Raw genomic sequence first — 56,253 nt, 5'->3', positions numbered from 1 at the left:
AGCAGCCCTGCCGAGCTCAGCATCAGGTAGAGCGAGATGAGCAGCAGCGCACCGGGGATCAACTGGCCGATGAGGAACATGAACATGACGGCGTTGCGACCGCGGTAGCGGAACTTCGACAGGGAGTACGCCATCAGTCCGCCGACCAGGACGGCGAGCAGAGCGGTTCCGGTGGAGACGATGATGCTGTTGAGGAGGTTCTTCAGCAGCAGGTCGTTCTGGAAGAAGCCGATGAAGTTCTCGAAGGTCGGATCCACAGGGAAGAACGGACGGTCGAGGGAGAAGACGTCCTCCTTCTTCGTGAAAGCGGTGGCCGTGAGCCAGTACACCGGGAGCAGGCCGAACAGCGCCAGCAGCAGGAGCAGGACACGTCCCGGGATGGACAGGTGGGGGCGGATGATCGACTCCCCCACATCGCGACTACGGCGCATCACTTCTCCAGCCGTCGGTTGAGGAACAGGTATCCGGTGGTGATGATGGCCAGCAGGACCAGCCAGAGCGTGCCCATGGCTGAGGCCTTGCCCAGCTCGTAGCTGCCGAAGGCGAGATCGTAGAGGCTGACCGCGAGCGTCGTGGTCGAGTTGCCCGGCCCTCCACCGGTCATGACGAAGATCGTGTCGAAGTTGCCGAAGTTGTAGATGAACTCCAGGACGGCGACGAGGGTCACGGGGCCTGCGATGTGCGGCAGGGAGATGTGGCGGAACCGCTGCGCGCGAGTCGCTCCGTCGATGGTGGCGGCCTCGATCTGCTCGCTCGGAAGGGTCTGCAGCACCGCGAGGGCCACGACCATGATCCAGGGGAACGAGTGCCACGTCTTGGCGATGACCACGGCCGCCATGGCGCCGGTCGGGGTGCCCAGCATGCTGACCTCGGGAAGGCCGAACACCGAGAGCACGTGGTTGACGACGCCGTAGCTGTCGTTGAAGATCCACGCCCAGAGAAAGGAGACGACCACACCGGGGAGCAGCCAGGGAAGCATGAGGGCCCCGCGCAGGATGTTCCGTCCGCGCATGCGGGCGTTCAGCAGCAGCGCCAGGGCCACGCCGAGCACGAGCGGGAAGATCGTGGAGAGCGACGCGAAGACGAGGGTCGTGCCGAGCCGCGCGAAGAACTCGTCCCAGACGGCCGCGTAGTTGTCGAGACCGACGAACGTGCGCTCCGGACGCAGGAGGGATTGATCGAACAGGCTCGTGAAGATGCTCGACACGAGAGGGAAGATCGCGATCACGAGGAACAGGAGGACCGCGGGAAGTGCGATCATGAAACCGAAGGTGCGATCCTTCGCGCCCAGCGTGGAGCGTCGCCCGGAGCGTGGCTCGACGGCCTTCTGCTCGCTCTCTGCGGGCCGCTCGAGTATGGCTTGTTGCATTGCAGTCACTTTCCAGTAGAGACGACCCCCGCGGGGCCCTGCGCGTCGTCGTCACAGTCGTCGACGTCGACGTGCGGCCAGTTAACCACAATGCAGATGCGAAATCCACAAAATGCATACGACACCCACATTTGTGTTGCTCGAAGCCATTTCTCTGAATAGGATGACTGGCAGCGGTGACCAGCCGCGACGTCGCCCACGCGGCGGCAGTACTGAGGAGGAGTGACCATGGCATCGGAATCGGTGGGCGGCACCCAGACCGTCGAACGGGCGATGTCGTTGCTCGCCTGCTTCACCGAGGAATCGGGCGAACTGCGGGTCTCGGAGCTCTGCACCCTCACCGGGCTCGGCCAGTCCACGGTCTCGCGGATGATGTCGGCGCTGGACCGCATGAAGTTCGTGGTCCAGGACCCGCGCACCGGCCTGTACCGCCTGGGTCCGGCCGCCGTCTCGCTCGGCACGATCGCCCTCAACGGCTCCCCCATCTTCCGCGCAGCGCGGCAGATCGCGCAGAACCTCGCCCGCCGGATCGAGATCGGTGTGAACGTCGCCGAGCTCAGCGGCTTCACCTTCATGTACCTGTGCAACTTCGAGGGGGCGCTCGCACCGAAGTCGTTCGACATGGCGGGCCGCACGGGTCCCCTGCACGCCACGGGCATCGGCAAGGCACTGCTCTCCGGCATGACCGACGCGCAGGTGGACGAGTACTTCGCGCAGGCACCGCAGCGCTTCACCCCGCACACGATCGTCGACCGCGAGGCCATGCAGCTCGCGCTCGATGAGACGCGCAGCCGCGGCTACTCGACCGAGATCGAGGAACTCGCCTTCGGACGCGCCTGCATCGCCGCCCCGATCCGCAACCGTGCGGGCGAGATCGTGGCCGGCATCTCGGCGAGCGGCCCGCTGTCCGTGTTGGATCTGCACGCCCCGCATCAGGAGCTCGCGCTGCAGCTGATCGAAGCAGCCGACGAGATCTCCGTCGCCCTCGGATACAGCCCTTCCCGCACCGCATCCGCGTTCGCCGCGCTCTGACGCCCGGCCGCGACGCTCCCTACCCCTGACCGCGGCACCAGCCGCCGGCCGCTCGCCCATCGATGTCTTTGGAGACCCCTGTGAGAATCACGCGCGTCCAGACCTTTCCCCTCTACCTCTCGAAGGAGGAGGCGAACAACTCCTACGCGGGCGACACCGCCGTCGACCACCGCGGCTATGTGATCCGCCCACCGTGGCGGAGCCTGTACTCCCCCGGTTACGAGACCCTGCTGGTGAAGATCGAGACCGACGAGGGGCTGATCGGGTGGGGCGAAGCGCTCGCTCCGGTCGCCCCGATCGTGGTCGCGGCGATCGTGGACAACCTGCTGGCCCCGCTCATCCTCGGCGAGGACCCGCGTTCGGTGCGCACGCTCTGGCACCGGATGACCGAGTCGATGCGCGAGCGCGGGCACCTCACCGGCCATCAGGCCGACGCCTTGGCAGCCGTCGACATCGCCCTGTGGGACCTCTGGGGTCACGCGACCGGGCTCTCGGTCTCGGAGCTCGCCGGCGGACGCTTCCACGAGGTGCTGCCCACGTACGTCTCGGGCATCCGCGGCGTAGACGACGTCGAGCGCGCGGAGAAGACGGCCGAGCTCGTCGAAGGGGGCGTGCGGCGCATCAAGCTGCACCTCGGCGTCGACATCCGCACCGACCTCGCCACCTACGATGCGGTCCGCGGCGTTCACCCCGACCTCGACGTCGCGCTCGACGCGCACTGGACCTACCGCCTCGGCGAGGCCCGTGCTCTCGGCCGGGAGCTCGACGACCGCAGGGCCTGGTTCTTCGAGGCGCCACTCGCTCCGGAAGACGTGGAGGGCCACCGAGACCTCGCTTCCGCGCTCGCGACACCGATCGCGGTCGGCGAGGCGATGCGCAGCCGCTTCGAGTTCACCGACTGGCTCACCCGCCGCGCGGTCGGCCTCACGCAGCCCGACATCGGCCGTACCGGCATCACCGAGGGTCTCGCGATCTCGGCGGTCGCCGACGCCTTCCACGTGCAGGTCGCCCCTCACCACTCGGCGGCCTTCGGCATCGCGATGGCCGCCGGCGTTCACGTCGCGGCGAGCGCCGCCTCGCTCCTCGCGTTCGAGTACCAGCCGTTTACGCTCCCGGTCGCCAACCGTCTGCTCACGACGCCCCTCGAGGTACGCGCCGACGGCGGCTTCGTCGTCCCGACCGGCCCGGGCCTCGGCGTCGCGGTCGACGAGGACGCGATCAAGGAGTATGTGCGCCACTGAGTCGTCAACTCTCCTCAGAATCGCGCAAATGGTCGCATCCGCCTGGCGGATGCGACCATTTGCGCGATTCGAACCGGGGAGTCAGTCGCCGATACGGACGAACTGCGCGGCGCTGACCCGGTGGATGCTGGTGTTGCGCACCTCGAGTCGCACCGTGCCCGTCGCACCGGCCGCGTAGCGGAACGAGCCCAGCGAGCGCCAGGCGGCTGCGCCCTGGGTCTGGTCCACGATCACCTCGGAGCTGCCGTTCTGATGCTCCACGACGTAGGCCGCCGACGTCGTGGTCGTGGGGTTCGTCGGGTACCAGACCGAGACACGGTAGAGCCCTGCCTGCGGGAGGTCGACGTTCCACGTCACAGTGCTACCCACCGAGTCGGAATCGCTGTACCGCGTGCGGGTGCCGTTCCAGCCGGAGAGTCCGCTGGGGTACCAGTTCCCCGCCTCGAGGTACCCCGGCCACGGCGACTGCGTGTGGGCGATCACGCCCTCGTCGGCGACGCGCACGAGCACTCCCCTCCTGAGGCTCTGATCGAGGCGTGCCTCGAAGCGCGTCGACGATCCGGGTGCGACACCGGAGCCGGCCGTCACCGTCCAGGTATGGGTCAGATCCGATCGCAGTGGCACGGTGATCGTCGTGCTCTGCTGTCCGACGCTCCACCCCGTGAGGCCGTAGAGGGCGAGCGTGCCCTGCAGGGGCGTCACCCCGGTGTTGATGACGAGTGCGGTCAGCTTCGCGACGGCGCCTGGCCCGTTCACGATCTCGACATCGGAGGTGAGCGACACCAGTCGGCGCCGGTCGATCACCTCGATCGCGGCCGGTCTGAGCGTGACGGGATCCTCGCCCGTGACCGTGAGCTTCGCCTTCACCTCGACCTCACCGAGCGGTGCGGCGGTGGCGATCACCGCGGCCGATTCCATGCGGGCTGAGCCCTGCGCCGGGACGGAGACGGCCGGGACCGCGCCGTCGAGCTGCCACCCTGACGGGAGTGTGATCGCGACCGTGCCGGTGATCGGGTCGTCCGTCGCGTTGCGCACTTCGATCGTCAGCGGCACACGGTCGCCGGCGGTGCCCGTCGCCTGCGCGATGACATCTCCCGCGAGACCCGGGTTCGCACCGCTGATCCGTGCGGGCAGCTTCAGCGTGACCTCGGGCATGGTCACTCCGCCGGAGGTGATCGTGTACCGGAAGGTGTCGGTCAGGTCGTCGACCGGGATCGTCCATTCGAACGGGTACGCCTTCTGGGGCGCCTGCTGCACCGCGTTCCCGCCGATCCGGTACGACAGCGTCGCCTGCTGTTCCGTGTCGATCTGCACGTACGCGTCGTACCCCTGACCGTCGGGGCGCACCAGGAGCATCCCTCGCGCGACGCCGTACTCGGTCGCCGGGTCGGAGTCGACCTCGTGGAAGCTGTCCGGCCCGTGATCGACGATGTCGTCGAACGGCAGTTCGGGACGCTGCACGTCGACGTCGCGCACCACGAGGGCCACCAGCCCGCGCGCGGGGACCGTCACGGTGACCCGTCCGCTGCTCGCCGCTCCGGTCGATCGAGTGCCGTTCGCCGTCACCAGCTCCACGGGCGTCGAGGAGTTCCGGGGCACCCCGGTGAGGTCGCTGGAGAGGTCGACGACCACCTGCTGCGCGGTCCCGGCGGAGTTGGTCAGGCTGATGTACAGGGCGCCGTTGCCGACACCGCCGATCCAGTTGACCAGAGGGTTGTCGACCGCGATGAGCCCCGCGGGAAGGTACGGCCAGACCCCGTCTTCACCGAAGAACGTTCCCGGGGCATGGCCGTAGGCGAAGAACTTGAAGTACGCGAAATCGGCCTCGAACACGTGCGGGAACTCGATGGCCCCCGCGCTCCGATAGAAGCTCTCGCTGATCAGGTAGTCCATCGCGAGTCCGAGCTGGGCCGGTGCGTGGTGGAAGTAGTACCCCGTGATGCCCACCGGGCCGCTTGTCGCGAAGTCGGGTTTCATGTGCGCGACCTGGAACTGCCGCCCGTAGTAACCGGGGTACGTGGTGAAGCGACCGATCACCATGTTGTGCGCGATGTCGGCGAGCAGCTCGTCTCCGGTGTGGTGTGCCAGGCGCAGCAGTGCTCCGGCCCAGCACGGGTTGAACACGTAGCCGCCACCGGGGTTCGTGAGCGTGCTGACACCGAGCTTGAACGACGACAATGCCTCGAACGTCAGCCCCGACGGGGACACGTACCAGGCCGGCACCGTCTCGGTCGGCACGTCGGTGGTGGGATACGACGGGAGGGACGAGCGCGACTCCCAGTCGTACTGCTGCGTGATCACGGATCCGACCGGCACCGTGACCGTCGTGTCCGGCACCGGGCGCACGGCCGTCTGCGTGATGAAACGCTGCACCTCGCGGTATGCGCCGTCGAGGAACTCGGACTCGCCCGTGGCCTCGAACATCTCCAGCAGGTCGACCCAGTACTTCGAGAAGCTGTAGGCGAAGCCACCGGGCGGCTGGCCGTTGCTGCGATAGGGCGTCAGGATCTGCTCCTGCGAGTACCGCCGCGCGATCAGGGTGGCTTCCGTGAGATAGGCCGGATCCCCCGTCACCCGGTAGGTCGCCAGCGCGTTCGAGAACGGGGCTCTGCTCTGCCCGACCACACCCGCTTTGGTCGCCTGCACCGCGAGCCGCTGGATGCCGGCGTTGCGCCCGTGGGTGAGCTGATACAGCGACGCGAGGTTCACGGCGTCGGTGGGGATGCGACCGATCCGGTACTGCGTCTTGTCGTTGTAGACCGGGCTGCCGATCATCGGCGTATGCCCGATGCCCTTGCGGGAGAGCTGATACTCGACGAGCGGCCTGGCACGGCGGTCGTAGAGGGTGCCGTCCGCGGTCCCCGTCAGGTAGTGCGCGGAGAGCACGACACCGCTCGCCGCCGCGCGGACGGCATCCTCGTTCTCGACGTCGACGAACCCCTTGGCACGGTTCCACCACCCCGAGTACGACGGCACGTAGTCGATGGAGTCGTCGCCGCTGGGCTCGACGGCGATCAGCTCCGCCATGGCGTGCACGGCGTCGGTGAGCGACCGGTCGTAGACGTTGTGCCGGTACGCCGTGAGGCCGTACTCGTTGCGGCACAGCTGCGTGTAGATGCCGTACAGCGTGTCGGCGCGCGCGGCGAGGCCGAAGGCGAACCCACGCTGCTGACCGACCGTCATCGCCGTCCGCAGCCCCGGCTGGGGTGCGTACATGGACGGCACGATGTCGAGGCTGTCGTTGCGCAGACTCATGCCGTACGGCTGTCGGTCCGACATCAGCTGCCGCTCGTGCACGAACTCGGCGACCTCCGACGGCAGATAGACACCCGAGGTGACGGCGACGTCGCCGATCGCGTACTGCGTCAGCGCCATCGGTGCGAAGAGCTCCCACGCCCCCAGCGGCGCCGAGCCGTCGAGCACCGAGAGGGCGTGCTGATAGGACCCGCAGAGCACCTCGTCGAGGTCGTCGATCGACCGGGTGTCCTGGCTCTGGTAACCGACGATGTAGTCGCCTGCGGTCTTGGCCGTGAGCACGTAGTGCGCCTCGGGCTGCGCTCCCTCCAGCCGCCAGCGGACCACCAGGTCGACGTCGTCTGTGCTGGTGGTCAGTTCGATCGCCTGCGGCCCGAGCACCTGGAACGAGGTGAAGCCCAGCCAGCTCGGCGCGAGCGGGCCCTACAGCTCCGGAGCGCTCCCGGCCGGCAGCGTGCCCTCCAGCACGAGCCACTGCTCGTCGAAGCGGTGGGCGGGGTCGGTGATCTGCAGCCATCCGCCGTTGTGCTTGACCTCGAGGTCGCGCACGATCGTCGCGCCACCGTCCCACGTCGCCTGCAGGAAGGTCATGCGATGGTTCTGTCCCACCAGCTGAGCGACCTGTGTGAAGGCGAGGTTCGGTTTGTCCAGTCGCCGCAGAGCATCGGCATACACCCCGCCGGCGGTGGTGAGTTCGGTGGCCGCCGCGGGGGCCATGCCGCCCGGCGAGCCGAGCACCGGGGGGAGCACGCCGGCGATCACGAGCATTCGCAGCACGGAGCGTCGGCTCCACATCAGGGGATTGTGTTCGGCACCGTCGCCAGGAGTTGCATCCATGATGCACATAATGCAATTCCTATGCGATGATGTCAATGCGTGCGCCGCACCGATCACCCGAGCCCACATGCCCCGTCGACACCGGTAGCGTCGACGAGGCAGCCCACCCGAAAGGATGCACGCGGTGACGCACTCCCCGCCCGAGACCCCGCCTGAGGAGATGACGGAGTACTCGCTGAGCACGCTCCTGACCCCACTCGATCCCCCCGTGGAACCGTCGGATTTCGACGATTTCTGGAGGGCCTCCTTCGAGGAGTTCGGCACGGGCAGCGTGGCCTGGGAGGTCGTCCAGGAGCACCCCGAGACCCCGACGCATCGCGTCGCCGAGATCCGCTTCCGTTCCTCCGCCGGCGAGGCGGCAGTCGCGTTCGTGATGCTTCCGCACGCTGCCGACGTGACCCGCCGAGGCCTCGTCGTCGGCCACGGTTACGGCGGTCGCACCGGCCCCGACATCGAACGCGTCGCCTCCGATACCGCCGCGATCTTCCCGGTCGCCCCCGGAACCCATATCGGCACGAGCAGCCGGTTCCCCGCATCGCCCGACGAGCACGTGCTGGCAGGGATCGAACACCGCGACACCTACTCGCACCGCTTCAGCGCCGCCGACATCTGGCGAGCGGCGACCGTGCTCCTCGAGATGGCCCCATCCGCAGCGGGAGCGCTCGACTTCAGCGGCGGCAGCTTCGGCGGCGGCATCGGCGCGCTCGCCCTGCCGTGGGACGGGCGGTTCCGTCGCGCCGCGCTCGATGTCCCGAGCTTCGGCAACCACGACGTGCGCCTGTCACGGAGATGCACCGGGAGTGGTGAGGCCGTGCGCCTGCACCTCCGCGAGCACCCGGAGGTCCGGCCGGTGCTCGACTACTTCGACGCGGCGATCGCAGCCCGGCGGCTGCGGCTGCCCGTGCACGTGAGCGCGGCCGTGCTCGACCCCGCCGTCGATCCACGCGGGCAGTTCGCGGTCTACCACGCCGTGTCCGGCCCGAAGCGCCTCGGCGTGCGGGCGGCGGGCCACCTTCCCGGAACGGTCGGCGAGCTGTCGGACCGACTCGCGCTTCAGGACGGCATCGACTTCCTCGCACTGCCCGACGACCGTCTGATCTGAACACCCCGACGGATCGCTTCTCAGAAGATGCATAGCGTTCTCCATAGAAATCGCATAGGAGATTCCGCAGAATAGGGACATGACCAGCGACCTGCCCGAACTGCGCCGTCCCGACGGCTCCCCCTTGCGCATCCTCGCCGTCGACGACGAGCAGATGCTTACCGACCTGCTCGCGATGGCGCTGCGAATGGAAGGATGGGAGGTGCGCACCGCCTCCTCCGGGATGGAGGCTCTCCAGGTCGCGCGCGAGTTCGAGCCCGACGCACTCGTGCTGGACATCATGATGCCCGATCTCGACGGGATGTCGGTGCTCAAGCGACTCCGTGAAGCCGGCAACCTGGTCCCGGTCCTGTTCCTCACCGCGAAGGATGCTGTGGGCGATCGCGTCGCCGGCCTCACAGCGGGCGGCGACGACTACGTCACCAAACCGTTCAGCCTGGAAGAGGTGATCGCGCGCCTGCGGGCGATCATCCGCCGCACCGGCCACGCCACCGCTGACGACGGCCAGTCGATCCTGCGCGTCGCCGACCTCACCCTCAACGAGGACAGCCACGAGGTCGTGCGCGACGGCACCGAGATCGAGCTCACCGCGACCGAGTTCGAGCTGTTGCGCTACCTGATGCGCAACGAGCGCCGGGTGCTCTCGAAGGCGCAGATCCTCGACCGGGTGTGGAGCTACGACTTCGGCGGCAAGTCATCGGTCGTCGAGCTGTACATCTCGTACCTGCGCAAGAAGATCGACGCCGGACGCACGCCACTGCTGCACACCGTCCGCGGCGTCGGCTACATGATCAAGGCCCCTCAGTGAGCTCGGCGACGACGATGAGACGGCCGATGAGCCTGCAGACACGGCTGATGACCGCCGTGATCGGGTTCGTCTCGCTGATCCTCATCATCGTCGCCATCATCACCAGCGCGACGCTGGGCAAGACCATGGAGGATCAGCTCGACCAGAAGCTCTCCAACAATGCGCACCAGCTCGTCCGGGTGACCGAAGCGTTCCCCCCGTCGTCCGCCACCGCGCAGAACGTGCTCGCGAACAGCTCCGCACCGCCGGTCGGCGTGCTCTTCGTCGTCTCGAGCCCCGTAACGGGCTTCAGCGGCGTCGTCGCGAAGACCACCGACGGCGATCCGCTCGCCGGGTCGCTGCAGACTCTCAGCGGCGCCCAGCTGGCGGAGATCGCCGGCGCGCTGAAGGACTCCTCGGTCGCCTCCGTCTCCATCAGCGACGTGGGCTCCTACCGGGTGATGGCGCTGCCGACGAGCAACGGGGTCATCGTGGTGACCGGTCTCCCCCGCGACGAGATCCAGAACCAGCTCACGCAGCTCCTCACGGTGATCGCGCTCGCCACGATCGGCGGCCTGATCCTGCTGGCCCTCACCACGGCGATCACGATCCGCGTGAGCCTGCGCCCGCTGCGCGCCGTCGCGACCACCGCGACCAGGGTCGCCAACCAGCAGCTCGATCGCGGCGAGGTGACCATCACGGAGCGCGTCCCCGCCTCCGAGGCCGATCCGCGCACCGAGACCGGGCTGGTCGGGGCGTCGTTGAACAAGCTCCTCGATCACGTGAACACCTCGCTCGCGTCCCGGCAGAAGAACGAGGAGCGGATGCGGCGGTTCGTCGCCGATGCCAGCCACGAGCTGCGCACACCGCTCGCCTCGATCCGCGGCTACTCCGAGCTCTCGCTGCGAGCTCTCCGCCAGACGAAGGAACCGTCCGAGCGACCGGAGGTCATCGAGAGCACCACCTCTTCGCTCGAGCGCATCCAGGCGCAGTCGCTGCGGATGACCAGGCTCGTCGAGGACCTGCTGCTGCTCGCCCGCCTCGACGAAGGCCGGGAGCTCGTCTACGGCACGGTCGACCTCACCCAGCTGGCGCTGGAGGGGCTGTCTGATGCGCGCCCCACGGCCGTGGACCACCACTGGAAGATCGACGTGCCCGACGAGCCCGTCACGATCCTGGGAGATGCGGGACGCATGCACCAGGTCGTGGCCAACCTGCTCGCGAACGCCCGCACGCACACGCCGGCTGGCACGACGGTGACACTGAGCGTCGCGCAGGAGGGCGATCAGGCGGTGCTGCGCGTGCACGACGACGGTCCGGGGATCGATCCGGCCATCCGAGACGAGCTGTTCGCCCGCTTCGCCCGCGGAGACAGCTCCCGTGCGCGCCAGACCGGCGGGACGGGGCTCGGCCTCGCGATCGTGAAGGCCATCGTCGAGGGCCACCACGGCTCCATCACGGTGGACAGCGAGCCAGGGAACACCACCTTCAGCGTCCGCATCCCGACGAATCCGGCGGCCTCCCCCGACACCGCCGCTACGGACACCTGACCCGCAGCACAGCGCCCGCCACGAGCACAGCGCCCACCACCATACTGAGCCCGCCACGACACTGAGCCCGCCACGATACTGAGCCCGCCACGACACTGAGCCAGCCACGACACTGAGCCCGCCACGACACCGAGCCCGCCACGATGCTGAGCCGCGCGCGAGAGGATTCCTGCGCCGGCGGGATCAGTAGCCGGCGAAGGCGTCCGTGGTGAGGCTGCGGGCCTTCTGCAGTGCGGGCGCGAGATCGGCGATCAGGCGGGGTGGGCCCGAGATGAACGCGTGGCGCGCGGGCAGGTCGGGAACGGCACGCTCGAGGGTATCGGCGTCCAGACGCGCCCCCTGAGCCCAGGACCAGTGCGAGGGCAGGGCGGCCGGCTCGTCGCGCGTGAACACGACGGTGCGCACGCCTGTCTCGGCCAGCTCCTCGCGGAACGCGAGCTCGGAAGCGTCTGCGGCGACGTAGATCAGCACCACGTCGCGCTGTCGGCCGGTCGCCTGCAGCTGCCGCAGCTGGGACACGAACGGCGTGACGCCGATGCCCGCCGCGACCATGAGCACGGGCTGTTCGCCCCGCGGCAGGATGAAGTCGCCCCAGGTCCCGGTCACGGCGAAGGTCGCCCCCGGCTCGGCGGCCGCGAGAGCCCGCTTGTAGCTGGAGGGGTGCTTCTGGTCGCCGTTCTTGTAGGCGATGCGCAGCGTTGGCAGGTCGGCCGGCGCCGACACGATGCTGAACTCCCGGCGGGTGCCGCGCGCGTCGGGGCGGTGGTGCGGCACGTCGAGCTCGAGATACTGACCAGGGAGGAAACGCACACGGCCCTTGGCGCGGAAGGTCAGCTCCTGCGCGGTCGGGGTGACGAACTCACGTCGTTCGAGCACGAGCCGCACCGACCCGCGCAGTGCGAAGGCGAACGCGACCAGGTTGCCGATGAGCAGCGCGCGCTCCTGTCCGAGGGTGAACAGGCCGGCCACGGAGAGGGGCCACCCCGCGAGCAGACCGACGACGACGGCCACCACGAGCTGCTGCCGACGCCGCGGCGGAAGAGTGAGCGGCTCCGAGAGCATGAAGGCCCCGAGGAAGAGGAACGGCGACTGCAGCACGGCGAACTGCAGGGCTGTCGCGACGTCGAAGGCGACATCGAACTCCACGGCCTGGACTGCCTGCCGCACCACGGAGGTGGCGACCGCGACGATCAGGAACACCAGCACGACGCGGATCTTCTCGGTGCGCCACAGCACCAGGAGACCGAGCACCGCGACCGGGATCGTGAGCACGGGCGTGCCCACCCACCACGCCGACGAGGTGCCCAACCACTCGAAGGCCCCGAACGCCCCGAGGATCGAGACGACGGCGGCGCCGAACGCGGCCGGGTTGAAGATGTGCCGGCCCCGCCAGGCGATCAGATACTTCGACACGCTCGCGACGGCACCGGCGATCGCGAGGCCGACGAGTGCACTCGGCTCGACGCCGGGGCGGAGCACGAACAACAGGATGAGGGCGGTCACGACCGAGGATTCGATGCGCCAGGGCAGCCGCAGGATGCGCTGCGCGACAGCGTCGACGACCGAGATGACGAGCGCGAGCACGAGGAAGGACGCCACGAGCTCGAGCGGGGTCGGCGAGACGATGACGCCGAACAGCGAGAGCACGAAGGCGATGACGGCGAGGGCGATCAGCGCGAACAGGACCAGACGGTACATCGACAGCGAGCCCAGCACGGCCAGGACCCGCTGACGCGCAGCGGTGAATGAGGTGATCACGATTCCACTCTTCCCTGGTTCTGGACGGTGAGGAACAGTTCGGCCGGAAATCCGGGGGAACGCTGCACCCGTCCGTCGGTGCTCATCCGCACCCACTCGGTTCCCCAGGCCGCAGCGATCTCAGGGCCGCCGTCGAAGAAGAGGGCGGTCGCCACAGCGTCGGCCCTCATAGCGTGGGGCGCCACGGCCCAGGTCGCCGCCCAGGTGCGCACCGGGGTGCCGGTGCGCGCATCCAGGACGTGGTGGAGCCCGCTCCCCCACGCCCGACGGTTGATGGCCGAGGCGCACAGGGCCTGGTCCTTCACCTCGATGACGCCGATCGCCTTCGTCGCGTCATAGGGGTGCTCGAGGGCGATGCGCACACCGGCCCCGCGCACCCGGATGTCGCCACCGGCATCGATCACGAGATCGCCGGGCACACGCTCCAGCACCGTGGACACGAGATCGACGAGGCGACCCTTCCCGAGGGCGCCGACGTCGAGCAGAGCCGGAGCCGAAGCCCTGACCTCGCCACCATCCCACGAGAGATGCCGATCCCACTCTTCCGGCGCCGGGAGCGGCTGCCCGGCGATCAGCGTGTAGGCCGCGTCATAGCCGAGCGCATCCAGGCTCGCGGCGACGAGGGGGTTCACCGCACCGGCGGTCGCCGCGGAGAGCTCGCGATACGCGTCGAGCATGGGGGCGGCGTCGGCGGAGGCGAGAACGCCACCGAGTCTCCCGAGGCGCACGACCTCGGAGTCTGCACGGAACCGGGACCATTCGCGGTCGAAGCGCTCGATCTCCGCCGTCACCGCCGCCTTCGCGGCAGCCGGGAGCGGGTCGGTCGTCTCGATCTCCCAGTGCGTTCCGATGGCCTCGAAGCTCCAGGTGGCCATGCGGCTTTCAGGCGCCTACGCGGCAGCCTGCTCCTTGATCGACTCGACGGCGTCGTTGAATCCGCCGCTGGTGAGCGACGAGCCCGCGACACGGGTGACGTTCAGCTCGTCGATCGGCTTGCCGTCGACCTCGGCGGCGATGCCGTCGATGAACTCGCCCTGGTAGCGCTTGCTCTCGGGCGCCTGCGGATCACCCGTGACCTCGACATCGGTGACGACGCCGTCGGCGAGCGTCAGCGTGACGGAGATCTTCTCCACCGTCTCGGGGGTCTGGTACCAGCCCTCGGCCGTGTAGGTGCCGTCGGTGTAGGTCGCCGTGGCGTCACCTCCCGAAGACGATGCGGAGGCACCCGTATCGGGAGTGCTGTCGGCTCCGGAAGAGCCCTCGGCATCGGCAGCGCCGGAGCATCCGGCGAGGACGAAGAGACCTGCGATCCCGAGGAGTGCGGATCCCTTGCGGACAGAGGTCGGTACGGTCGTGCGGATCATGGTGGTCCTCCCGGCTCGGTGTCGGTCGACGTGGTCGTCGACCCCCTCACGCTAGGCATCGCGCCTATGAACGGGCTGACGTAACGTGTTACGCGTCTCCGCCGAACATGCTGGTGACGGAGCCGTCCTCGAACACCTCATGGATCGCGCGGGCCAGGAGCGGGGCGATCGGGAGGATGGTGAGCTTGTCCCACTGGCGCGACTCGGTGAGCGGGATCGTGTCGGTGATGACGACCTCGTCGATGGACGAGTCCTGCAGACGATCCGACGCCGGGTCGCTGAAGATCGCGTGCGTCGCGGCGACGATCACGCGGTGCGCCCCGTTCGCCTTGAGCGCCTGCGCAGCCTTGACGATCGTGCCACCGGTGTCGATCATGTCGTCGACGAGGAGGCAGGTGCGTCCCTCGACGGCACCGACGATCTCGTGCACGGAGACCTGGTTGGCGACCTTCGGGTCGCGACGCTTGTGGATGATCGCGAGCGGAGCGCCGAGGCTGTCCGACCACGTGTCGGCCACGCGCACGCGGCCCATGTCGGGCGATACCACCGTGAGGATCTCGCGGTCCTCCGGCGAGAGGGTGCGCTCGAAGTAGTCGAGCAGCACGGGCTTGGCGAACAGGTGGTCGACGGGACCGTCGAAGAAGCCCTGGATCTGGGCCGCGTGCAGGTCGACGCTCATGACGCGGTCGGCACCGGCGGTCTTCAGCAGGTCGGCCACGAGACGGGCGCTGATCGGCTCGCGACCGCGACCCTTCTTGTCCTGACGCGAATACGGATAGTACGGCGCGACGACGGTGATGCGCTTCGCCGACGCGCGCTTGGCCGCGTCGATCATGATGAGAGTCTCCATGAGCCACTCGTTGACCGGCTCGCCGAACGTCTGGATCAGGAAGAGATCCACTCCACGGATGGAGACCTCGAAGCGCGCGTAGATCTCACCCGACGCGAACGTGCGGTGCTCGACCGGGGCGATCTCGGTGCCCAGCGCCTCGGCGACCGCCGCCGTGAGGGCAGGGTGCGAACGACCGCCGGCGACGACGAGCCGCTTCTTGGTCTTCGCGATGATCCCGGGGGCCACGCCGTTGTCGCGATCCAGATCGACCGTCTTCTTCTTGCGCGCCATGTCCGCCTATTCCGCCGAATTCTCCCGGGACGCAGCATCCGCCGCGCCCGTCCCTGCTCTGTTCTTCTCGACCCAGCCCTCGATGTTGCGCTGGGGGGCGACGCTCATGGCCAGAGCGCCGGCGGGGACGTCCTTGCGGACGACGGCGCCTGCACCGGTCTTCGCACCGGCTCCCAGCCTAACGGGCGCGACGAGCACCGTGTGCGACCCGGTGTGCACCTCGTCGCCGATCTCGGTGCGGTGCTTGTTCACGTCGTCGTAGTTGGCGGTGATCGTGCTCGCACCGAGGTTCACTCCGCGACCGATCGTCGCATCGCCCACGTACGACAGGTGCGGCACCTTGCTGCCCTCGCCGATCTCGGCGTTCTTGGTCTCGACGTACGCGCCGATCTTGCCCTTGGCGCCCAGCACAGTGCCGGGGCGGAGGAAGGAGAACGGACCGACCGTCGCCTCGGCGCCGATGACGGCCAGCGTCGCATCCGTGCGGCGGACGACCGCATCCTCACCGACCTCGCAGTCCACGAGCGTCGTATCGGGGCCGATGACGGCTCCGGAGGCGATGGCCGTTGCCCGCAGGATCTGCGTGTTCGGGAGGATCGTGACGTCGGGCGAGAGTGTCGCGTCGTCGTCGATCCACGTGGTGGCGGGGTCGATCACGGTGACGCCCTCGAGCTGCCACCGGCGCACGATCCGCTGGTTGAGCAGGCGCCCGACGAGCGCGAGCTGCGTGCGGTCGTTCACGCCGTAGGTGACCGTGACGTCCGACACGACCGACGCCGCGACGCGGTCGCCATCGCGGCGGAGCAGTCCAGGCACGTCGGTCAGGTACATCTCGCGCTGAGCGTTATCGAGGCTCAGCTGCGGCAGGTAGGTACGCAGCGTCGCGGCGCGGAACACGTACATACCGGCGTTGATCTCACGGACGGCCGCCTCTTCCGGGCTCGCATCCTTCTGCTCCACGATGCGGTCGACCCCGCCATCGGCATCGCGCACCACGCGACCGTAGCCGGTGGGATCCTCCACCAGCGCGGTCATGAGTGTGGCAGGCGCCCCGGACGCCCGGTGCTCAGCGAGGAAGGCCGAGAGGGTGTCGGCATCGGCGAGGGGGCAGTCGCCGGAGAGCACGAGCACGTCGCCCTCGAAGTCGGCGGGCAGCGCATCGACGGCCACCTGCACCGCACGACCCGTTCCCGGGATGTCGTCCTGGTCGACGAAGACCGCGTCGGGATAATCGGCGGCGAGGGCGGCCACCACCTGGTCCCGCTCATGCCGCACGACGACCTCGACGTGCGTCGCCTGCAACCGCTGCGCTGTGGTGAGCACGTGCCCCACGAGTGGACGTCCGCTGATCGGGTGCAGCACCTTCGGCAGACGCGACTTCATGCGAGTGCCCTGCCCTGCGGCGAGGACGATGATCGCGAGATTGTTCCCAGTCATGCTCCGCCGCCAGGACTCGAACCTAGACCTCACAGCTCCAAAGGCTGTCGTGCTGCCATTACACCACGGCGGACCGCGCCGCCCATGAAGGCACCGCGGGGACAAGTCTGCCATGCTCCGGCCCCGGTTCCGCTGACACCGCGGCCCGTCATCCGCGTGAAATACCGATCTGCAATGCTGACGACATGAGCGTCGTGATCGAACGGGTGCAGGCCGCGAGCCCCGCCCTGGCCGAGTTCCTGGTCGCCCACCATGCGGAGTTGGAGCACACCGCTCCTGCGGAGAGCCGCCACGCCCTGGTGTTCGAGCGGTTGCTGGCTCCGGGAGTGCGGCTCTTCGCCGCGCACCTCGACGGTGCTCCCGTGGCCACCGGTGCCCTGGCGACTGTCGAGGAGGGACACGAGGAGATCAAGTCGATGCGCACGGACCCCGCCCTGCGCGGACAGGGCCTCGGCCGCGCCATGCTCGCGTTCCTCCTGGCGGACGCCGAGTCCAGGGGCATCAGCCGCCTCTCGCTCGAGACCGGGAGCGCGGACTTCTTCACCCCGGCACGTGCGCTGTACGCCGCGGCGGGATTCCGCGAGTGCGGCCCGTTCGGCGGCTACGCGCTCGATCCGTACAGCACGTTCATGACGGTCACGCTCCCGACCGCGTCCTGATCTCGTCGCCGCGCGCGCGATAATGGGCGGATGAGCGAGGTGGATGAGGTCGACCGGATCGTCGGCGCGTGGAACACCCAGCGTCCCGACCTCGACTTCTCCCCGCTCGAGGTCCTGTCGCGGATGGACCGGTTGTCGCGGCACCTCGATCGCGCCCGCCGCGATGTGTTCCGACGGAGCGATCTGGAGCACTGGGAGTGGGACGTGCTCTCCGCGCTGCGGAGAGCGGGGGCGCCGTTCCAACTCTCCCCCAAGCAACTGCTCCAGCAGACCCTGGTCTCGAGCGGCACCATGACCAACCGGATCGATCGCCTGGTCGGGCGTCGGTTCGTGCGGCGCGAGGCTGACCCAGGCGACGGTCGCAGCGTGCTGGTGACGCTCACCGATGACGGGCGCATCCGCGTGGACGCCGCCATCACGCGTCTGGTGGATGTGGAGGCCGATCTGCTGCAGGCGCTCTCCCGCTCCGACCGCGACCGCCTCGCGGGGCTGCTGCGCAAGCTGAGCCTGAGCTTCGACTCGTGACCGGCCGCAGCTGATGGGCATGCCCTCTCCCCTGCCCGTGCGCGACGGCGTGGGAGCCACACGGCTGCACGTGCCCCTCACCGGCTCGTGGCCCACGGTCGCTGCCTACATGATCGAGAGGTTCTTCCACCTCGATCCCGAGCGGCTGCTCGAGCGGTTCGATCGCGGCGACATCGTTCGCGCCGACGGCTCTGCGGTCCCGCGCGATGCCCCGCTCGGGAGTGTCGAGTTCATCTGGTACTACCGCGAGCCCGCCATCGAGACGCGGATCCCGTTCGAGATCGAGATCCTGCACCAGGACGAGCATCTCGTCGTCGTGGACAAGCCGCACTTCCTGCCAACGACTCCCGGCGGCAAGTTCCTGCAGAACTCGGCACTGGTGCGGCTGCGCAACCTCCTCGACAACCCGGACCTGGCGCCCATCCACCGTCTGGACCGCGCGACCGCCGGACTGCTGATGTTCTCGACGCGGCCCGTCACCCGCGGCGCCTACCAGCTGATGTTCGAGAACCGGCAGGTGCAGAAGGTCTACGAGGCGGTGTCCGCGCTGCCCGCGCACGGCGAACTCCCCTCGTTCCCGCTCGTCTACCGCAACCACATCGAGAAGCCGCGTGCCCAGGTGCGGGTGCAGGTCGACGACACCAGGGAGCCGAACGCCGAGACGCTGATCGAACTGATCGGCGCCGATGACCGTGTGGTGCACACCCTGCTCCGCCCGCACAGCGGGAAGATGCATCAGCTGCGCGTGCACCTCGCCGCCCTCGGCATGGGCATCCTCAACGACCGGTTCTACCCCGAGCTGCTCGACGATGTGCCGGACGACTTCGACCGCCCGCTGCAGCTGCTCGCACGCGAGCTGCGCTTCGTCGATCCGCTGAGCGGCGCGGAGCGGGTCTTCACCACGAGGCGGGCGCTGCAGCACGCGCCTCGTGGTGAGAATCCGTAGGCTCGCGTCAGCGGCGCATGACCTTGCGGGCCAGGCGGGTTCCGAGCATCTGCACGAGATGCACGAACACGACGATGAGGACGATCGCCGCCCACATCACGAGCGGCTCGAACTGTCGGAAACCATAGATCTGGGCGAATGCGCCGAGGCCACCGCCACCGACGAGACCTGCCATCGCCGTCATGTCGATGAGCGCGACCACGATGAACGTGTAGCCCAGGATGAGCGGTCCGAGCGACTCCGGGATCGCCACCGTGAACAGGATGCGCCAGGGCCCTGCACCCATCGCACGCGCCGCCTCGATCACGCCGGGCGAGACCGAGATCAGATGCTGTTCGACGATCCGTCCGATCGCGAAGGCCGCGGCGAGACCGATGATGAAGGCACCCGCCGTCGTGCCGATGCCGACACCGACCACGGCACGGGCCAGCGGCTGCGCGACCACGAGGAAGATGATGAACGGGATGGGGCGGAAGAAGTTCACCACGAGGTTCGCGAACAGCGAGACCGGCTTGTTCTGCGCGAGGCCGCCCGGCCGCGTCACGTACAGGATGATGCCGATAGCGAGACCGAGCACGCCACCCAGCACGAGCGCGAAGGAGGTCATGTAGAGCGTCTCGAGGGCAGCCGCCCAGAATTCCGGCCACAGTTCGTTCAGGCGTTCCATCAGCGCGCCTCCTCTCCGGCGATCTCGGTCACTTCGACACGTCGGGCGATGCTCGCGAGGGCGCGATCGATCGCCGCGGCGTCACCGCGGATCGCGAGTGTCAGGTGCCCGAAGGCCCGTCCGCGGATGTCGTTGATGCCGCCGTAGACGAGCTCGAAGTCGAGGCCGGCACCGGCGAGATCGAGGAAGACCTGCGCCTGCGAGGAGTCGCCGTCGCGGAACGAGAACGTGACCAGGCGGCCCTGATGGCGCTCGCGGAGCACCGCCAGCTCTGCGGGTGACGGCACGCCCTTGACGACCGTTCCGACGAAACGCTGCGACGCCGGGTTCTGCGGCGCGGAGAAGACGTCGAAGACATCGCCGTGCTCGATCACGCGACCGTTCTCCATCACCGCCACCTTGGTCGCGATGGTCTGGATCACATCCATCTCGTGCGTGATGACGACGATCGTGACACCCTGCTCGCGATTGACGCGCTTCAGCAGATCGAGCACCTCGTGGGTGGTCTGCGGGTCGAGGGCGCTGGTGGCCTCGTCGGCGAGGAGGATCGCGGGCCCGGTGGCGAGGGCACGGGCGATGCCTACGCGCTGCTTCTGGCCGCCGGAGAGCTGTTCGGGATAGGCCTTCGCCTTGTCGGAGAGACCGACGAACGAGAGCAGTTCCGCCACACGTGTCTCGATATCGGCTTTCGACCAGCCGGCGAGCTTGAGCGGATACGCGATGTTGGACCTGACGCTCCGCGAGGAGAACAGGTTGAACTGCTGGAAGATCATGCCGATCCCGCCGCGGACCTTGCGCAGCTCGCTCTCCTTCAGCGCGGTGATGTCCACGCCGTCAACCGTGATGGTGCCGCTGGTGGCCGGTTCCAGTGCGTTGATCAGGCGCACGAGGGTCGACTTTCCCGCCCCGGAATAGCCGATGATCCCGAAGACGTCGCCCTTCTCGATCGAGAGGGAGACGTCGTCGACGGCCACGACCTCGGCGCCGTCACGGGTGCGGGGCGGGTACGTCTTGGACACGTTCGTCAGGGTGACGATCGGCATGTGGTGCTCCGGTCTGCTTCGGGAACGAAGAATCGGGTGACGCGTTTTCGCGCCACCCGATTCTCCCTCATCGGACGGGGTGGATCTCCCGCGTCCTACTTCTTCGCGTCGGCGTCCTTCTGGACCTTCGCGAGCGAGGCGACCAGGTCATCCACCGGCGTCTGCAGCGCCACGGCGGTGCCGCCCGACGACTCGAGAAGGCCCTTCTGGACGGCCTCGTTCGTCTGGAAGATCTCGACGAGCTTGAGGTAGGTCTCGTTGTCGGCGTCCTCCGCACGAGCGGCGAAGATGTTCACGTACGGCAGCGCGCTGGGATCCTCGGGGTCGTCCTGGGCGATCGCGTCTTCGAACGTGAGGCCGGCGTCCTGCACGAAGTCGTTGTTGATGATCGCAGCGGCGACGTCGGGCAGCGAGGTCGGGATGAGCGCGGCCTCGAGCGCCTTGACCTCGACCTTGGACTTGTCGGTGTCGATGTCGGCGAGGTCGGAGTACGGCGTGCCGCCGCTCTTGAGCTCGACGAGGCCGGCCTGCTGCAGCACGTTCAGCGCACGCGCCTGGTTGGAGGCGTCATCGGGGACGGCGACGGTCTCGCCCTCGGGGATGCTGTCGACGTCGTCGTACTTCTTCGAGTACAGACCGAGCGGGTAGATCGCGGTCGAGCCGATCGGGGTGAGGTCGGAACCCGAGGCGTTGTTGTACTCGGCGAGGTACACGATGTGCTGGAACTGGTTGAGGTCGATCTCCCCCTCGGTGAGCGCGGGGTTCGGCTGCTCGTAGGAGCCGAAGTCGACCAGCTCGACCGTGATCCCCTCTTCGGCTGCGGCGTCGACGAAGGCCGGCCACTGCTCGTCGCCCTTGCCGACGACGCCGATCTTGACGACCTCGTTCTCGGAGGACCCCTCGCTGCCGGATCCGGCATCGGACGACCCCGTGGCGCACCCGGCGAGCGCGACGAAGAGCGGGACCGCGGCGAGCGCGGCCAGGATGGAAGTGGTGCGGCGTGACATGTGAAGGAGTTCCTCTCTTGGGGGACTCGAATACGTTAGGCAGGCCGCGCGGCGCACGCGGAATCGAGTGTCACACGGCGTCACAGCGAGGCGTGGTCAGGGCCGCGGCACCCTCAGGGCCAGCTTGCCCACGTAGTGCTCTCCGAGCGCCCGGTGCGCCGTCGCGATCTCATCGGCGTCGAAGACGCGGGACACATGCGGTGAGATGTGACTCGACTCGATGACCTCGTTGAGACGCTGCAGTGCGGCGCGGCTGCGATCGCCGTCGTAGAAGGACACCCGATCGACGAGCTGCGCTGACGGCGGCGGGTTCACGCCGTGCGCCCACGCGATGCGGCCGGTGGGTGCGACTGCGCTCAGTGCCTCCTCGGCCGCCGTTCCTCCCGCCGTGACCAGCGCCCCGTCGAGCCCGTCCGGTGCGAAGCGCGCGATGGCCGCCGGCACGTCGTCACTCCGACCGTCGACGACCGCGTCGGCTCCGAGTCTGCTCGCGAGCGCGACTCCGTCCTGTCCCGAGGCCACGGCGAGGACACGAAGCCCTCGATGCTTGGCGAGCTGCACCGCGAGATGGCCGATCCCTCCGCTCGCGCCGAAGATCATCACGGCATCACCGGGACTCGCATCGATGGTGTCGAGTCCGCTCGTGGCCGTGAGCGCGTCCCAGGCCAGCACTCCTGCCTGCTCGTCGGTCAGACGGGCGGGCACCGGAGCGACGTGTTCCTGGTCGACCACGGCGTACTCGGCGTAGAACCCGCCTCTCGGGACGGGGGTCGAGGCGGCGTACACCCGGTCGCCCGGGGCGAAGCGCGTCACCTCGGCCCCGACCGCCTCGACGGTCCCCGCCCCTTCCCACCCGAGGATGTAGGGGAAGGTCGTCGGCACGCCGAATGCGCCTTCATAGTGACCCTCGCGCTCCTCTCGGTCCCACGACCCTAGCCCTGCGACATGGATGCGGATGAGCACGTCGCTGTCCCCGACCGTGGGGACCGGAACCGAGTGTTCATGCAGTTCCGTCTCGTCACCGAATCGATCGAGGATGAGGGCTTTCATCGTCGTGGGCATGGGACTCCTCGTTCTCATCGGTGGGTCCGGCTCTCGTACGCCCGGACGCTCAGTCGTAGTCCTCGATCCCCTGCAGGCGCACCTGCTCGAGGTCGAGGCGGGCGGAGATGCGACGCACCACGATGTCGTCGATGGTGCCGGCGCCGCGCAGTCCGAGCAGGACCTCGCGCTTGCGGTCGAGCAGGGCGAGCTTCAGGCGCGTGTGCTCCTCGTGTCGGACCAAGGGCGACCGCTGTGCCAGATCGACGTCGGCGGAGGTCGCGATGATCTGCAGTACGGTGCCGTCCGTGGCCTCTCCCTCCACGACCTGCGAGACGCCGCCTCCGGGCGCCGGGTCGCCACCGACGTCGGCGGTTCCCGCGCTGAGCGGGTCGGGCTCGCCGAGCATCTCGTCCAGCACGTCGGCCTCAGCGTCGACGAGGGCCTGCTCGCGGGCCAGCGACCGGGCGTTGGCGAACTCGAGCATCTGATACCCCTCCGATCGCACGCGATCCAGGACCTCCTGGCCCACACCGTGCTCGGCGGCCAGGTCGTCGAGGGCGGCGAGGGCGGCACCGGAGATCGCCCGCTCTGCGAGCTCGTACTCCTCGTCCTCGGCGTGGTCGACGGGGAACCGCGCCCATCGCACGATGGCGGGCAGCAGCGGACCCTGCACGAGCAGACTCAGCAGGATGACACCCGCCGTCACGAACACGATCTCGTCGCGACCGTTGATCGCGCCGCCCTGGGTGATGCTCGTCGGGACGGAGAGAGCGATGGCGAGGGAGACGGCACCGCGCATGCCGGCGACGGTGGAGACGGCCCTGGCCCGTGCTCTCGCGCCGGGCGCCGGACGCGGACCGCTCTGCCGCTGGAACACCACGTTCAGCAGCTGGAACACATAGCGCACCACCAGCAGCGTCGCCCAGACGGCGAGAGTGATGAGCACCAGGCGCCCGATCGCGGCGGCCGAGATCTCATGCGCGACGTACTGCACCTCGAGACCGATCAGCACGAACAGGGCGCCGTTGAGCAGGAAGACACCGAACGGCCACGCCGCATCCGCCTGGCGTCGCGACGAGGCGGTGGTCACCCGCGGAGAGACGTACGCGACGATGAGCCCCGCCACCACGACCGCCAGCACTCCGGAGGCGTGCACCATCTCGGCGGCGAGGAATGCGGTGAACGGGATCAGCAGCAGCGTGACGTTGATCACGATCGTCGACGAGGTGCGCCGCAGCAGGAGGTAGCCGAGAGCCGCGATGACCACGCCGGCGGCGATTCCACCGACGTAGGAGATCAGCACGTCGAGCGTCACCGACAGCGGGGTGATCTGGCCGCCGAGCGCGAGCGACATCGCGATCGCGTACAGCACCAGGGCCGTGCCGTCGTTGGTCAGGCTCTCGGCCTTCAACTTCATGAACATGCGGCGCGGCAGCAGACGCCCGAGGGCCGCGACGGCGGTGGCATCCGGTGGGGCGACCGCAGCGCCCAGGATGAGGGCGATCTCCCACGGCATCCCGAACAGCACACCGATGCCCGCGACCGCGAACGCCGAGGCGACCACCAGCACCGTGCTCATGGGCAGGATGTAACGGAAGTCGCGGCGGATCGACCGCAGGGACGTGGTGCGGCTCTCCCAGAAGAGCATCACCGGGAGGAACAGCAGCAGCACCGTCTCCGGGGGCAGCTGCACTTCGCGAAGCTGCGGCACGAAGCCCAGCAGCAGTCCGAAGATGACGAGGACGAGGGGCAGCGCGAGACGCACGCGCGGGGCGATCAGGGTTCCGACGAGAATCGTGAGTCCGAGCAGGACTGTTACTTCGAGGCCTTCCATCCCTACCTCCCAACAGCGGTGAGAGAAGGATATTCCTCCGTCAGCCGATCTCCTCGGTGAGTTCGAACCAGCGCAGCTCGAGCTCTTCGATCTCGGCCTGCTGCTCGCTGATCTTCTTCATGCGATCGCCCAGCCCCGCATAGTCGGACTGGTCGTGATCGGCCAGCGCGGTCTTGGCGGCGTTCACCTGCTGGGTGAGCTTCTGGATGCGGCGCTCGAGCGCGGAGATCTCCTTCTGCGCCGCGCGCAGCGCCGCTCCGTCCAGGCCCTTCGTCGCCGCCGCTGAGGTTGCCGTCGCTGCCGCCGTCGCGGTCTGCTTCGAGCCCGCGGACGACTGCAGTTCGCGCAGGCGGAGGTACTCGTCGACCCCGCCGGGGAGGTGGCGCAGATGGCCGTCCAGGATCGCATACTGCTGATCGGTGACGCGCTCCAGGAAGTACCGGTCGTGGCTGACGACGAGGAGGGTGCCGGACCACGAGTCGAGGAGATCCTCGATCGCGGCGAGCATGTCGGTGTCGAGGTCGTTGGTCGGCTCGTCGAGGATCAGCACGTTCGGCTGGTCGAGGAGCACGAGGAGCAGTTGCAGACGGCGCTGCTGTCCACCGGAGAGGTCCTTGACCGGGGTGGAGAGCTGAGCGGAGTCGAACCCGAGGCGCTCGAGGAGCTGCCCCGGCGTGAGGTCCTGCGCCTTCGAGCCCGCGCCCATCGTGTAGGAGGTGCGCAGGCCGGAGATGATCACGCGCACCGGGTCGTTCCAGTGCTGGGTGAGCTCGTCGAGCCGCTGCGTGAGGGTCTGCACCTTCACGGTCGTGCCGCGCTTGACCCGACCGACGGTGGGTTCGACGGTGCCGGAGATGAGGCCGAGCAGGGTCGACTTCCCCGCGCCGTTCACACCGAGGATGCCGGTGCGCTCACCCGGTGCGATGCGCCATTCGATGTCGCGCAGCACGACCTTCTCGCCGCCGTCCGCCGTCGGGTAGGTCACCCCGACGTCGAGCAGATCGACCACGTCCTTGCCGAGGCGTGAGACTGCGAGCGACTGCAGCGACACCTTGTCGCGGATCTCGGGAACGTCGGCGATGAGCTCGTTGGCCGCATCGATGCGGAACTTCGGCTTCGCGGTGCGGGCCGGGGCGCCACGACGGAGCCAGGCGAGCTCCTTCTTGGCGAGGTTCTGGCGCTTTGCCTCGGTGGCGGCCGCCATGCGGTCGCGTTCGACACGCTGCAGGATGTAGGCCGCATAGCCGCCCTCGAAGGGCTCGACGATGCGGTCGTGCACCTCCCAGGTCTCGGTGCAGACCTCGTCGAGGAACCACCGGTCGTGGGTCACGACCATGAGGGCGCCCGAGTTCGACGACCAGCGCCTCTTGAGGTGCCCGGCGAGCCACGTGATCGCCTCGACGTCGAGGTGGTTGGTCGGCTCGTCCAGCGCGATGACATCCCAGTCACCGGTCAGGAGCCTGGCGAGCGATACCCTGCGACGCTGTCCACCGCTGAGAGAGCCGATCTCGGCGTCCCACGGCAGATCGGTGAGCAGCCCCTCGATGACATCGCGCACCCGCGCGTCGCCCGCCCACTCGTACTCCGGGGTGTCGCCGACGACCGCGGCGCTGATCGTGAGGTCGTCCGGAAGATTGTCGGCCTGATCGAGCACCCCGATGCGCGTGCCGCCACGCACCGTGACGCGTCCGGAGTTCGGCTCCTTGATGCCGGCCAGCATGCCGAGGAGGCTCGACTTTCCGTCTCCGTTGCGGCCGACGATGCCGATGCGATCGCCCTCCTCGATGCCGAGGGTCACGGAGTCGAAGACGACCCTTGTCGGATATTCGAGGTGGAGGGCTTCAGCCCCGAGAAGATGTGCCATGTTCCCTCCAGGGTAGCCGCGCCCGGTGACGCCAGGACGACCGCCGCCGTCGGACCGCGGCGGGTGGCCGGATCGTCGTTCGGCTCCGCCCGATCTAAAATCGACGGGTGCCAAGGAATCGCCGGGTGTTCTCGCTCATGCTCGACAACCGCAGGGCGAAGCTGATGGAGTCGAGAAGGCGCCCAGGGCACTACGAGCTCAGTGTCGACGGGATCGCGCAGTCGGTGGTCTCGATGACCGACCCGACCACACTCGAGTACGCGTACACGCAGCACATCGCGAGAGCGATCGATGCCGCGGCTGAGCCCGGTGCACCGCTGTTCACCGTGCACCTGGGAGCCGGAGCGCTCACGCTGGCACGCTATGTCGAGGCCACGCGCCCCGGATCCCCGCAGCTCGTGGTCGAGTTCGAACCCGCGCTCTATGCCGCGGTGATCGCCGCGCTGCCCCTCCCGCCCGGCGCTGATCTGCGCGTCGTCTTCGGGGACGCGCGGGCCGTCGCGGACGCGGAACTCCCCCACACCGATCACCCCGACACAGATCACCCCGACACAGATCACCTCGACGCGGATCACCCTGACACGGACCGATCGGCGGTGCCGGAATCCCCTTCCCCGGGGCTCGGCGCCCCGACGACGGGTGGCAGTGCCGTCGACACCGATTGGGTGGATGCACGCTTCACCGTCGTCGACCTGTGGGACGCCGCGGTCATCCGACACCGTGTGGCCAGCCAGGAATTCTATCGTCGGGTCGCCGCCCGCTCCGCAGCAGGCGCCGTCGTGGCGGTGAACCTCCTCGACGGGCATCCGTTCGAGTATTCGCGGCGACAGGCGGCGACGCTGCGGTCGGTGTTCCAGAATGTCGCCGTCGTCCTGGACGCCGAGCCGGAAGATGATGAGGGGCCTCTCGGCAACGTCGTCGTGTTCGCGAGCGATGAGCCGCTGAGCGTCGTGATGGACCCCGACCTCCTCGGCGCACCGCGACCGCACATGCTGCACGACGCGTCCCTGACCGCATGGATCGACGGAGCCCGCATCATGACCGACGCGGACGGCACGGATTCCCCCGACCCCGACGACCCGATCTGGGACTAGGAGTCGACCCGATCCGGGACGAGGCGTCGAGCCGATCCGGGACTAGGCGTCGACCGGGGACCGGTCGGCCCGCGCATCGGGAGTGGGCGCTGAGACCGACCCGGCCGTGCGCAGGAAGACGATGATCCAACTGAAGATCAGCACCGCGGCGATCAGCTCGACCGCGGTGAGGTTGTAGTAGCCGACCGCGAAGAAGGCGGCGAGCAGGATGATCACCAGAACGTAGATCCAGCCGAACGCCACGAACACGCGCGGGATGCTCGGCAGGAACCACGGCAGCCCGACGACGATGATCCCGAAGACGACCGTCATGCCCGTCGCGACCGTGTTGTGCAGGAGGAAGAACTCGTCGACGGGGAAGAGCCCGACGCACGCGAGGAAGATCCCCATCAGGATGAGCCCGCCGCGCACCATGAACCGGCCGCGACGCTCCTCAGGGGTCTCGGCCGGCAGGCCGGCTGTGGCGTACCGGGAGATGGTCGTGACCATGATCCCGGCGATGACCAGCGTCACGTTGAAGGCGACGGACGCGCTGTTGGTGCTCATCCCGAGCGCGGAGAGGTTGTCACGCCACCAGTGCACATCGCTCGAGGCGAGCATGCTGGCGAACGCTCCGACCACGAGGAACACGGCGAGCACCAGCGAGAGCACCATGGGGTTGAGAGCGACCGCGCTGAGGAAGCAGACGTATCCGGTCAGGGCGAAGGCCACGGCCACCAGGATCGCTCCGGGGAGCGGGAACACCGGGGCGTCCGTGAAGCTCCGCTCGAGGAGTTCGGCGATGCCGAGCCAGCCGAGGCAGGCGATCGCCGCGTGGGCGAACGCGATGGCGGTGAGGTCGTACCAGCGCAGCCGATCACCCGGCACGCTGAAGCCGTCGCGGACCGCCTGCGGGTCGGGCCGTTCCGGTCGCACCGCGAACCGGCCGAGCGTGAACGCGATCACCGCGGTGATGGCCCCGCCGCATGCGGCGAAGACGCCGATCGACCCGCTGCCGCTGATCGCCAGGTCATGACCCCAGAACACCGGCAGGCCGATCGCGAACCCCGCGACGAAGAAGCCGGCACCGACGATGAGTGCCGTCGCCTCGAAGACCGCGGCGGACGTCTCCGGGCCGCGCACCTGTCTCAGCACCTGCACGACTCTGCTCGCCAGCGCGTTCATCCTCGTCCTTCCCGGTCCACATCATAGAAGGAGCGCAGATCCGGCGCGGCCGGTGGTACCATCACGGAACGGATCGTATACAACGTCGTCGTTCCACCACCCGAGGTGATCAGTCATGAACGGTGCACCCGCTGCCCCCGCCGAATCGGTATCGACTCTCGTCGCGCGCAACATCAGTGATTTCAGAGCCGCCGTCTCCGAGTCCTTCGTCCCGCTGCAGGTCTCCACGGCAGGGCCCGACCACTTCCGCGGCGTCATCCGTGGTGCGTCCGTCGACGAGGTCCACGTGACCGAAGTGCGCGCCACATCGCACATCGTCGAGCGCACCCCGGAGCTGATCGCCAGGAGCGACCGGTCCTACTTCAAGCTCAGCCTGATGCTCGCCGGCACCGGCCTGTTGATCCAGGACGATCGGGAGGCCGTGCTCCAGGCCGGGGATCTCGCGGTGTACGACACCGATCGGCCGTACTCGCTCGTCTTCGACGAGGGGTTCCCCACGATGGTCGTCATGTTCCCGAAGCACCTCCTGAGCCTTCCCCCCGACGTGGTCGGCCAGCTCACCGCCGTGCGCATCTCCGGGCAGGAGGGTCTGGGCGGCATGGTCGTGCCGTACCTCACCCAGCTCGCCGGGAACCTCGACCAGCTCGCCGGTGCCACCGGGGCACGCCTCGCGCACAGCGCCCTCGTCTCCACGGTCTTCACCCGCGAGCTCGGGCTCGACGGTGTCTCGGCGGATCCGCATCGCGCGCTCGTGCAGCGCATCCGCTCCCACATCGACCGGAACCTCGCGTCGACCGACCTCGGTCCCGCATCGATCGCCTCGGCACACTTCATCTCGACCCGTCACCTGCACGGCCTGTTCCAGGAGCAGGGTGTGACCGTGTCGACGTGGATCCGCACGCGCCGTCTCGAACAGTGCCGCCGCGATCTGCTCGACCCGATGCTCGCCGACCGACCCGTGGCCGCGATCGCCGCCCGCTGGGGCTTCGTCGACGCGGCGCACTTCAGCCGCGCATTCAAGTCGGCATTCGGGATCTCCCCCAGCGAGTACCGCGCCGCACACTGAGCGCGACCCGAGGACTCACCGTGCGGGACCGGTGATCGATGCGCGCGGAATCGCCGTCACGACCGCTTGCCCTGGACGGCACGCCGGTTGACTCTCGGCGCGCGATGGGCCTCGCGACCTTGAGCCCCTGAGGGCGTCGGACCGAGCATGAGGCAAGCGCATCGCGACGACGCGGTGCCCGGGGCGAAGAGGCCCTGCCGTGTGCGACGTCTGGACCCGCATGACCGACATCACGACCGACCCGGCACTGGATGAATGGCGAACCTACGATGAGTTCGCCGCCGGGATCGACACCTTCCGCCTGCCGAGCACGCTGCTCGCCGGAACCTCCTTGACGCTGACCCTCGACGACGGCGGCACGCTCTCGCTGCGCTTCGACGAGGAGACCGTCACCTGGGAGGGCTTCGGGGTCGGCGGCACGGACCCGTATGACGCCGTCCGTGTGCGCGAGGACGTCGTGTTCATCAACATCCCGTTCGAGAGCCGGGAGCGCGAGGCCCTGACGGTCGTGGTCTCCTCCTCCACGCATCGGGCGACCGTCATCCGCTCCCGCATCGCCTCCGAGGCCGTCGAGGGCACTCCGCAGGTCGGACAGGACTTCTGGGCGGCCACGACGGATGCGGGACCGGCCACCGGCGAGGTCCCCGGCCCCAGCCGCGACCTGATCGGCAAGCGCAACATCTACCGTTACAGCCCGTACCACCTGTACGAGCACGTGTACGTGTCGAGCCAGCGGTACGCGTGGCAGTGCCTCGAGGGCGTGCAGCGCGGTCACGGCGACATGGACCTGTCGACCGTCTGGAAGTTCGCCGACGGCCTGTACCTGTTCTGCTTCCGCGAGTTCCGCATCGCCGTCGCGAGCGTGTGGCTGCACGACCTCGGCTACCAGCTGATGACGACCGGGATCTTCCTCGGGCTGAACGGCGATGGCGACTCCGAGCACTCCAGGGCCGGCGGGCACATCTACCCGCTCGGCTCGGTCGCCTATCCCGACGCGCAGCCCGTCTGATCGACAGCGAGAACAGGAGACACCATGGGCAATGCCGACATCATTCGCGAACACTACGCGGCGAGCGACCGCCGCGACCTCGACGGGATGCTCGCGCCGTTCGCACCCGATGTGCAGTGGACCGAGGCCGCCGGCTTCCCGTACGCGGGAACCTACATCGGCCCCGACGCGGTGGCCGCCAACGTGTTCCAGCGCATCCAGGAGGACTGGGACGACTACACCGTGGCCATCGACGAGGTCCTCGACGCCGGCGATGCGGTCGTGGGCATCGGCACCTACTCCGGCACCTATCGGCGCACCGGCCGCTTCTTCGCCGCACGGGTGGCCCATGTGTGGCGCCTGGCGGACGGCAAGGTCGTGGCCTTCGAGCAGTTCACCGACACCGAGCTCGTGTCCCGCGCACTGCGCGACTGAGCGACGCCACCCCATCACTGCGCGACACGAACGGCACGCACAGCACGATCCGAACACGAGAGGCAGGAACCACATGAACAAGCGCGCATCAGGCGCCGCGGCACTCATCGCCGTGGCAGCCCTCGCCCTGGCCGGCTGCGCCGGAGGAGACGGCGGATCCGGTGGGGGCGACGGAGCCCCGATCGTGGTCGGGTCCATCAACACCATCAGCGGGCCGGCCACCTTCCCCGAGGCCTCCCAGGCGGCGGCCGCGGTCTTCGACGCCTTCAACGACGCCGGAGGACTGGACGGCCGCAAGATCGACTACAAGACCCTCGATGACAAGGGCGACCCCGCCACGGCGACCGCCTCGGCCAGGGAACTGGTCGGTAGCGACGGCGCCGTCGCGCTGGTCGGCTCCGCGAGCCTGATCGAGTGCGAGATCAACGCCAAGTACTACGAGCAGGAGAGCATCCTGTCGATGCCGGGAATCGGCGTCGACACCGGCTGCTTCGACAGCGAGAACATCTCGCCGGCGAACGTCGGCCCGTTCAACGACATGACCCTCACGCTGCAGTACGGATCCGAGGTGCTCGGGCTCGACGACATCTGCATCCTGCTGGAGATCGCCGGCTCCACCCGGCCGACCTACCAGGCCGCCATCGACAAGTGGTCGGAGATCACCGGCAAGGAGCCGAAGTACGTCGACGACACCGTCCCGTACGGCGCATCCGACTACACCCCGTACATCGTCAAGGCGCGCGAGGCCGGCTGCAAGGCCCTCGCGATCAACCCCGTCGAGCCGGACGCGATCGGTCAGGTCAAGGCCGCGAACGCCCAGGGCTGGGACGACGTCACCTGGCTGTACCTGACGAGCGTCTACAGCGAGAATTTCGCCGAGGCCGTGGACGATGCGGGAGCCGGCATCTACGTTCCCGCCGAGTTCTACCCGTTCACGGACGACAGCGAGATCAACGCCGACTGGCGCACCCTGATGGAGGACAACGACATCCCGCTGACGTCGTTCAGTCAGGGCGGCTACCTCGCGGCGACCTACTTCATCGAGGTGCTCAAGGGCATCGACGGCGACATCATCCGTGAGAGCGTCTCCGAGGCGCTGAAGAACATGGAGCCGATCGAGAACCCGATGGTCGGCACGCCCTACGCGTTCGGCACGCAGAACACCGCGGGCTGGCCGATCATCCTCAAGTCCGGAACCCACGCCTGGGAGCAGGTCGCCGACGACTGGCTCCGCATCGGCGAGTAGTCCACCAGACCGCCTGCCGCCGGGCGCATTACCGGCGGCAGGCACCTTCCCCCTCCCCCTCGGAACAGAAAGGACGCCCATGCTGCAAGGTGCCATCGCGGGGCTCGCCGCCGGCGGTCTCTACGCGGTTCTCGGCGTATGCCTGACGCTCATGTCCCGGCTCGTGCGGGTCGTGAACTTCGCCCAGGCCGCGACCGGCATGTTCGGCGGCTTCACAGCCGTGTGGTTCGTGCGCGAACTGGGGCTGCCCATCTGGGTCGGTTCCGTGCTCGGGGTGCTCGTGGCAGGGCTGCTGGCCGCGGCGATCGGCTTCATCGCTGCGACGTGGCTGTCCGAAGCGTCGACCACGACCCGCTCGGCGATGACCGTCGGCCCGCTGCTGCTGCTGATCTCGATGTCGTTCATCCTGTTCGGCAACAAACCGCAGCCGTTCGCGCCGATCATCGCCGGGCCCGCTTTCACGATCGGCGGCGTCGTCGTCAGCCAGGTCACGGTCGCAACCGTCGCGATGGCGATCGTGACGGCCATCGCCGTGCGCATCGTCCTGCGTCGCACCAGAGTCGGAACGCAGCTGCGCGCCCTCTCCGAGCGCCCCACGACGGCCGAGCTGCTCGGCATCCGCTCGCGGCCGCTCTCCATCGCGGTGTGGTTCGTCACGGGTGTGATCAGCGCGATCGCGATCATCATCGTGGCGCCGTCGCAGTCCAACGACGCGACGAGCCTGTCGATGCTCATCGTGCCCGCCGCCGCGGCCGCGCTCCTCGGCGGCTTCCGCCGTCTCGACCTCGCCGTCGCCGGCGGACTCATCCTCGGCGTGCTCGGCGGACTCGTCGCCCAGATCGACGAGGTCGCGCTGGTGCGCAACTTCCTCCCGTTCCTGTTCATCGTCGTCCTGCTGCTCTGGACGCAGCGCAAGGAGGTGTGGGATGCCGCTCGTTGACCGCCCCTGGTTCCGGGTCACCTGGCCGTTCGCCGTCGCCCTCGTCGGCATCGGGGTCGGTGCGATCCTCAGCTCGGCCTTGCCCGGGTATTTCGTCTTCCTCGCCATCAGCGCGGTCACCGCCGCCATCGCCATCCTCGGCCTCGGCATCGTGACCGGCTCCGCAGGGATGATCGCCCTGTGCCAGCTCACGTTCGCAGCCGTCGGCGCCTGGATCGTGTCGCTGCTCAACGTTGTGCAGGCGCCGGGAGGATTCCTCCTATGGCTGATCCTCGGCGGTGTCGCGGCGGGGCTCGTCGGCATCCTGGTCGGCCTTCCCGCCCTGCGGCTGCGGGGGGTGAACCTGGCGGTCGTGACCCTCGGCTTCGCCGCAGCGGCCGACGTCACGCTGGTGCAGATCCAGTTCCCCGGCTCGGCGGACGGCACGGCCATCGAACGACCGGAGATGTTCTCGAACGACCGCGAGTTCTTCTTCCTGTCCATCGTCGTGCTCGCGGTCTGCGCCCTCGGAGTGTTCTTCCTGCAGCGGGGCCGCTGGGGGTCGAGCTGGAAGGCCGTGGCATTCTCCGAACGGGGAACCGCCGCCTCGGGGCAGAGCGTGCAGGCGGCCAAGCTGACCGCCTTCGCCGTCTCCGCGGCCCTCGGCGGCATCTCGGGTGGGCTGCTGGCCGGTCAGGTGCAGCTGCCGTTCGCGTCGAGCTTCACGCCGCTGCAGTCCCTCGCGCTCTACGTGCTGGCGATCATGTCCGGCGCCCACCTGATCGACATGGCGATCTTCGGCGGGCTGCTCTGGGTGCTCGTTCCCGAGCTGCTCAAGCGCTGGGGTGTGCCGCAGGACTGGGCTTTCGTCGTCTTCGGCGTGCTGGGCGTGCAGGCTCTCACCAGCGGGACCAACCTCGGCCAGGGCATCCGCAACCTGCTCTACCGCCGCGCGGACCGGCGAACCGCGAACGCGCAGCTCACCGCCCTGCCGGCCGATGCCGGAGCCGATGCCTCGGCCGTCACGACGACGACAACGGCCACGGTCGACGATGCGGACCTGCGTGGTGCGCCCGTGCTCACCGTGGAGGGTCTCACCGTGCAGTTCGGCGCACTCAAGGCACTGGACGATGTGTCGTTCCAGGTGCCGGCCGCATCGATCATGGGGCTGATCGGGCCCAACGGCGCAGGGAAGTCGACCTTCGTCGACGCGATCAGCGGCTTCCTGCCGAAGCACGGAGGACGTGTGCTGCTCGGCGACCGCGACCTGGCCGGCCTCTCCCCCACCCGTCGCGCGAGATTGGGGCTGCGGCGCACGTTCCAGCAGGATCGGGTCCCGCCCGCGCTCACGGTCGGCGCCTACGTGCGGTTCGTAGCCAGACGCCGGCTCGCGAAGGCCGACATCGACGAGGTGCTGGAGTTCTTCGGCTGCCCTCCCTCCCGCGCGCGCCTGTCGAGCGTCGACGTCGGCACCCGGAGGCTCGTGGAGGTCGCCGCGAACGTCGCCGCCCGACCCCGTCTGCTGATCCTCGACGAACCCGCTGCCGGCCTGTCGCACGAGGAGCACCTGGCGCTCGCGGCACGTCTGCGAGACCTGCCGGCGCGCTACGGCGTCGCGCTGATCATCATCGAGCACGACCTCGACCTCGTGCGCTCCGTATGCCCCACTCTGACCGTGCTCGACTTCGGTCGGGTGCTGGCAAGCGGGCCGCAGGCCGAGGTGCTCGCGAACCCCGACGTGGTGAAGGCCTACATGGGAGAGACGGAGCTGCTGACATGAGCGAACTCGTGCTGGACGCCGTGACGGTGAGTCGCGGAGCCGGACCTGTCATCTCCGACGTCTCGCTGCGGGTCGCCGGCGGCGAGGTGCTGGCCCTGGTCGGCCCCAACGGTGCGGGGAAGACGAGTCTGATCGAATCCGTCTCCGGTGTGACCCCTCACTCCGCGGGGACGATCACCCTGGACGGCGAACCCATCGACCGGCTCTCCCGCGTCACGAGGGCGCGCCGCGGCATCGTGCACATCGAGCAGGGCCGTGCCGTCTTCCCGTCGCTGACCGTGCGGGAGAACCTCTCGCTCACAGCGCGCACCCCTTCGGAGTTCGACGCCGTCCTGGCGCAGTTCCCCGAACTCGAGAAACGCATCGACGCCCCCACCGCCCTGCTGTCGGGTGGGGAGCAGCAGATGGTCGTGCTGGCCAGGGCATTCGCCGCGAAACCCCGCATCCTGCTGATCGACGAGATGTCGCTCGGCCTCGCCCCCGTCGTCTTCCTGAGGCTGATGCCGATCGTGCAGTCCATCGCCGAGTCCGGGGTCGGGGTGCTGCTGGTCGAGCAGTTCACCCAGCTCGCTCTCGGGTTGGCCGAGGAAGCGGTGGTCGTCGCCGGCGGGCGCGTCTCGTTCCAGGGCACGGCGCAGGCACTGCAGGAGGACCCCGCTTTGCTGCACCGGGCCTACCTCGGCGGCTGAGCACGTGTCGGGGGTCGAGCGACCGTCGGCGATCACCGGGACGTGGGGATTAGCCTGAGAGGATGACCCAGACCATCCACGCCCGCGCTGCCCTCCTCGACATGGACGGCACCCTCGTCGACTCGACCGCCGTGGTGGAGCGGCTGTGGCTGGCCTGGGCGGAGCCGCACGGGATCGCCCCCGAGACGGTGCTGAGTGTGGTGCACGGACGTCAGGGTCACCAGAGCATGGCGATCATGCTGCCCGAGCGCGATCACGCGATCAACCTCCGCGAGAACGAGGTCATGCTCGCGAACGAGGCTTCCGACGTGGAAGGCGTCATCATGATCCCCGGCGCCGACGGTCTGCTCGATGCTCTGCAGCCCTTCGCCCACGCGATCGTGACCTCCGCCAACGTCGCCTTGATGACCGCGCGGATGCGTCAGGCCGGGCTGACCGTGCCCGCCCTCGCCGTGACGGCCGAGAACGTGTCCGCGTCGAAGCCCGACCCTGAGGGCTTCCTCCTCGCTGCGCGCACGCTGGGCGTCGACCCCGCGGACTGCCTCGTGTTCGAGGACTCCGGCGCCGGGATCCAGGCCGCCCACGCCGCGGGCATGCGAGTGATCGGAGTCGGCCCGCACGCCGCCGCCCACGCCCCGACCGCGCACGTGGACGACCTCACGCAGGTGTCGATCGCCGCCGTCGACGACGGCTTCGAGCTCCGGATCGGCTGAGCGGTCCGGAGCTCACACCTGGTCGCCTAGGCAGCGGAGCGGTGCGCCACCGGTCGCCGTCGCAGCGCGGGCTCGAGCACAGCGGGCGGGTTGTACTGCTGATCGAGGCGTCCGACATCGGTGCCGGGCGGGACGATCGCGTCGATCCGGTCGAGCACCTCGTCCGTGAGCGCGATGTCCACTCCCGCAAGCAGGTCGTCCAGCTGCTCCATCGACCGCGGGCCGATCAGCGCGCTCGTGACACCGGGATGCGCGATCGCGAACGCCATCGCGAGGTGGGTCATCCGGATGCCGGTCTCCTCGGAGAGCGCGACGATCTGCTCCACGGCGTCGATCCGCCGCTCGTCCTGGTTGTGCCGGAACATGGTCGCGCGAGCGAGATCGGTCTGCTGTCCCCTCCGGAACCGTCCGGTCAGCATGCCGCCGGCGAGAGGACTCCAGACGAGGACGCCCATGCCGTAGCGCTGCGCGACGGGCAGCACTTCCCGTTCGATGCCACGGTTCAGGATCGAGTAGGTCGGCTGCTCGGTGCGGAAGCGCTCGAGGCCCCGACGCTCGGAGGTCCACTGCGCCTCGACCTGCATCGAGGCGGGGAAGTCCGAGCTGCCGATCGCCCGCACCTTGCCGGTGCGGACCAGATCGGTCAGCGCGGAGAGCGTCTCCTCGAGGTCGACGGTGTCGTCAGGACGGTGCGCCTGGTACAGGTCGATGTAGTCGGTCCCCAGCCGACGGAGCGAGTCCTCGACGGCGCGCATGATCCATCGGCGGGAGTTGCCGCGCCTGTTCGGGTCGGTGCCCATCGGTCCGTTGAACTTCGTGGCCAGGACCACGTCGTCGCGACGGCCGGCGAGCGCCTTGCCGATGAGCTCTTCGGAGCCGCCCTGCGAGTATCGGTCGGCCGTGTCGATGATGTTGATGCCCGCATCGATGGCTCGATGCACGATGCGGATGGAGTCCCGCTCGTCGCCGTTCCCGATGCTGCCGTCCGTGCCGAGCATCATGGCCCCGAGGGCGAACGGGCTCACCTGGATCCCGGTCCTGCCGAGGGTGCGGTAGTGCATGTCGTGTTCCTTCCATCGATGGCGCTCTGCTGTCCGGTGCCCTATCGTTGACCGAAGTGGAACGCCTTTCCGGAAGCATGCGGAACAGTGTTCCGTTTATGCAACCCCCGGAGGATCCATGCGCGCCGACGCCCGCCGCAATGCCGACGCACTGACCGACGCCGCGCGCGAGGTCTTCGCCACGGAGGGGGTCGACGCGCCCGCGAGGCTGATCGCCGAGCGCGCAGGCGTCGGAGTGGGCACCCTGTACCGCCGCTTCCCGCAGCGGTCGGACCTCGTGGTCGCCGTCTTCCGGCATGCCGTCGATGCCACCGCGGCGGCCGCGGACGAGCTCGCCGCCGCGCACTCCCCGGATGACGCGCTCGCCCTGTGGCTGCAGCGCTTCACGCAGTTCGTCGCCACGAAGCGCGGGCTCGCTGCCGCGCTGCACTCCGGAGATCCCGCCTTCGAGGCACTGCCGTCGTACTTCACCGCCGAACTCGGCGGAGCGCTCGAACGTCTTCTCGACGCCGCAGCCGAGGCGGGGACGATCCGCCGCGACGTCGACGCGACGCAACTCCTGTACGCCGCAGCGAACCTCTGCCACTCCGCGGGGTCGGAGGAGCAGAGTCAGGTCCTGGTCGGGCTGCTCGTGGACGGTCTCCGCTACCGCGCAACGGCCGGGACCCGCCCCTGACGCACCCTCGGTCGGTCACATCCCGGCGTGGTCGAAGGCGATGGTCGGCACGTCGACGACGTGCGAGCCGCCGTCCGCGACGATCACGGCACCGGTGACGTAAGACGACTCCCCTGACCCGAGGAAGCGCACAACCGAGGCGATCTCGGAGGGGCGCGCCGGGCGACGCAGCGGCACGTCGGCCGTGACGGTCGCATACGCCTCCTCACGGGAACCGAGCCCCGCGTGCGAGGCGAACTCGTCCATCTCGTCGTCGGCCATCGGCGTCTGCACCCAGCCGGGGCAGATCGCGTTCACCCGCACGCCGTGCCGGCCGTAGTCACGTGCCAACGTGCGGGTCAGACCGATCAGCGCATGCTTGCCCACCGTGTACCCGGCCACCGACGGGCCGGCGAACAGACCGGCGAGCGAGGAGACGATCACGATCTGCCCCTTCGCCTCGATCAGCGCAGGAAGGGCCTCGCGCGCCATCGTGAACGCCGTCGTGAGGTTCGCGCGGATCGCCGCCTCCCAGCTCGCATCGTCGGTGTCGCCGACCGGGGAGAACCCGTGGCCGCCGGCATTCGCGACGAGCACATCGATGCGACCGAAGCGCGCCAGCACCTCGGCGACAGCGGCCTGGGCCGACGCGGTGTCCGCGGCATCCGCGATGACGGGCACCGCACCCACCGCCCGCTCCACCTCGTGCAGCGGCTCCGCTCGCCGACCCACCACCACGACGTGGGCCCCCTCTGCCGCGTAGCGCTCGGCGATGGCCGCGCCGATGCCCGTGCCGCCTCCGGTGATGACGACGACGCGCCCTGAGACGCTCGATCCGACCGTGATTCCCATGTCTTCTCCTGTGTGGTGTTCGCTCGATGCGCGTGCGCGCGGTGGTCTGGTCCGATGCGTCCGTATCAGGCGGGGAATCCCGAGCGGGCGGTGTAGCCGAAGTCGCTGATCAGCGTGGTGCCGTTCACCGCCGCGGCGTGAGACGACAGCAGGTAGGCCACGTGGGCGGCCACCTCGTCCGCGGTCTGCACGGGGAACCCGGGATCGTCCAGAGCGGCCTCCCCCAGATCGCCGCGACTCATCGGTGTGTCGACGATCGACGGGGCGATCGAGTTCACGCGGATCCCGGTGCCGAGGAGATCGACGGACAGCGCGCGGCCGAACTGGACGACCGCGGCCTTCGACGCGCAGTAGGGGACCATCCCTGGTGACGCGACGAGGGCCGAGTCGCTCGCGAGGAGGACGATGGATCCCCGATCCGCGATCCGCAGCGCGGGGAGCGCGTGCTTGAGCACCAGGAAGGGCCCTGTCACGTTGACGGCGAGCACGGTGTTCCACGCAGCGAGGTCGGTGTCCTCGATCGACGAGCCGACCGGGCCGGAGATGCCTGCGCAGCACACCACGTGATCCACCCCGCCGAGACCGTCGACCGCCCTGAGCACGCCGGCGCGCACCTGCTCTTCATCCGTCACGTCGGCGAGGACGAGAACCGCCTCCGCCGCTTCCGGAACAGCGTCCCGCACGAGCGCAGCGGTGCCCTCCAGAGCGGCGCTGTCGCGGTCGAGCAACGCCACCCGCATCCCCTCCCGCGCGAGCGCGCGGGCCGTGGCGCGCCCGATGCCGCTCCCGGCACCCGTGATCAGGGCCGTCCTGTCGTGCAGCTGCAGATCCACCTGTCCCTCGCAGGCCGTCCCTGCACCGGTGGTGCGGGAGAGGACGGCGATGTCATCACGGTCATCCTGCTCCCCTGTTCCCGGCCGTTCGAAGGTTCGGGAGGAGGCTGTGCACGCTGGCACCATCGTCTTTCCCTCAGGGTCAAGCGCGTCGTCGACAGCACGAGCAGACTCGCTCTATCGACGATTCCCCTCGTCGTCGATGCCGTGTCCGCACGGCCGTCACCCAGCAAAGGAGCCGACGTGGCAGACCCGACATCCGCGTCCACGACGCATACGCACACCTCCCTCCGACCCGGAGCCCTCGGCGTCGCCGGGATCGTCTTCCTCGTCCTCGCCGCCGTCGCCCCGCTCACGGGCATCGTGGTGGTGGCCTCGCTCGCCATCGCGCTGGGCAACGGCGGTGGCACGCCCATGTCGTTCTTCCTGGTCGCGGCGATCCTGCTGCTGTTCGCGATCGGCTACGCCCAGATGTCGAAGCAGCTCGTGAACGCCGGAGGCTTCTACGCGTTCGTGGTGAAGGGCCTCGGTCGCACCGGTGGCCTCATCGCGGGTCTGATCGCCACCCTCGGCTACAACTTCTTCGTCGTCGGAACGATCGGCACCAGCGGCTTCTTCATGCAGACGATCATCCGCGACCTCACCGGCCTCGACGTGCACTGGCTCGTCTGGGGCCTGCTGTCCATCGTCGTCTGCTTCGTGCTGGCCCGGGTGGGTGTCGACTTCAGCTCGAAGATCCTGGGGGTCTGCCTCGTGCTCGAGGTGCTGATGCTCGTGGTGTTCGACATCTCCGTGCTCGTGCAGACGGGCTACGACGTGGCGGCGTTCAGCCCCGAGGCCGTGTTCTCCGGGTCGCTGCCCATCGGCCTGCTGCTGGCGGCGACCGGCTTCCTCGGCTTCGAGGCGACGGCGCTGTTCAGCGAGGAGGCCAAGCAGCCGCTGCGCACCATCCCGCGGGCGACCTACACCTCGATCATCGCGATCGGCGTGATCCTCGGTGTCACCACCTGGGCCGTCGTGAGCGCGACCGGTGTGGCGCAGGCCCAGGCCACCGCGCTCGAGCACCTGCCAACGGGCGACCTCATCTTCTCGCTGTCGCAGCAGTACCTGGGCGGCCCGCTCACGACCGTGATGATGATCCTGCTCCTGGTGAGCCTGTTCGCCGCCATGCTCGCCTTCCACAACTCGGCGACGCGCTACCTGTACTCGCTGGGGCGGGCCAGGATCCTCCCGCAAGCCCTCGCCCGCACGCGTGCCAACGGCGCGCCGCAGCTGGCCGGGATCGTGCAGGCCGGCTTCGCCGCGGTCGTCGCGGTGATCTTCGCCATCGCGGGAGCGGACCCGATCGTCACGCTCGTCCCCGCCATGCTCGGCTTCGGCACCCTGAGCGTGCTGATCCTGCAGGGACTCGCCGCGATCTCGATCGTCGTCTACTTCCGCCGCCGCCAGGACCCGCGCTGGTGGAGCACGTTCATCGCCCCCGGCATCGGCTTCCTCGGCATCGCGGCCATCTCCGTCCTCGCCGTCGTGAACTTCAACATCGTCGCCGGGTCGGAGGAGCTCGCCATCCGGCTGATGCCGCTGCTGCTGGTGGTCGCCCTGATCGGCGGCATCGGCTACGGGGCCTACCTGAAGCGCGCCAGACCGGCCGTCTACGAAGGCCTCGCCACCGACCTGGAGCAGTTCAGCGACCGCTGACCCCTCCCCCAGACCATCCATCGAAGGAGATCGCATGACCACTCTGAATCCCGCCGACACCTCGACCTGGCTGCCCCTGGAGGGACTGGCACCCGGCTTCGACGCCAACAAGGCCCCGCACTCGACCGCGCTGAGCGGCACCGAGGTCACCGTCGTCGACGGTCGCGGCACCCGCATCGTGCATCGCTTCGCCGACTCGACCGTCTCGTGGGAGTACCAGCCGGGAGCGGAGGACGACACCGAGGCCGCGGCGGACACCGACGACTACGAGGCCTTCGAGGTCGACGAACAGCTCTACTTCGTGCAGTTCCACCACCGCTACCTGCCGCACGAGGCCGTCTCGCTCATCCTCGACCTGCGACAGGGCCGCGCTCTGGCCGTGATCTCCGAGATCCTGCCGGCACCGGAGCAGGGCCGCACCCGCGTGCAGCACCATTTCGCCCCCGGGGTGATCGAGGGCATCGAGCAGAGCGGCGAGGAGGCCGCTCCCACGAGGACCCTCATCGGTCGCAGGGTCGAGTGGGTGTACAGCGAAGAGCACGCGTACGAACACGTCTACCTGTCGTCGCACTGGTACTCGTGGCAGTGCCTCGCGGGACCGGAACGCGGCCTCGCCGACACGGATGAGAACAGCGTGTGGCAGATCCGCCCCGGCATCTACGTGTTCGCCTGGCGCGAGAAGGTCATCCCCTGCGCATCCGTGACGATCGCCGACCACCGCGACGTGAACGCGATCCGCTCGCACGGCGTGCTGTTCGGCCTCGACGAGAGCGGGGAGGTGCCGACGCACTTCACGTTCGGCGCCCACGGACGACTGCTCTCCACGACGCTGCACGCGCCGGAGCTCGAGCCCGCGACCTTCGGAGCCGTCTGACATGACCGACGTCGCCGACCTCATCGTCACCGGTTCCGCGATCCGCACGGCCGACCGCGCGAACCCGGTGGTCGAGGCCTTCGCCGTGCGCGACGGCAGGATCACCGCGGTCGGAGCGCGCTCGGACATCGAAGCGCTCCGGGGCCGCAGGACCCGTCTGCTCGAGGTCGGCGACGCGGCCGTGTACCCCGGTTTCGTCGATGTGCACAACCACCACGCGCTCGCCGGGCGCACGGACCTGTTCGAGTTGTCGCTCGCGCCGTCGCTGAGTCTCGATGAGGTGCTCGACCGCGTGCGGGAGAAGGCCGCGGAGCTGCCGCAGGACGCCTGGATCGTCGGCGGCGCGGTGGCGACCACCCTGCTGCCCTCCCTCGCGAACACCGCGAGCCGACGCCGCCTGGACGAGGCGAGCGGCGGGCGCCCGGTGATGCTCATGGAGGATTCCCGCCACAACCGCTGGGTGAGCAGTCGGGCGCTGGAGCTCGCGGGCATCACGGCGGAGCACGCCCCCGAGTCGGGGGTGACCCTTCTCGACCCTGACGACGGCACGCCCTCCGGCGTCCTGCTCGAAGCCGCGGGGATCCCGGTGCAGGAGGCGTACGACCGCACGGGCGGGCTCACACCGCAGCAGCACGCCGCGGCCTCCCGACGAGGTGTCGAGATCCTCAACTCCTACGGCGTGACGGCGTTCCAGGATGCAGGGGTCTCGGTGGACATCCTCCGCGCGCTCTCCGACCTCGACCGCGCGGACGACCTGCGCGCCTGGGTCGTGTCATCGCTGCTGATCAACGACGAGATCTTCGGGTTCGACCCGATCGGCGCTCCCCTGCTCGACCGGGGCGAGGAGTTCCGCACCCCGCACCATCGGCCCGATTTCGTCAAGATCTTCCTCGACGGCGTTCCGCCGGCCCGGACCGCCGCCTTCCTCGACCCGTACCCCGCCGACCCGGTGCACGGCGCACACTTCCACGGCGAGACGACCATGACCCTCGACGAGCTCACGAGGTGGCTGCGCGCCGTGGCCGAGCGTGGCCTCGGCGCCAAGGTGCACTGCACGGGGGACGGCTCCGCCCGACTGGTCCTCGACGCCGCGGAGCAGCTGCGCGCAGCAGGCTTCACCACGCCCGTGCAGATCGCGCACGGGCAGTTCCTCGCCGAGTCCGACATCCCTCGGCTGGCGGAGCTGAACGTCTCGGCCGACATCTCCCCGTTCATCTGGTACCCCGGGGTGATCCCGCAGGCGCTGGCCGACGTGCTCGGTGATCGGGCGGAGCACTCGCAGCCCAACCGCTCTCTCCTCGATGCCGGGGCGCTCGTGGCCGGCGGATCCGACTGGCCGGTGAGCGATTCCCCGAACACGCTGGAGGGTCTGCAGGGCCTGGTGACCAGAGCCGATCCGCTCGGCCGCGCACCGGGACGTCTCTGGCCCGAACAGGCGATCACGGCGCAGGAGGCGCTGGAGGTCTTCACGATCAACGCGGCGACCGCGATGGGCCTCGGAAACGAGACCGGATCCCTCTCCCCCGGCAAATCGGCCGACTTCGTGGTGCTGGCACGCGATGCGATCGCCGGGCCCGCCGACGAGATCGTGCACACCTCGATCGAGTCGACGTGGTTCGCCGGTCGCCGTGTGCACGGGGACTGACCCGCGGATGCGGCGGTCGCGCCGATACGATGAGGCGATGCGACGCTTCCCCTCCTCCGTGTACGGCGTCGGAGAAGAGCCCGACCCGCGGTTCTCGCTCGCCAACGAGCGCACGTTCCTGGCGTGGACCAGGACTGCTCTCGCGCTGATCGCCGGGGGCGTCGCGCTCGAGGTGCTCGGCCTGGATCTGCATCCGGGGTTCCGCCTCGCGGCCTCGCTGCTGCTGATGGTGACCGGTACCGTGGTCGCGCCTCTCGCGTGGTGGGAGTGGATGCGGGCGGAACGCGCGATGCGGCAGTCACGGCCGCTGCCCGGCGCGCTGTCCGCCGTGCTGCTGGCGGCGGTGGTCGTGACGGTCGGGCTGCTGGTGCTCGCCGGCGTGCTGTGGCGTTGATCGGTCAGCGCGGATGATGCGACGTGCCATCGAACCGCAACGACGGTATGACCCCGGACTGCAACCGGAGCGCACCGAACTCGCCTGGCGACGCACCGCCCTCGCGATCGCGATCGGCTCGCTGCTGTCGCTGCGGGTCTTCCCGCTCGTCCTGCCGCCCGTGTTCGGGGCCTGGGGCATCGCACCAGGCGTGATCGGCGTCGGCACCGCATGCGTGCTCTGGATCGCCGCACGACGACGACAGCGCCGCACGACCGCCGTGCTCACGGAGACGGCGGCGGGGCCCCTTCCCGGTGGTTCGCTCCTGCTCGCGCTCACCGTGTTCGGGACCGGCTTCGGCGTGATCGCGGTGGTCCTCGTCGTCGTCGCACAGCTCGCGATGTGACTGGTCGGCACCGACGCCCCCTCAGACGTCGGTGCCGACCGGACCCGGTGCCAGCCGGACCCGGTGCCGACCTCAGTCGGCGACCGTCAGCACGGCGCGTCCCACCGCGCGCAGCACAGTGGCGTCGTGCACGGAACGGGCACCCGGCACGTAGCGCACGCGCTGCAGCGAACCGCCGCGGAACGGATACGACCGGTGCTCTTCGTGCAGCTCCCAGTCGACGGGGCCACCGAAGTCGTAGCCGACGCTGATGCCCGTGAAGGGCGACATCCCGATCAGCATGGACACGTCGTCGATCCGGGCGTCGTCTCGCCCGTCGACCTCGACGCTCGCGCTCCAGCGCAGACCGGGCTGTTCGTCCATGCGCACCACGAGGCGATGCGGACCGGCGCCGAGCAGGGAACCTCGCGCGCGGTGCATGCGTCCGTACGCGTTGTACACGAGCAGCGGGGCGCCGCGGTCGAGCGCGAGCAGGTAGCCGCCGCCCTGGTCGCCGTGCGCCACGATCACCCCTGCGGCGTCGTGGCCGGCCTCGAGATCCACCTCGATCCGGAACGAGCGCAGCACCGTCAGCTTCGCCGCACGGAATCTCTCCAGCGGCGGGCGGAACGGGATCAGGTCGACCGGTGCCGACAACGGCTCCTCGGTGTCGGGTCGCACCCGGAACAGCGCACCCTCGTCGTCCAGCGGGAACACTGTGTTTCGCCATGCCTCGGCATGCCAACGATCTGCGAGTGCGGCGACGACCTCCGGGTGGGCATGCGCGACGTCGACGGTCTCCGTGGGATCGAGCTCCAGGTCGTACAGTTCCCAGCGCCCGCCTGCCGGTCCTTCGTCCGGTGTGGGGGTCACGGTCGAGAGCGCCTTCCAGCGGCCGTCCACGATCGCTCGCCGCCCCACGCACTCGAAGTACTGCACCTCACGCCCGTCCGCGCGAGGGTTCGCGAGCACATCCACGATGCTGCCGCCGTCCATGTCGAGCGCGGGCACGCCGTTGCGTTCGGCCAGGGCAGGCACCCCGCAGAGTTCCAGCAGCGTGGGCGCGAGGTCGGACACGAACACGAACTGGTCGCGCAGCCCGCCGCGCATCGGTGCATCGGGCCAGGACACGAGCAGAGGCGCGTGCACTCCCCCCTCGTAGGTGGTGGCCTTGAACGAGCGGAACGGGGTGTTGGACACCCGCGCCCACCCTGTGGGGTACTGCCCGAACAGGCGCGGCCCGCCGATGTCGTCCACGTCGCGCGGCACGTCGGTGACCCAGTCCTCGGGCATGCCGCCGTGGCTGCCGAACTGCGCGAAGTAGCTCCGCGTGCCGGTCGGACCGCCCTCCGCCGTCCCCCCGTTGTCGCTGGCGATCACCACGATGGTGTTCTCGCGCTCCCCGCTGCGTTCGAGTCGATCGAGCAGGCGACCGACGCTCTGGTCGATCTCGTCCACGGCCGCCGCGTACACCTCCATGTGCCTCGCGAACAGCCGCCGGTCCTGTTCGGCGAGGTCGTCCCAGGCGGGGATCTGCGCACCGTCGGCTATCGCGTCCGCCGGCAGGTCGGCATGCGCCGGCACGATGCCCCGTTCGCGCTGCCGAGCGAATCGATCCTCGCGCATCCGGTTCCACCCGGCCTCGTACCGACCGCGGTACTTCGCGATGTCGATGTCCTTCGCCTGGATGGGGCCGTGCACCGAGGTGTGCGCGTAATAGAGGAAGAACGGCTTGTCGGGGTCGTTCACGCGCAGATCGTCGATCATGCCGATCGCCCTGTCCGTGAGCTCGTCCGTCAGGAAGAAGCCGTCGGGGTACTCATGCAGATCGACCACTGCGTTGTCCTGCACGAGCCGGTGCGGGTGATGCAGCGAGGTGAAGCCGTCCATGCTGCCGAAGTACCTGTCGAAGCCGCGCTGCAACGGCCACGTGCGACGGTCGGCTCCGTCGTGCAGGCTCGACTCCAGGGTCAGGTGCCACTTGCCGACCATGAACGTCGCGTATCCCCCTGCCCGCAGCGACTCGGCGAGGGTCGGGGCGTCGGCGGGCAGCTCGCAGCTGAACCCCGGGTAACCGGGATCGACGTGCGCCACGAAGCCGAAGCCCGCACGGTGGGGGTTCAGGCCCGTGAGCAGGGCGGCGCGGGCCGGGGAGCACATCGGAGCGGTGCGGTAGTTCGTGAAGACCCAGCCGTCGGCGGCCAGCGCGTCGATGCGCGGGGTGTCGATCTCGCTGCCGAAGGGCCCGAGGTCGCTGAAGCCCAGATCGTCGATCAGCATCACGATCACGTTCGGAGCCCCCGCTCTCGCGCGGCGAGGCTCCGGCCACCAGGGCTCGGAGGACGAGGTGAACGCCTCGGCGCGGCCCTGGAACCGTTCGTATCCACGGGCTTCGTACGACACGGACATTCAGCCCGCCTTCCGGATGAGCTCGAAGATGCGGGTGCGCAGCTCGGCGAACACCGGGAGGGCTCGTGTCGTGAGCTGATCACGAGGACCGCTGAAGTCGATCTCGATGATCTCGGTGACCTTCGCGGGGCGTTCGCCGAGCACCACCACACGGTCGGAGAGGTAGACCGCCTCATCGATGTCATGGGTGACGACGACGATCGTCATCCCGAACTGCTCGCGGATGCGCAGGCACAGGTCCTCCAGCTCGAAGCGCGTCTGCGCGTCGACCGAGGCGAAGGGCTCGTCCATCACGAGCACCTCCGGCCGGTAGGCGATCGCCCGCGCGATCGCGACGCGCTGCTGCATGCCGCCGGACAGCTGCCAGGGGAACTTGGACTCCGCACCGGACAGTCCGACGGCGGAGAGGGCGGCGGCGATGCGCTCCTCGCGCTCCGCGGCGGGCAGGCGCAGATGCTTCAACGGCAGGCGCACGTTCTTCTCGACCGTGAGCCACGGCATCAGCGACCGGGTGTACTCCTGGAACACGAGCGCCATCTCCTCGGGAGGGCCGTCGATGGGGGTCCCGTCGATGGCCGCGCTCCCGGCGGTGATGCTCTGCAGCCCGGTGAGGCACTTCAACAGGGTGGTCTTGCCGATGCCGGAGGGACCGACGATGCAGCACACCTCCCCGGCGTGCACGTCGAAGGTGAGGTCGGCGATCACGGGCACAGGACCCGCCTTCGTCTCGTACGACTTCGCGAGGCCCTGCACGCTCAGGCGCACCGGCGCGGTGACGGTGGTGGTGGTCATGCGTTCTTCTCCTGTTGCTGGGAGGCGATGTACCAGCGCAGCACGCGGCGCCGGAAGAGGGTGAACACGGCGGTCGCGGTGTATCCGATGACGCCGAGGACGAGGATCCCGGCCCACATGTCCGGGATGGCGAAGGACTGCTGCGCGAGCAGGGTCGCCGCTCCGAGCCCCGTCGAGGAGCCGAGCATCTCGCTCGCGATCATGACGACGAACGCCGTGATCAGACTGACCTGCATCCCGGAGAGGATGCGCGGACTCGCAGCGGGGAGCATCACGGAGAACAGCCGCTCGCCGGCGCTCAGCCGGTACACGCGGCTCACCATCTCGAGTGTGGGCTCGCCGGCGCGGACGCCGTCGATCGTCGAGATCAGGATGGGGAACACCGCGGCCAGGGTGATGGAGAGGATGCGCGTCTCGGTGCCGAAACCGATGAGCGAGACGAAGATCGGCACCAGCGCGACCGGCGGGATCGCACGGAAGAAGTGGATGGTCGGCTCGGCGAACCAGCTCAGCGGACGGACGAGGCCCAGCAGCAGCCCCACGAGCACACCGATCACGGTCGCCAGTAGGAAGGACACCACCAGGTTGCCCACGGACGAGGCGATGTCGAGCAGGAAGGCGGGCGTCTGCGCGAGCTGCCAGAGCCGTTGCAGGATCGTCTGCAGCGGCGGGAAGAACGCGTTGGTCGACCCGGCCGAGGCGAACCACCACAGCGCCAGCAGCGCGACGGGCACCGCGATCTCGGCACCGAGCAGAACGCCGCGCGGGAGTCCGTCCTGGCCGCGTCGTCGAGCGAGCCTGGTTCGGGTCTGGATCGACGAGGTGAGGGTCATCACACGACCTGCTTCCGGTATTGCGGATGCCAGTGCAGGAGCGTGCGCTCGCCCCACTGGCTGAGTCCCTGAATCAACAGGCCGAGCACGCCGAGGATCAGCACGTACGCGAAGAGCTGCGCCTGGTTGCCGGTGATCTGCGACAGCAGCAGGCTCTGGCCGAGACCCGGCCCTCCCCCGAGGAGTCCGGCCACCACCGCGACCACGAGCGATGTCGGTGCGGCGACCCGCACGGCCGTGCCGATGTAGGGCAGCGCGCTCGGGAGCACGATCCGGCCGAGGATCTCGGCTCTTCCCATGCCGTACGAGCGTCCGGTGGCCCTGGCGACCGGATCGGTGTCGAAGACGCCGGCCGAGGCCTGCACGGCGATCGCGATGAAGCAGCCGAAGAACACCAGGAAGATGCCCATGCTCGCCGTCGGCCCCATGACCAGCACGACGACGGGCAGGATCACGATCGGCGGGATGGGTTTCAGGAACTCCAGCGGCACCCGCGTCGCGTGCATCGCGAGCGGGGACGTGCCGATCGCGACGCCGAGGGCGACACCGACGACGATCGCCAAGACGAGTCCGACCAGGGCCATCGTGAGCGTGTCACCGAGGGCCGTCCACGTCGCAGGGGTTCCGAGCAGACGGATCGCCTCGCCGATCGCGGCCGTGGCTGCCGGCAGCGGTGACCCGGCGAGCGGCCCGGCGGTCGCCGACCATTCCCAGAGCGCGAGCGCCGAGACGACGCCGGCTGCTCCGATGAGCGGCGGGAGGAGAGAAGAGCGGTTCATGAGCATCATCCGGCGGCGAGGACGATGCCTTCGAGGTCGACCGGAGCCGAGAGGAAGCCGAGGGCGACGAGCTTGTCGTTCACGCGTTCGAGATCCACGGGCGCCACCTCGGCCGGCCAGAACGGCAGCTTGACGTCGTCGACCGTCAGCGTCGAGCCTGTGGCGTCGATCCCGGCCTGGATCGCGTCCTCCGGGTGCTCGTTCGCGTAGGCGTTGCTCTTGGCGACAGCGCGCTGGAAGGCGGCGATGGCATCGGCCTTCGCCGCGATCGTGCTCTCCCCCGCGGTCCACAGCCCCACGGCGCCCTCCTCGAAGAAGCCGACGGACGGCGAGTCGAGCTGCACCGCACCCGCCGCATCCGCCTCCGCGGTGAAGGGACTGACGAGACCCGCCGCATCGACCGTGCCGCTCTGCAGCGCGGCGACCGCCGAGGTGAAGTCCAGGACGACCCATTCCACCGAGCCGGGGTCGACGCCGGCACGGTCGAGGGCATCGGAGATGACGACTTCGAGCTGCGCCTTGCGCGCGGGGATGGCGATGGTCGCCCCCTTCAGGTCCGCGACCGAGGAGATGCCGCTGGCGGCGGAGGCGAACAGACCGGTGTCGTCGACGGCCGCGGGGTCTTCGGCGTCAGCCGCTCCGGCGACGAATCCGTCCGCCGGTGCGACGACCTTCAGCGGGACGCCGCTGCTGAGTGCGTTCAGCAGCGGGATGCTGGGGGCGTACGCGATGTCGACCTGTCCGCCCTGCGCGGCGGCGAGTCCGGCCGGCGGGTTGGCGACCACCGAGGTCTCCAGCTTCAGCCCCTCCTCCTCGAAGAAGCCCTGCTCCTGTCCCCGTATCAGCGCCCCGTCGGAGACGAGGCCGATGGTCGCGACCTTGAGCGTCGTCAGCTCGCCGTCGCCGCCGGAGGAGGACGCGGGGGCGGAGGTGCAGGCTGCGAGCGCGAGCGTCCCGGCCACCACGAGGGCACCGGAGGCGCGACGTGCGAGTCTTGTGACGTTCATGAGAACTCCTCTTCGAGTTAGTCACCGGTTGGTGATTTTAAAGATCGTAGTCGCGCTTAGTACTTCGTTGATTACGATCGGGTTACATTAGTCACCGTTTGGTGACTAAAAACGGCAAATGGAGAATCGTGGATGTGAGAGTGCAGGACCGGAGAGGGGGGCGCGATGCCCAAGATCGTCGACCATGAGGAACGCAGGACCCACATCGCCGATGCGGCGACACAGGTGATCATCCGCGTCGGTTTCGACAACCTCACGATGCGCGAGATCGCCACGGAGGCCGGCTACGCGCATGGCGCGATCGCCCGGTACTTCCCCGACAAGAGGAGCGTCCTCACGGCGGCGTTCCTCCGTCTGTACTCGCTCGCCAACGACCGCATCCACGCCCGCATCGAGGGCGTCCGAGGACTCGAGGCTCTGGAGCGGATGTGCAGGGAGATCCTCCCCTACAGCCCGAACGGCCCGCTGTACGCCAAGGTGGTCATCGCGTTCTGGGATCATGCGTCGCAGGACGACGAGGTCACCAGGATCCACCGCGTGAACAACCTGCACTGGCGGGACCTGTTCCGCGAGTGTCTGATCGAGGCCAGGGACGACGGCGAGCTGGCCGACGGCATCGACATCGAGACCGCGGTGAACGAGATCGCGTCGCGCAATGCGGGGTGGCAGATGATCTCGGTGCTGATGCCGGATTCGGCGGGCGACGGGCGGCTGAACGACGGCCTCGACGCGCTGCTGTCGACGCTCCGTCGCCCCTCCGTCCCGCCCGCCCGCTGATCGCATCCGTCGTCCTGCCTTCAGCCTGCGAGGATGAACCGCGCGCCGCGTTCGCCGATCATGGCCGCAGGCGCGTTGGTGTTGCCGGTGGGCACGGTCGGCATGACGGAGGCGTCGACCACACGCAGCCCGTCGATCCCGCGTACCCGGAGCTGCGGATCGACCACGGACTCCTGGTCGCTGCCCATGCGGCAGGTGCCGACCTGGTGGTGGTAGGTGATGGCCGTGCGGCGCACCCAGTCCTCCACATCGTCGTCCGTCACGTCCGGCCCGGGGTACACCTCCACCGCTCCCCACTCCTCGGCGAGCGCAGGCTGTGCGCCGATGCGGCGGCACTGGCGCACGGAGGCGGCGAGGGCGTCGGCATCGCGCTGATCCTCCAGTGCCGCCAGGTCGATGTGCGGCAGGTCGTCGAGGCCGGGACCGGTGAGGCGCAGCTCGCCGCGGCTGTACGGCGTCACCAGGCCCGCCATGAGCGTGAACCCGTCGTCGCCCCGCGGTTCCAGGTCGCCCCACATCGGCACGGAGAAGTGGATGGGCTGCGTGTCCGGCTGCGCGAGGCCGTCGCGGCTGCGCCAGAACAGGTGGCTCTGCGTGACGGACACCCCCGACTGCGGCGGGCCGATGGGCGTCTTCTCGGTCGCGAAGATCACCGGGGAGAGGAGGTGGTCGTGCAGGTTCTTGCCCACCGCGGAGGCGTCGTGCACGACGGGGATGCCGAGCGCACTCAGCTCGTCGGCGGGACCGATGCCCGAGCGCAGCAGGATGACGGGCGTGCCGAGCGCTCCCGCCGACAGGACGATCTCGTCCGCGAACACTTCCTCGGTCTCATCGCCCTCCCCCAGCCGGATGCCGACCGCGCGCCCGTCGCGCACGATCACGGAGTGGACTGCGCGACCGGTGAGGATCGTCATCCGGTCGGCGACGGGCTGCGCGTAGGCCGTCCAGGTGTTGACCCGACGGCCGTCCTTGATCGTGACCTGCTCCTGTGAGACCCCGTCGAGCGTGCCCCCGTTGTAGTTCGGGTTGCGCGGCAGCCCCTCCTCGACGGCGGCGTCGATGATCGAAGCCTGGATGGGCGAGAGCGCATAATCGTCGGTCACGGGCAGCAGGTCGTTCTCGATCGCGTCGTAGATCGGCTCGACCTCGGCCCAGCCCCATCCCGTCGCGCCGGCGGCCTCCCACGCGTCGTAGTCGGAGGCCGCGCCGCGCACCCAGATCATGGCGTTCAGCGCGTGCGAGCCGCCGGTCACCTTGCCGCGAGGGAGATGCAGACGTCGACCGGCCGCGTGCGGCTGCGGCACGGTGAAGAAGTCCCAGTCCTCGGCGGAGTGCCAGAGCTCCCCCGCCCGCGACGGGTCGTGGATGGCCGGGTTCGTGTCGTAGCCGCCGGCCTCGACGAGCGTGACGGCGACCCCGGCGTCGGCGAGACGCCGGGCGACGATGGCGCCCGAGGTGCCGGCCCCGACGACGATGGCGGAGCGCACCGCGCCGCTGTTCGCCGCGGTCACGCTCAGGCCTTCCGGCCCGGTCCGGAGACGACCTGGGTGACGGCGACGGACTTGAGTCCCTCGACGCCGAACTCCAGCCCGTAGCCCGAGCTCTTCACACCGCCGAACGGCACCATGGGGTGCAGCCCACCGTGCGAGTTGATCCATACCGTGCCGGACTGCATGCGCGCAGCGACGGCGCGGGCCTCCTCCGGGTCACTGGCCCACACCGAGGCGCCAAGGCCCACGTCGAGGGCGTTCGCGAGCGCGAAGGCCTCGTCGACGTCGCTGTAGCGGATGACGGGGAGTGCGGGACCGAACTGCTCCTCCTGCACCAGCGCCGCATCGTTGTCGATGTCGGCGACGATGGTGGGCCGGTAGAACAGCTCGCCGAGGTCGGATGCCGGCTCGCCGCCGGTGACGATCCGGGCACCGCGGCTCTTCGCATCGTCGACCAGGCGGCTGACGATGTCGAACTGCGGCCGGTTCTGCAGCGGTCCGAGCACATTGCCCTCGTCGAGTCCGTTGCCCATCGGCACCTGCTCGGCGATCGCGGCGAGTGCGTCCACGACCTCGTCGTAGACGGAGTCGTGCACGTAGAGGCGCTTCATGGCTGCGCAGGTCTGTCCGGTGTTGATGAACGCCCCCCAGAAGAGGTCTTCGGCGATGGCCGACGCGTCCGTGCCGGGAAGCACGATGCCCGCGTCGTTGCCGCCCAGCTCCAGCGTGAGGCGGGCGAGGTTGCCTGCGGAGCTCTCGATGATGCGGCGACCGGTCGCTGTCGAGCCGGTGAACATGATCTTGGCGATGTCGGGGTGTGACGCGAGGCGAGCGCCCACCTCACGGTCTCCGGAGACGCCGAGCAGCACATTCGCCGGCAGCACCTCGTTCATCACCGCGATCATCGCGAGCACGCTCAGCGGGGTGTACTCGCTGGGCTTCGCGACGACCGTGTTGCCCATCCGCAGCGACGGCCCGATCTGCCAGATCGTGATCATGAGCGGCCAGTTCCACGGCCCGATGGCTCCGACGACACCAGCCGCCTTGTAGACGAGCTCGGCGTGCAGCGTCTCGTCGTCGACGAGCACCTGCGACTCGAGCACGGTGCTGGCATTGGTGCGCAGCCATGCCGAGCAGGCACCGAGCTCGAACCGCGCGTTCGGGCCGTTGAGCGGCTTCCCCTGCTCGCGCGACAGGAGGTAGGCCAGACCCTCGGCGTTCGCATCGATCGCGTCGGCCGCGGCCAGGAGCAGTTCGCTCCGTTTCTCGTGACCGAGCGCCTCCCACGCGGGCTGCGCAGCCTTCGCACGGGCGATCGCGTCGTCGAGGTCGTCCACGGCGGCGACGGGTGCCCGGCCGATGACCTCGCGGGTCGCAGCATCGGGGATCTCACGGCCCTCGCCTTCCGGCGCCTGGATGCGGTCGAGCAGCGCGGCGGCTGCGGAAGCTGCGGAATCGGACATCGGTGTCTCTCCTTCGAGCGTGGCGCTGACCGATGGCGGAGTGGCCGCCGGCCTTCCTCTCATTCTCGGATGCCCCTTCCCGCCGCACTTGTCGCGGAGCGCGCCGAAGATGTCCTCGCGCGAACGATGCGCCCGCTGGCAGGTGCGCGGCGAGCAGGCCTCCCGCGATCGGTTCGAGTCCCCGTCGCCGGTCGCGGCGTGCGCCATCGCCGCGCCGGGTCCCACCAGGCCGGCCCTCGCACCTGCGGCGCTCCCCCTCGCATGCGGATCTGCCAACCTGAGGTGTCCAACGTGCGGTGATGGTGCCAGCAGAGCGCCACCCCGTTGTCGGTGTGGGTGGGACCCCCACGGGCGTACTCCGTGACGTGGTGGATCTCGCACCAGGCGGCCGGGACGTGGCACCCGGGAATGAGGCATTCGCGGTCCCGCACGCAGATCGCGCGGCGCTGCGCCGGGGTGAAGATCCGGTCGCTCGACCCGAGCCCGACGATCCTTCCTCCGGCCCCGTAGACGACCCGCTGGATCGAACCGCCGCACGCCGTGTGCGCGGCGACGAGGGTCGAGACAGGCGTGTCGACCCCGTCGACCCGCGCCCAGCCCCGCCCCGTGGCGTAATCCTCGGCACCGACCGTGACCACGAGAGTCGGGGCAGCACCGCCCAGCCGCGGCATCTCGTTGTGTCGGGCCGCGATGCCCAGGGCCGCCGCGAGTGCATCGTGCTGCTTCTGTGCCCGCGTGCGCGCGTCGATCATCCCGCCAGGGTCCCCGGACGGAAGCACATCGTCATCCGGGGAAACCGGGGCATGCGGACTCCCGGCGTCGGAATCCTCGAGCTCCGCGGACGGCACGAAATGGACGCCGGGAAGCGGCGGACCGTCGACCCTCGGGTTCAGATACGCGTCCCAGATCCGCTGCAGCTGCCCCGCGACCTCCGGCAGCAGCGCGCCGCGAAACGGGATGACGCCGTCCTTGGCGCGCCCCAGCACCACCCCGCGAGCCCGCAACGCGATGTCCTCAGCCGGCTCCGCCCCGTCCGGGTCCAGGTACTGCACGATCAGCTGAGCTTGCACCCGCAGATCCTCGGGCGGCGGTGCCGGACCGGGCTCGTTCTCGGCACCGTCGTCGCTCTCCGCGCCACGAGCGACTCCCGCCAGATACGCGTCCGCCTCCCACCGGTCGGCGACGCGCACGCGTGGACCGGCCTGCTCGATCGGCCCGGTCGCAGCCAGCAACCCGGTCACGCCGATCGCCCCGTCGAGGAGGGCCTCGCGCAGCGCCGGCCACCGCGCCGGCAGCCACTCTCCGGAGGAGAGGTCGACATCGCGTCGCACCAACCGCGCGCCCTTCACAAGGCGCGCGGCACCCGCCGTGTCGGTGCGGAGCACACGCTGCAGCAGCTCGTTCATCGAGCGGCAGCCGAACAGTCCGCAGAACGCCGGCTCCCCCGACCCGGCAGGACGCTGATCGACGCTCGCCACGGCCTCGACGACCACGGCCTCCGCGCGTCGCTGGATCTCGCCCGCGACCCGCAGCAGGTTCATCATCTCCTGTGGGTCGAGAGCGCCCACCGCGCCCGATCGCAGAACGGCGTCGAGAGCGACGACCGTGTCGTCGAGAACCGCTGCCGGAGTGCCTTCCATACGTCGATTCAACAGAGGGCCACCGACATTCGCAGGCCGGATAACCCCCGTTCAGAGCAATATTCCAGTACGCCTGACTTACTCCTCCTGCACCCGTAGAGAGCCCAATCAACACTTCACAACACGAACCCACCTCCCCCGTCGTATCC

Annotated in this window: 51 protein-coding genes and 1 tRNA gene (1 of these 52 only partly in view); 24 read left to right on the top strand and 28 right to left on the bottom strand. The window is 69.1% G+C overall.

Translation table 11 applies throughout. The annotated features are described in order from the left end of the window. Positions 1–431, bottom strand: partial view of a carbohydrate ABC transporter permease gene (locus FFS56_RS12015; RefSeq protein ID WP_052674532.1) — the 5' portion only. The gene continues 427 nt to the left of window position 1, outside the view; 431 of the gene's 858 nt are visible here — the first part of the coding sequence; the start codon lies at positions 429–431; the stop codon falls past the left edge of the window. Continuing rightward, on the bottom strand, positions 431–1,369 hold the full coding sequence (locus FFS56_RS12010; RefSeq protein ID WP_045262209.1) for a sugar ABC transporter permease: 939 nt from the start codon (positions 1,367–1,369) through the stop codon (positions 431–433). Before FFS56_RS12010 ends, FFS56_RS12015 begins: the two co-directional genes overlap by 1 nt. 228 nt (positions 1,370–1,597) lie before the next feature. On the opposite strand from FFS56_RS12010, the gene FFS56_RS12005 reads away from it, so the two are divergent. Together FFS56_RS12005 and FFS56_RS12000 are read left to right on the top strand one after the other, a co-directional pair. Beyond that, positions 1,598–2,401: an IclR family transcriptional regulator gene (locus FFS56_RS12005; RefSeq protein ID WP_046748916.1), complete on the top strand. Its 804-nt coding sequence runs from the start codon at positions 1,598–1,600 to the stop codon at positions 2,399–2,401. Positions 2,402–2,481: 80 nt separating this feature from the next. After that, complete coding sequence (locus FFS56_RS12000) at positions 2,482–3,642, top strand: mandelate racemase/muconate lactonizing enzyme family protein (protein WP_127011943.1); 1,161 nt, start codon at positions 2,482–2,484, stop codon at positions 3,640–3,642. Between the two features lie 81 nt (positions 3,643–3,723). On the opposite strand, the gene FFS56_RS11995 is transcribed toward FFS56_RS12000, so the two are convergent. Further along, positions 3,724–7,278: a hypothetical protein gene (locus FFS56_RS11995; RefSeq protein ID WP_137772057.1), complete on the bottom strand. Its 3,555-nt coding sequence runs from the start codon at positions 7,276–7,278 to the stop codon at positions 3,724–3,726. A 42-nt stretch (positions 7,279–7,320) separates the two neighbouring features. Further along, on the bottom strand, positions 7,321–7,734 hold the full coding sequence (locus FFS56_RS11990; RefSeq protein WP_127011941.1) for a hypothetical protein: 414 nt from the start codon (positions 7,732–7,734) through the stop codon (positions 7,321–7,323). A gap of 124 nt (positions 7,735–7,858) precedes the next feature. Here FFS56_RS11990 and FFS56_RS11985 point away from each other — a divergent pair, with 124 nt between their 5' ends. The 3 genes from FFS56_RS11985 (at position 7,859) to FFS56_RS11975 (ending at position 11,173) form a co-directional block, all read left to right on the top strand. Next, complete coding sequence (locus FFS56_RS11985; RefSeq protein WP_208644297.1) at positions 7,859–8,836, top strand: acetylxylan esterase; 978 nt, start codon at positions 7,859–7,861, stop codon at positions 8,834–8,836. 79 nt (positions 8,837–8,915) lie between these two features. Then, on the top strand, positions 8,916–9,644 hold the full coding sequence (locus FFS56_RS11980) for a response regulator transcription factor (RefSeq protein WP_028503472.1): 729 nt from the start codon (positions 8,916–8,918) through the stop codon (positions 9,642–9,644). A gap of 26 nt (positions 9,645–9,670) precedes the next feature. Next, complete coding sequence (locus FFS56_RS11975; protein WP_127011940.1) at positions 9,671–11,173, top strand: ATP-binding protein; 1,503 nt, start codon at positions 9,671–9,673, stop codon at positions 11,171–11,173. 183 nt (positions 11,174–11,356) lie between these two features. Here FFS56_RS11975 and FFS56_RS11970 read toward each other — a convergent pair whose 3' ends face one another. From FFS56_RS11970 to FFS56_RS11945, 6 genes are all read right to left on the bottom strand, one after another. Continuing rightward, positions 11,357–12,931, bottom strand: a complete 1,575-nt coding sequence (locus tag FFS56_RS11970; protein WP_127011939.1) for a flavodoxin reductase — start codon at positions 12,929–12,931, stop codon at positions 11,357–11,359. After that, entirely contained in the window at positions 12,928–13,806 is an 879-nt protein-coding gene (locus tag FFS56_RS11965) for an FAD:protein FMN transferase (protein ID WP_061017224.1), read from the bottom strand. The genes FFS56_RS11970 and FFS56_RS11965 overlap by 4 nt, the downstream gene beginning before the upstream one ends. A 15-nt stretch (positions 13,807–13,821) precedes the next feature. Next, a complete protein-coding gene (locus tag FFS56_RS11960; RefSeq protein ID WP_137772058.1) occupies positions 13,822–14,295 on the bottom strand; it encodes an FMN-binding protein in 474 nt (157 codons plus the stop codon). 88 nt (positions 14,296–14,383) lie between these two features. Continuing rightward, a complete protein-coding gene (locus FFS56_RS11955) occupies positions 14,384–15,418 on the bottom strand; it encodes a ribose-phosphate diphosphokinase (protein ID WP_046748908.1) in 1,035 nt (344 codons plus the stop codon). 6 nt (positions 15,419–15,424) lie between these two features. After that, positions 15,425–16,855, bottom strand: coding sequence for a bifunctional UDP-N-acetylglucosamine diphosphorylase/glucosamine-1-phosphate N-acetyltransferase GlmU (gene glmU / locus FFS56_RS11950; protein ID WP_046748907.1), 1,431 nt, complete (start codon positions 16,853–16,855; stop codon positions 15,425–15,427). A gap of 1 nt (position 16,856) precedes the next feature. Beyond that, a tRNA-Gln gene (locus tag FFS56_RS11945) sits at positions 16,857–16,928 on the bottom strand. A 112-nt stretch (positions 16,929–17,040) separates the two neighbouring features. On the opposite strand from FFS56_RS11945, the gene FFS56_RS11940 reads away from it, so the two are divergent. Genes FFS56_RS11940 through FFS56_RS11930 form a run of 3 tightly spaced genes read left to right on the top strand, consistent with a single transcriptional unit; the run spans position 17,041 to position 18,985 of the window. Continuing rightward, positions 17,041–17,514 (top strand): GNAT family N-acetyltransferase, encoded by a 474-nt coding sequence (locus tag FFS56_RS11940; protein WP_127011938.1) that lies wholly within the window; start codon positions 17,041–17,043, stop codon positions 17,512–17,514. Positions 17,515–17,544: 30 nt separating this feature from the next. Continuing rightward, complete coding sequence (locus tag FFS56_RS11935) at positions 17,545–18,039, top strand: MarR family transcriptional regulator (protein WP_029260528.1); 495 nt, start codon at positions 17,545–17,547, stop codon at positions 18,037–18,039. A 19-nt stretch (positions 18,040–18,058) separates the two neighbouring features. Continuing rightward, the gene (locus tag FFS56_RS11930) at positions 18,059–18,985 is read left to right on the top strand and encodes a pseudouridine synthase (protein ID WP_197077705.1); all 927 of its coding nucleotides are present in this window, start codon (positions 18,059–18,061) and stop codon (positions 18,983–18,985) included. A gap of 7 nt (positions 18,986–18,992) precedes the next feature. Here FFS56_RS11930 and FFS56_RS11925 read toward each other — a convergent pair whose 3' ends face one another. From FFS56_RS11925 to FFS56_RS11900, 6 genes are all read right to left on the bottom strand, one after another. Then, positions 18,993–19,652: a methionine ABC transporter permease gene (locus tag FFS56_RS11925; RefSeq protein ID WP_046748904.1), complete on the bottom strand. Its 660-nt coding sequence runs from the start codon at positions 19,650–19,652 to the stop codon at positions 18,993–18,995. Continuing rightward, positions 19,652–20,695 (bottom strand): methionine ABC transporter ATP-binding protein, encoded by a 1,044-nt coding sequence (locus tag FFS56_RS11920; RefSeq protein ID WP_127011937.1) that lies wholly within the window; start codon positions 20,693–20,695, stop codon positions 19,652–19,654. Before FFS56_RS11920 ends, FFS56_RS11925 begins: the two co-directional genes overlap by 1 nt. A gap of 95 nt (positions 20,696–20,790) precedes the next feature. Then, complete coding sequence (locus FFS56_RS11915; protein WP_046748902.1) at positions 20,791–21,702, bottom strand: MetQ/NlpA family ABC transporter substrate-binding protein; 912 nt, start codon at positions 21,700–21,702, stop codon at positions 20,791–20,793. A gap of 96 nt (positions 21,703–21,798) precedes the next feature. After that, entirely contained in the window at positions 21,799–22,764 is a 966-nt protein-coding gene (locus FFS56_RS11910) for an NADP-dependent oxidoreductase (protein WP_082108701.1), read from the bottom strand. Positions 22,765–22,813: 49 nt separating this feature from the next. After that, positions 22,814–24,580: a Na+/H+ antiporter gene (locus tag FFS56_RS11905; protein WP_137772059.1), complete on the bottom strand. Its 1,767-nt coding sequence runs from the start codon at positions 24,578–24,580 to the stop codon at positions 22,814–22,816. Positions 24,581–24,620: 40 nt separating this feature from the next. Continuing rightward, positions 24,621–26,444, bottom strand: a complete 1,824-nt coding sequence (locus FFS56_RS11900) for an ABC-F family ATP-binding cassette domain-containing protein (protein WP_127011935.1) — start codon at positions 26,442–26,444, stop codon at positions 24,621–24,623. Between the two features lie 107 nt (positions 26,445–26,551). On the opposite strand from FFS56_RS11900, the gene FFS56_RS11895 reads away from it, so the two are divergent. Continuing rightward, entirely contained in the window at positions 26,552–27,538 is a 987-nt protein-coding gene (locus FFS56_RS11895) for a hypothetical protein (protein ID WP_127011934.1), read from the top strand. 42 nt (positions 27,539–27,580) lie between these two features. Here FFS56_RS11895 and FFS56_RS11890 read toward each other — a convergent pair whose 3' ends face one another. Further along, on the bottom strand, positions 27,581–28,702 hold the full coding sequence (locus FFS56_RS11890; protein WP_046748898.1) for a DUF998 domain-containing protein: 1,122 nt from the start codon (positions 28,700–28,702) through the stop codon (positions 27,581–27,583). 115 nt (positions 28,703–28,817) lie between these two features. On the opposite strand from FFS56_RS11890, the gene FFS56_RS11885 reads away from it, so the two are divergent. From FFS56_RS11885 to FFS56_RS11850, 8 genes are all read left to right on the top strand, one after another. Further along, positions 28,818–29,768, top strand: coding sequence for a helix-turn-helix domain-containing protein (locus tag FFS56_RS11885; protein ID WP_137772060.1), 951 nt, complete (start codon positions 28,818–28,820; stop codon positions 29,766–29,768). 220 nt (positions 29,769–29,988) lie between these two features. Next, positions 29,989–30,777 (top strand): MoaF C-terminal domain-containing protein, encoded by a 789-nt coding sequence (locus FFS56_RS11880; protein WP_046748896.1) that lies wholly within the window; start codon positions 29,989–29,991, stop codon positions 30,775–30,777. A 24-nt stretch (positions 30,778–30,801) separates the two neighbouring features. Next, the gene (locus tag FFS56_RS11875) at positions 30,802–31,191 is read left to right on the top strand and encodes a nuclear transport factor 2 family protein (RefSeq protein WP_127011933.1); all 390 of its coding nucleotides are present in this window, start codon (positions 30,802–30,804) and stop codon (positions 31,189–31,191) included. A gap of 73 nt (positions 31,192–31,264) precedes the next feature. Further along, positions 31,265–32,437, top strand: coding sequence for an ABC transporter substrate-binding protein (locus FFS56_RS11870; RefSeq protein ID WP_127011932.1), 1,173 nt, complete (start codon positions 31,265–31,267; stop codon positions 32,435–32,437). Between the two features lie 79 nt (positions 32,438–32,516). Then, positions 32,517–33,377, top strand: a complete 861-nt coding sequence (locus tag FFS56_RS11865) for a branched-chain amino acid ABC transporter permease (RefSeq protein WP_046748893.1) — start codon at positions 32,517–32,519, stop codon at positions 33,375–33,377. After that, positions 33,364–35,136 carry an ATP-binding cassette domain-containing protein gene (locus FFS56_RS11860; RefSeq protein ID WP_046748892.1) on the top strand — a complete coding sequence of 591 codons (1,773 nt, stop codon included), beginning with the start codon at positions 33,364–33,366 and terminating at the stop codon, positions 35,134–35,136. The genes FFS56_RS11865 and FFS56_RS11860 overlap by 14 nt, the downstream gene beginning before the upstream one ends. After that, positions 35,133–35,825 carry an ATP-binding cassette domain-containing protein gene (locus FFS56_RS11855; protein ID WP_061017206.1) on the top strand — a complete coding sequence of 231 codons (693 nt, stop codon included), beginning with the start codon at positions 35,133–35,135 and terminating at the stop codon, positions 35,823–35,825. The genes FFS56_RS11860 and FFS56_RS11855 overlap by 4 nt, the downstream gene beginning before the upstream one ends. A 62-nt stretch (positions 35,826–35,887) precedes the next feature. After that, positions 35,888–36,538, top strand: a complete 651-nt coding sequence (locus tag FFS56_RS11850) for an HAD-IA family hydrolase (protein WP_046748890.1) — start codon at positions 35,888–35,890, stop codon at positions 36,536–36,538. A gap of 26 nt (positions 36,539–36,564) precedes the next feature. Here FFS56_RS11850 and FFS56_RS11845 read toward each other — a convergent pair whose 3' ends face one another. After that, a complete protein-coding gene (locus FFS56_RS11845; RefSeq protein ID WP_127011931.1) occupies positions 36,565–37,599 on the bottom strand; it encodes an aldo/keto reductase in 1,035 nt (344 codons plus the stop codon). Between the two features lie 118 nt (positions 37,600–37,717). On the opposite strand from FFS56_RS11845, the gene FFS56_RS11840 reads away from it, so the two are divergent. Beyond that, positions 37,718–38,275: a TetR/AcrR family transcriptional regulator gene (locus FFS56_RS11840; RefSeq protein ID WP_127011930.1), complete on the top strand. Its 558-nt coding sequence runs from the start codon at positions 37,718–37,720 to the stop codon at positions 38,273–38,275. Positions 38,276–38,290: 15 nt separating this feature from the next. On the opposite strand, the gene FFS56_RS11835 is transcribed toward FFS56_RS11840, so the two are convergent. Together FFS56_RS11835 and FFS56_RS11830 are read right to left on the bottom strand one after the other, a co-directional pair. After that, on the bottom strand, positions 38,291–39,106 hold the full coding sequence (locus FFS56_RS11835; RefSeq protein WP_046748887.1) for an SDR family oxidoreductase: 816 nt from the start codon (positions 39,104–39,106) through the stop codon (positions 38,291–38,293). A 65-nt stretch (positions 39,107–39,171) separates the two neighbouring features. Then, the gene (locus FFS56_RS11830) at positions 39,172–40,065 is read right to left on the bottom strand and encodes an SDR family oxidoreductase (RefSeq protein WP_233437390.1); all 894 of its coding nucleotides are present in this window, start codon (positions 40,063–40,065) and stop codon (positions 39,172–39,174) included. Positions 40,066–40,182: 117 nt separating this feature from the next. Here FFS56_RS11830 and FFS56_RS11825 point away from each other — a divergent pair, with 117 nt between their 5' ends. The 5 genes from FFS56_RS11825 to FFS56_RS11805 are packed head-to-tail and all read left to right on the top strand — an operon-like array spanning position 40,183 to position 44,935. Then, positions 40,183–41,637 (top strand): APC family permease, encoded by a 1,455-nt coding sequence (locus tag FFS56_RS11825; protein WP_046748886.1) that lies wholly within the window; start codon positions 40,183–40,185, stop codon positions 41,635–41,637. Positions 41,638–41,671: 34 nt separating this feature from the next. Beyond that, positions 41,672–42,511, top strand: coding sequence for a molybdenum cofactor biosynthesis F family protein (locus FFS56_RS11820; protein ID WP_046748885.1), 840 nt, complete (start codon positions 41,672–41,674; stop codon positions 42,509–42,511). A 1-nt stretch (position 42,512) separates the two neighbouring features. Then, entirely contained in the window at positions 42,513–44,156 is a 1,644-nt protein-coding gene (locus tag FFS56_RS11815; RefSeq protein WP_046748884.1) for an amidohydrolase, read from the top strand. 37 nt (positions 44,157–44,193) lie between these two features. Further along, positions 44,194–44,550: a DUF202 domain-containing protein gene (locus FFS56_RS11810; RefSeq protein ID WP_127011929.1), complete on the top strand. Its 357-nt coding sequence runs from the start codon at positions 44,194–44,196 to the stop codon at positions 44,548–44,550. 13 nt (positions 44,551–44,563) lie between these two features. Continuing rightward, positions 44,564–44,935, top strand: coding sequence for a DUF202 domain-containing protein (locus tag FFS56_RS11805; protein WP_227751372.1), 372 nt, complete (start codon positions 44,564–44,566; stop codon positions 44,933–44,935). 72 nt (positions 44,936–45,007) lie between these two features. On the opposite strand, the gene FFS56_RS11800 is transcribed toward FFS56_RS11805, so the two are convergent. Genes FFS56_RS11800 through FFS56_RS11780 form a run of 5 tightly spaced genes read right to left on the bottom strand, consistent with a single transcriptional unit; the run spans position 45,008 to position 50,734 of the window. Then, positions 45,008–47,323: an arylsulfatase gene (locus tag FFS56_RS11800; RefSeq protein WP_127011928.1), complete on the bottom strand. Its 2,316-nt coding sequence runs from the start codon at positions 47,321–47,323 to the stop codon at positions 45,008–45,010. Then, positions 47,324–48,115 (bottom strand): ABC transporter ATP-binding protein, encoded by a 792-nt coding sequence (locus tag FFS56_RS11795; protein WP_082108700.1) that lies wholly within the window; start codon positions 48,113–48,115, stop codon positions 47,324–47,326. Continuing rightward, positions 48,112–48,948: an ABC transporter permease gene (locus tag FFS56_RS11790; protein WP_082108699.1), complete on the bottom strand. Its 837-nt coding sequence runs from the start codon at positions 48,946–48,948 to the stop codon at positions 48,112–48,114. The genes FFS56_RS11795 and FFS56_RS11790 overlap by 4 nt, the downstream gene beginning before the upstream one ends. Then, a complete protein-coding gene (locus FFS56_RS11785; protein ID WP_046749066.1) occupies positions 48,948–49,727 on the bottom strand; it encodes an ABC transporter permease subunit in 780 nt (259 codons plus the stop codon). The genes FFS56_RS11790 and FFS56_RS11785 overlap by 1 nt, the downstream gene beginning before the upstream one ends. A 5-nt stretch (positions 49,728–49,732) precedes the next feature. After that, the gene (locus FFS56_RS11780; RefSeq protein WP_046748881.1) at positions 49,733–50,734 is read right to left on the bottom strand and encodes an ABC transporter substrate-binding protein; all 1,002 of its coding nucleotides are present in this window, start codon (positions 50,732–50,734) and stop codon (positions 49,733–49,735) included. 165 nt (positions 50,735–50,899) lie between these two features. Here FFS56_RS11780 and FFS56_RS11775 point away from each other — a divergent pair, with 165 nt between their 5' ends. Then, on the top strand, positions 50,900–51,511 hold the full coding sequence (locus tag FFS56_RS11775; RefSeq protein WP_127011927.1) for a TetR/AcrR family transcriptional regulator: 612 nt from the start codon (positions 50,900–50,902) through the stop codon (positions 51,509–51,511). 20 nt (positions 51,512–51,531) lie between these two features. On the opposite strand, the gene FFS56_RS11770 is transcribed toward FFS56_RS11775, so the two are convergent. From FFS56_RS11770 to FFS56_RS11760, 3 genes are read right to left on the bottom strand one after another with little or no spacing between them, the layout of a single operon-like run. Continuing rightward, complete coding sequence (locus FFS56_RS11770) at positions 51,532–53,022, bottom strand: FAD-dependent oxidoreductase (RefSeq protein WP_127011926.1); 1,491 nt, start codon at positions 53,020–53,022, stop codon at positions 51,532–51,534. Positions 53,023–53,024: 2 nt separating this feature from the next. Continuing rightward, positions 53,025–54,464, bottom strand: a complete 1,440-nt coding sequence (locus FFS56_RS11765) for an aldehyde dehydrogenase family protein (RefSeq protein WP_127011925.1) — start codon at positions 54,462–54,464, stop codon at positions 53,025–53,027. Positions 54,465–54,523: 59 nt separating this feature from the next. Continuing rightward, positions 54,524–56,104, bottom strand: coding sequence for an HNH endonuclease signature motif containing protein (locus FFS56_RS11760; protein WP_127011924.1), 1,581 nt, complete (start codon positions 56,102–56,104; stop codon positions 54,524–54,526). Positions 56,105–56,253: the final 149 nt, after the last annotated feature.

The sequence above is a fragment of the Microbacterium sp. Beta genome (assembly GCF_005502545.1).
GTDB classification, from domain to species: Bacteria; Actinomycetota; Actinomycetes; order Actinomycetales; family Microbacteriaceae; genus Microbacterium; species Microbacterium oxydans.
This window is presented reverse-complemented; position numbering and strand designations above follow the sequence as displayed.

Coding starts and splice junctions, on each gene's coding strand:
- FFS56_RS12010 (WP_045262209.1), bottom strand. CDS start 1,369: ATGCAACAAGCCATACTCGAGCGGCCCGCAGAGAGCGAGCAGAAGGCC.
- FFS56_RS12005 (WP_046748916.1), top strand. CDS start 1,598: ATGGCATCGGAATCGGTGGGCGGCACCCAGACCGTCGAACGGGCGATG.
- FFS56_RS11990 (WP_127011941.1), bottom strand. CDS start 7,734: ATGGATGCAACTCCTGGCGACGGTGCCGAACACAATCCCCTGATGTGG.
- FFS56_RS11980 (WP_028503472.1), top strand. CDS start 8,916: ATGACCAGCGACCTGCCCGAACTGCGCCGTCCCGACGGCTCCCCCTTG.
- FFS56_RS11975 (WP_127011940.1), top strand. CDS start 9,671: ATGAGCCTGCAGACACGGCTGATGACCGCCGTGATCGGGTTCGTCTCG.
- FFS56_RS11965 (WP_061017224.1), bottom strand. CDS start 13,806: ATGGCCACCTGGAGCTTCGAGGCCATCGGAACGCACTGGGAGATCGAG.
- FFS56_RS11960 (WP_137772058.1), bottom strand. CDS start 14,295: ATGATCCGCACGACCGTACCGACCTCTGTCCGCAAGGGATCCGCACTC.
- FFS56_RS11955 (WP_046748908.1), bottom strand. CDS start 15,418: ATGGCGCGCAAGAAGAAGACGGTCGATCTGGATCGCGACAACGGCGTG.
- glmU (WP_046748907.1), bottom strand. CDS start 16,855: ATGACTGGGAACAATCTCGCGATCATCGTCCTCGCCGCAGGGCAGGGC.
- FFS56_RS11940 (WP_127011938.1), top strand. CDS start 17,041: ATGAGCGTCGTGATCGAACGGGTGCAGGCCGCGAGCCCCGCCCTGGCC.
- FFS56_RS11935 (WP_029260528.1), top strand. CDS start 17,545: ATGAGCGAGGTGGATGAGGTCGACCGGATCGTCGGCGCGTGGAACACC.
- FFS56_RS11930 (WP_197077705.1), top strand. CDS start 18,059: ATGCCCTCTCCCCTGCCCGTGCGCGACGGCGTGGGAGCCACACGGCTG.
- FFS56_RS11925 (WP_046748904.1), bottom strand. CDS start 19,652: ATGGAACGCCTGAACGAACTGTGGCCGGAATTCTGGGCGGCTGCCCTC.
- FFS56_RS11920 (WP_127011937.1), bottom strand. CDS start 20,695: ATGCCGATCGTCACCCTGACGAACGTGTCCAAGACGTACCCGCCCCGC.
- FFS56_RS11915 (WP_046748902.1), bottom strand. CDS start 21,702: ATGTCACGCCGCACCACTTCCATCCTGGCCGCGCTCGCCGCGGTCCCG.
- FFS56_RS11910 (WP_082108701.1), bottom strand. CDS start 22,764: ATGCCCACGACGATGAAAGCCCTCATCCTCGATCGATTCGGTGACGAG.
- FFS56_RS11905 (WP_137772059.1), bottom strand. CDS start 24,580: ATGGAAGGCCTCGAAGTAACAGTCCTGCTCGGACTCACGATTCTCGTC.
- FFS56_RS11900 (WP_127011935.1), bottom strand. CDS start 26,444: ATGGCACATCTTCTCGGGGCTGAAGCCCTCCACCTCGAATATCCGACA.
- FFS56_RS11890 (WP_046748898.1), bottom strand. CDS start 28,702: ATGAACGCGCTGGCGAGCAGAGTCGTGCAGGTGCTGAGACAGGTGCGC.
- FFS56_RS11885 (WP_137772060.1), top strand. CDS start 28,818: ATGAACGGTGCACCCGCTGCCCCCGCCGAATCGGTATCGACTCTCGTC.
- FFS56_RS11880 (WP_046748896.1), top strand. CDS start 29,989: ATGACCGACATCACGACCGACCCGGCACTGGATGAATGGCGAACCTAC.
- FFS56_RS11875 (WP_127011933.1), top strand. CDS start 30,802: ATGGGCAATGCCGACATCATTCGCGAACACTACGCGGCGAGCGACCGC.
- FFS56_RS11870 (WP_127011932.1), top strand. CDS start 31,265: ATGAACAAGCGCGCATCAGGCGCCGCGGCACTCATCGCCGTGGCAGCC.
- FFS56_RS11865 (WP_046748893.1), top strand. CDS start 32,517: ATGCTGCAAGGTGCCATCGCGGGGCTCGCCGCCGGCGGTCTCTACGCG.
- FFS56_RS11860 (WP_046748892.1), top strand. CDS start 33,364: ATGCCGCTCGTTGACCGCCCCTGGTTCCGGGTCACCTGGCCGTTCGCC.
- FFS56_RS11855 (WP_061017206.1), top strand. CDS start 35,133: ATGAGCGAACTCGTGCTGGACGCCGTGACGGTGAGTCGCGGAGCCGGA.
- FFS56_RS11850 (WP_046748890.1), top strand. CDS start 35,888: ATGACCCAGACCATCCACGCCCGCGCTGCCCTCCTCGACATGGACGGC.
- FFS56_RS11845 (WP_127011931.1), bottom strand. CDS start 37,599: ATGCACTACCGCACCCTCGGCAGGACCGGGATCCAGGTGAGCCCGTTC.
- FFS56_RS11840 (WP_127011930.1), top strand. CDS start 37,718: ATGCGCGCCGACGCCCGCCGCAATGCCGACGCACTGACCGACGCCGCG.
- FFS56_RS11835 (WP_046748887.1), bottom strand. CDS start 39,106: ATGGGAATCACGGTCGGATCGAGCGTCTCAGGGCGCGTCGTCGTCATC.
- FFS56_RS11830 (WP_233437390.1), bottom strand. CDS start 40,065: ATGGTGCCAGCGTGCACAGCCTCCTCCCGAACCTTCGAACGGCCGGGA.
- FFS56_RS11820 (WP_046748885.1), top strand. CDS start 41,672: ATGACCACTCTGAATCCCGCCGACACCTCGACCTGGCTGCCCCTGGAG.
- FFS56_RS11815 (WP_046748884.1), top strand. CDS start 42,513: ATGACCGACGTCGCCGACCTCATCGTCACCGGTTCCGCGATCCGCACG.
- FFS56_RS11810 (WP_127011929.1), top strand. CDS start 44,194: ATGCGACGCTTCCCCTCCTCCGTGTACGGCGTCGGAGAAGAGCCCGAC.
- FFS56_RS11805 (WP_227751372.1), top strand. CDS start 44,564: ATGATGCGACGTGCCATCGAACCGCAACGACGGTATGACCCCGGACTG.
- FFS56_RS11800 (WP_127011928.1), bottom strand. CDS start 47,323: ATGTCCGTGTCGTACGAAGCCCGTGGATACGAACGGTTCCAGGGCCGC.
- FFS56_RS11795 (WP_082108700.1), bottom strand. CDS start 48,115: ATGACCACCACCACCGTCACCGCGCCGGTGCGCCTGAGCGTGCAGGGC.
- FFS56_RS11790 (WP_082108699.1), bottom strand. CDS start 48,948: ATGACCCTCACCTCGTCGATCCAGACCCGAACCAGGCTCGCTCGACGA.
- FFS56_RS11785 (WP_046749066.1), bottom strand. CDS start 49,727: ATGAACCGCTCTTCTCTCCTCCCGCCGCTCATCGGAGCAGCCGGCGTC.
- FFS56_RS11780 (WP_046748881.1), bottom strand. CDS start 50,734: ATGAACGTCACAAGACTCGCACGTCGCGCCTCCGGTGCCCTCGTGGTG.
- FFS56_RS11775 (WP_127011927.1), top strand. CDS start 50,900: ATGCCCAAGATCGTCGACCATGAGGAACGCAGGACCCACATCGCCGAT.
- FFS56_RS11765 (WP_127011925.1), bottom strand. CDS start 54,464: ATGTCCGATTCCGCAGCTTCCGCAGCCGCCGCGCTGCTCGACCGCATC.
- FFS56_RS11760 (WP_127011924.1), bottom strand. CDS start 56,104: ATGGAAGGCACTCCGGCAGCGGTTCTCGACGACACGGTCGTCGCTCTC.